Genomic DNA, 55,834 nt, shown 5'->3' on the forward strand with positions numbered 1-55,834 from the left:
TTTTTGCTGCAATAAGTGGCTTATGTGCTTGTATGGGTTATCTGCTGCGGTTAGCTCTTTGATTGTCTATATGATGTTGTTATTAATTTTAAATACGTATGCATTAGTTAATGTTTCGCGTCGAAGATTGATACTTTGTCGCTAATTCGATTACATAAATACCTCAGATATAAAAGAAGCGTGATATCAGTACCTAGCGCTTAAGCGAGCTATAAAAAACCTCCTAGGTAGGAGGTTTATTTATAAAGGGGTTATCGCTTTGAGCTATTTAATACTCTTGCCCTGATGCAAGAATACCGACCACCTCTTGGAAACTATTTGCGCGTTTAGAGATATCAACAGAGATATTTAATCGGCGCGCAATATCACTACTTGATATCACACCGCGAATACTATTCTTCGTCGTATCCACAACCAAAATATGTGGTGTTCCCTCATGTTTCAGTGTTTGTAATAAGTTGCCTATTTTAGCGGACTGAATTTCTGATAAAGGGATTGCTTTTAGCTTAGCGCGTGGGGTCATAACATCTCGAATAGAGATGTCCTGGCGTTTGATACCTGCTGTTGTTGCAATGCTGAGTGCTGAACGGCTTTCTAGATCGGCAAGTGTCAGGAAGCCTTTAAAGGTTTCATCTGAGTCGATAACCAATACTGACCGTACATGCACCTTACGCATCATATGACGAGCATCATCTATAGATACGTCAAGCTCCATTGATAGAGGTTGGACGTGTAAGAAGTCAGTTAAAATATTTATCGCAGGAGTTTCTAACGTGTATTCAGTCAGTTCTTCAGGACGCATAACAAGATCTGACTCTTCCAAAAATACGGTATTAAGTTCGTTGTAATTTTTCATTGTTAAATCCTTGCCAATAGTGGCAGCACAAAAAAGATAAAAAGTTTAAAAGTATTTGTACTAGCCGTATTGTGGTGGGGCTTGTGACAAGGGTTTAAGCCATTTTTTGTGACTTAGGTTATGGTTTGTTGTTAGGTCTGCTTTTTGTCGTGGCAGAAATGGTGTATCTATCAGCGTTGAATGAATAGCGATGAGTTCATCATAATCATTATCAACAGCTGTAAAAGGAGGTGCAGACGATTGAAGATTAGTTTCGGATGATAGAATTAAATGGGATAGGGGTGATGTAGAAGGGATACTGGATATTTGGGAAACGATAATGAATAGAAATAACAATAGTCCCCGCACGCTATAGGTGAGGTTTCTTTTATTTTTATGATGGCATATAGAAAATCTAGCTATCTTATTCATAAAACTAGTCTAATCTAATTTAAGCTCAATAAGCTAAAAAAATCACATCTTGATAAAATAATTCATGTGCTACGTAATAGTACGTAGGTTAGCTAAGTATTCATGGCTAATCGCTTGCGCAGTAATTCTAATGGGAGAGCAGACTCTTCTATGTGATACTGTTTAGGCTGAATCATCGATTCTTAGCCGATTGATTCTTAGCAGATTGTGCTACTTATGGTCTTATGGTCGTAATGTTGTTGGGCAGGAGATCCTTGCCATTACGACCAATTTTTTGACGGTTTTTCAAACGCAGTTATATAGCTAGAGGGCGATAATAAAAATGTTCAAAATGACTTATAAAAAAACCTTGATCACTGCAGCAGCGTGTACAGCTGTATTAGCCATGCCAGCGATGGCGGCTGATAAAGTTTACAAGTTGAAACTGGCTGAAACTTGGCCAACAAATTTTCCGATATTTGGCGATGCGCCAAAGAATATGGCTGATTTGGCAAATAAAATGTCTAACGGCCGCTTGCAAATTACTATTGATTCTAAGAATAAGCACAAAGCACCCTTAGGTGTTTTTGATATGGTGCGTGCTGGCCAGTACGATATGGGCCATTCGGCATCTTATTACTGGAAAGGTAAAGTGCCAAACACCCTTTATTTCACTACTATGCCTTTTGGTATGACAGCACCTGAACAATACGGCTGGTTCTATCATGGTGGTGGTCAGGAGCTAATGGATGAGGTTTATGGTAAATATAACCTTATGTCCTTCCCAGGCGGTAATACGGGTAACCAGATGGGCGGTTGGTTCCAGAAAGAGATTAATTCATTAGATGACCTAAAAGGTCTGAAAATGCGTATTCCAGGTTTCGCGGGTGAGGTTATGGCTAAGCTGGGTGCTAAGCCGACAAATATCCCACCAGGTGAGCTATACACTGCACTTGAGCGTCGTACAATTGACGCACTTGAGTGGGTAGGCCCATCACTTGATCTACGTATGGGTTTCCACAAAATTGCACCGTTCTATTATACGGGTTGGCACGAGCCTGCAACTGAGTTGCAGTTCCTTATCAACAAACGCTCTTATGAGAAGTTGCCAGCAGATCTACAGCAAATTCTTAAAACCGCTATGCGTACCGCAGCGTATGATATGTACATTCAGTCTTACCATGCATCTGCAGAGAACTGGGCTAGCATGAAATCTGAGTTCCCAAATATTCAGGTTAAAACTTTCCCGCCAGAAGTTATCGCAGCAATGCGTAAAGCAAATGATGAGTTGTTAGCGGAGAAAGCGGCAGCAGATCCATTAGCTAAGAAAATCTTAGATTCTCAGTCTTCATACATGGCTAAAGCTCGTGTGTGGACTAATATCTCTGATAAAGCTTACTTGAACAGTTTGTCTGACTAAGCGTATCTCTAATAAGGCCTGTTGAAGGGGCAGGTCTTATTTAATTACGTTGTTCCATCGGGTGACTAATTATTTAGTTACCTTTTATTATCTAAAGTTAAAGAACCTCCGTTGGTATTTTGAGTGTTGTCCCTATTCAGGGTGCCATTATCTATTTTTTCTTGGAGCTAGCATGTTTCTATTGAGACTGGAGCAGGTGATCAACAGCTTTTCAGAGCTGATGGGTAAGATCTCTGCAGTCCTGTTTGTGTTAATGCTATTCAATGTCTTTATCGATGTTGTTATGCGCTATGTTTTTAATGATGTTTCTATAGGGATGCAGGAGATGGAGTGGCACCTTTACGCTGCTGTCTTTCTTTTAGGCGTACCTTATACATTAAAGGCCGGCGGACATGTACGTGTGGATCTTATTTATGAAGGTCTCAGTGCAAAGACTAAAGCTGTAATTGATATGTTAGGTTGCTTGATACTGTTATTTCCTTTCTGCGCGTTAGTGGGCTGGTATGGTATTGATTTTGCGCGTGAGGCATTTGAGTTGGGCGAGACATCGGGTGATCCCGGTGGTCTACCTTATCGCTGGCTTATTAAGTCTGTAATTCCTTTTGCTTTCTTCGCTATGTTAATTAGCGGTGTGGGTTTGCTCCTTAAATCTTTAAACGTTTACCTAGGTAATAGCCAGGCAGACGATTATCAACCCCCACAACATTAAGAGGCCTTAGTAATGATTGGTATTGTCATGTTCGCGGTGGCGCTGCTTATGCTGCTTGTCGGCTTCCCAGTTGCTTTTACTTTTGGTGGCGTTGCTTTGCTTTTCGGTGTCTTTGCCGAAGGCGCAGAAATGTTCGCTTTTATGCCATTCCGTATTCAGAGCATTATGGAAAATACGGTATTGATGGCGGTTCCTCTGTTTATTTTTATGGGGATTGTTTTACAAAAAACTCAATTGGCTGAGCAGTTGCTTGAGTCGATGGGTAAGCTTTTTGGTGGGGTGCGCGGTGGCTTAGCGATCTCTACTGTATTAGTCGGTGCACTTTTAGCCGCATCTACAGGTGTTGTAGGTGCATCGGTTGTGGCAATGGGGTTAATCTCTTTGCCTGTTATGTTGAAGTATAAATACGACAAATCTCTAGCCTGCGGAACTATTTGTGCGTCAGGTACTTTAGGTCAGATTATTCCACCGTCGATCATTCTAATTATCTTAGGTGACGTACTTGGTATTCCTGTTGGTGGTCTATTTAAAGCCGCGGTAGGTCCAGGCCTAATGTTGATCGGTATCTACGTTGTTTATATCTTGATTTATAGTTATTTGAAGCCCGAATCGGCTCCCGCACTGCCTTTAGATGATGATGTGAAGAACAAACGCGAGCAATATACTAAAGCGTTGATCGCTATTATTCCGCCGCTAGCATTAATTTTGATCGTTCTTGGTTCTATCTTTGCTGGTATTGCTACACCAACAGAATCTTCTGCACTAGGTGGTGTTGGTGCGATTGTTCTGGCTGCACTTTACCGTCAGTTTAGTTGGAAAATGGTTTTAGACTCAGCTAAAGAAACGGTTAAAGTGACGGCGATGGTGTTTGCTATATTGCTGGGCGCTACTGCTTTCTCAATGGCATTTACCTACACAGGCGGTGATTACATTGTAGAAGAGGTTCTATCTGATCTGCCGGGTGGTGCGACAGGCTTCTTGATTCTGTCTATGCTGGCTATTTTGGTATTAGGTTTCTTTATCGACTTTGTAGAGATCAGCTTTATCATTGTGCCGATTCTCGCGCCTGTGGCAGATGCTTTTGGTATAGCGCCTGTTTGGTTTGCGATTTTGATTGCGATGAATTTGCAGACCAGTTTCTTGACGCCTCCATTTGGATTTAGTCTATTTTATCTGAAAGGGGTTGCACCGCCGCAAGTCACTACAATAGATATTTACCGAGGTGTGATGCCGTTTATCATCATGCAAGTAGCCGTTGTTGTTTCAATACTTCTATTCCCAGCTTTCTACGGGCTTTCCTAAGGATCAGTGATGTATTAACGGCGGTTGTATCTTTATGGGCTAGTGATAGCCCATTTTATAATCGATTCCCATGCTTGGCTTTGTTATATGAGCTGATTACTTGCCTCGTTTTACGGGGCATTTTTTTATCTAATTTTTGTGTTTGATTTGAGAGGTGGGGTTGAGCATATTACTATGCAGGCTTTAGTTACTTAATGATGCTTAGGGATATCGATAGATGTGGGTGAAGAAAATAAGAAGCTGTATTTTACTGTGTTGTTTCCTGCTTACTACGCTGGTACAAGCAGAAGATAAGGTTTATCACCTAAAATTAGCTGAAACATGGGGTACTAATACCCCTCTGTTAGGGGATACGACAAAACGTTTAGCTCATTTGACCGATACGATGTCAAATGGACGTCTTAAGATTAGAATTGATTCTAGCAACAAACATAAAGCACCGTTCGGTGTGTTCGATATGGTGAGAGCTGGCCAGTATGACATTGGCCATACCGCTTCCTACTATTGGAAGGGCAAACTACCTAATAGCCTTTATTTCACAACAATGCCTTTTGGTATGACAACCCCTGAGCAGTATGGTTGGTTCTATTATGGTGAAGGGCAGGCGTTAATGAATGAAGTCTACGCTCCTTTTGGCATGTATTCTTTTCCCGGTGGAAACACGGGCTTACAGATGGGTGGGTGGTTCCAAAAAGAGATCAATTCTCTTGAAGATGTGCAGGGCTTAAAGATACGCATTCCAGGTTTTGCCGGAGAGATCTGGGCGAAATTGGGAGCAAAGCCGGTTAATATAGCACCGGGTGAGTTATATACCTCATTGGAGCGCCGTACGATTGATGCGGTTGAGTGGATAGGTCCATCATTAGATATCAACATGGGCTTCCAAAAGGTAGCTCCTTTTTATTATACGGGCTGGCATGAGCCTGCAAGTGAATTACAGTTTTTGGTCAATAAAAAAGCATTTGAGCGCTTACCGGCTGATCTACAGCAAATTTTAAAAACTGCAATGCGTGTATCTGCTTATGATATGTATATCCATTTTTATCATGAGTCGTCTGTTCATTGGGCGCGTATGAAAAGTGAATTTCCAGATATACAGGTTAAAGTTTTTCCTAAAGATGTACTTAATGCAATGCAACAGGCTAACATCGACTTGTTGCTTGAATATGCGGAAAAAGATCCGTTAGCTAAGCGTATACAGCGCTCTCAAGCAGCTTATATGGCTAAAGCGCGTACCTGGACAGATATCTCTGACAAAGCTTATTTGAACAGTATGTCTGAGTGAGTTAACGACATATTTTTCATAAATAGAGGGATAAGTTAAGAAGGGAACTTCTTAGCTTGTCCCGACAGTTTTTATCTTTATCTATCGAGCTCCCTCCTGATCCTCTGTTGTTTTTTTAGCCCGCGCCTCTTTAGTCGCTATCTCTTTAGCGCTCGCCAGCCTGCTGTCTTCTATCCCATTAATTTTCAATAATTAAAACTTTTAGGGTGAGTTGGTAATTGCCGACTCGACTTTTATCCTGTTTGAAGGGCTATATATTCTGTTGATAAGTATCGCTCGATTAAATGTTTAAAACAGATGCTGAGATTAACTGGTTAATAAACTTCATTAAAAAGGGAGATTTTCCTGTAACGCGCTTTTCATTTATGAATATATTATCGGATGTATAAAGTTACACATAGGATGATAAAGCAGATTTTGGAGTCATTAAATGGATTTTTCCAGTATAAACAGGATGTTAACTTAGTGTGAGCTAATGAGTTTGGGAATATTTCCCGATAGATTTAGGAGAAAGGAATATCCCAAAGTTTCTAGGCTTTCTTCCTAAATACAATACTCTTAAACGCTAGCTGTCACTTAGTATCAATAGTAGTTATTACAAAATAGTTACGAATATAAACTCGCTGTTATAAACATTGAATTAAAAAGCAAGGTTGGAGCTGTCCCGTGCAAGTTAATAACAAAAACGCTGAGTCGGCGAAACAGAAGCTAATGGAATTGTTTGATGAAGTGCTTAAGCACGACGGCTTTGGCGAGATACGTATTGAAACCAAGATTCTTAAACGTCAGCAAAAAGAAGTTATTTTACATTGTGGAAAGCAATACCGCTTTGTTGTTGATGTGTAAAAAATAGATATGAGATAAGAGTGCAATGCGGGTTTGCATCTTTAAAAAATAAAATTAAGAAATCCAAAAGTCTGTACGAGACAGATGCGGTAAATGTGTTGAGAAAACCGATGAACACTAAAAAAATAAAAAATACGATAGCTAAATTTAAGAAAGCTGACTTATCCCAAGTTAAAGACGTGGAGTTGCGTAGTAAGGGTGAAAAATTACAATCGAAGCAGGGCGGTTTTACCTTGCTTGAGCTTTTGGTTGTAGTGGCAATTTTGGCCATTATCGCCGGTGCAGTTATCTCTAATATGGACGGTAAAGAGGAAGGTGCAGCACAAGCGACTGCTGTTCATACCATGGCGACACTTGAAAATAGTATGAATATCTTCAGCGTTGCAGAAAAGCGCAAGCTGCCTGGTGGATTGGATTCGCTGATCTGTTCTACCGGTGTTATTGCTTCGGGAGCTGAGCTATCCGTAGATATTTCTTCGTTAGATGGAGGCACCTCAACTGTATTGAGTGCTGGCGGAAACACATCTAATCTACAGCGTATACATGGTGGTCTTACTAACGATATGTATGGCAAGTTGCAATTGGTAGATGTGGCATCTGGCGCTTTAAAGACATTGTCTGATAATGGCTTAACCTCCCTTCGTTATGTTCTTGGTACTGTTTGTAATGCTACGGAAGACGAGACAATTGCAGGTAGTGTTGAGGATGTGGCACTGGTTGATGTTACTAAGCCATCGATGATTTTTAATGACCTTGTGGCAGACGATGATGAGTGGGAATTTGGTGCAGGTGCTGCTGCGGACTTTACTGATCTAACTTCTATGGGAACCGATACTGTTCCTATGGCATTCTTTAATGAGCCTGAAGAATTAGGGCAAGATGAAGAAGCTGTATTAGCTGTCTTTGGTGTTGGCCCAAGTGCTGATTTAGGTTCAGTGATTGCCCGTGCGCCACAGGATGGTAATGCACCTGCGGATAAATATTCTAACTTCTCTATTGTCGTTAAAATAGCTGAATGTCCAGATGGCGAAAGTATTGAAGACTTCGGTGCTGGTGATTGTGAAGTGGCCGACTGGGAAGACGTAGGCGAGGATATGGAAGTTGTCGCTATTCTTGATGCTGGTGGCGATGCTTACGATGATGAGATTGCAGAAGCAAAAGGTAACGAAGAAGAGTAATCACTCCTCCTGATTTTGGCAGAGGGGAGCCCTCCGCCTTTTTTATTCTTTAATCGAGTGATTGTATGGTTTGAAATGGTCTTGAGTGATGTCTAGCCAAGGGCTAGACATTATTTAACAGATCGACAGAACACATAGCTAGTTTGTTCTAGCAATTATTATAAAAACAATAAAAATCATGTGGCTATCAATGTATTTAGCAGACAGAAGTAAAATAGTGGTTCAATCAAACCGTTTTCCTAAAAGTGTCAAGGACGATCCTTTTAGGCAAGCGGTTTTCCGCTACCAGTCCGGTTTTACCTTATTAGAGATGATGGTGGTTGCCGCATTGTTGCTAGTAGTGGCGGGCGGCGTTGTCACTTCATTTCGGGATGTAGGTTCAGACGCATCTGAGCAAGCGGCCCGTTATCAAATGCAACAAATAGGTGACGCGATAGAAGCCTATTATACCGATACTGGTGTGATTCCTTCCCGTGAAACGCCTGCCGATCTTGCGTTTCTTTTTATTCAGCCTACCTCTATTGGCGATTGGAATCCCGATTACCGTCGTGGTTGGCGCGGTCCCTATTTAAGTGGCCATAAATATCTTTATGTGGATATAGGTGATGATCTGACTGCTAGTGGCGCTGATGCTACGCAGGGACAACCCTATTTCATCTATAACACCGAGTTAGAATCGGTGGTTGCCATTGCGGACCCATTTGATCATTACCCCGTGGATGAGGGGGTCAGTCGTAGTAACGATGGATGCCATACCTCTACTTGTTTATTGGAATGGCGCAAAGTTTCAGAGGCCGATAGTACGTTATTTTCTCAGCTAGGGAGGCCTTATCTGGCCATAGATTTGGATCTATTGGCAGGCGAGCGCGATCCCTTTGTGCCGGGAGCTGCGCGTTTGGTGAGTTTGGGTTCTAACGGTGTGTATGAGCCCAACAGCTGTGATTACGCTGAGACCGATGAAAGTGAAGACTATTATTGCAGTCAAGATCTACTATGTAGCAGTAGCGGGGATGATATTGTCTTATGTCTACGTTAATTGCTACGCATTCAATTGGCAAAAACCGGTGTCGTGCTCAGGCTAAGCAGCAAGGCTTTACCTTGCTTGAATTAGTTTTAGTCATGCTCATTATCGGTTTAATCGCCAGTACCCCTTTAGCCTTTATTGATAACCAAGATAATCAACTTCGTTATGATGAAACTTTAGCTAAAATGAAGCTCATTGAGCGGGCTGTTTATAATCAATCCACCTACCAAAACCAATCGCTTTTATCGGGCTTTGTTGTCGATAACGGTGTGCTACCACCCACTAGCGGTATGGCCTCTCAAGATCCTTCTGAACTATTTCCTTTAATTGGGAAAAAGGATGGGTGGAATATTGATGGCGCAAATGATTGGGTAACTTTTAGCGGTATTAAGCCTTATCTCAAACTTGCAATAGCGGGTGAATTTGAGGTTCCACCGCCCTATACACAGTTGAAAGGTTATCGTGGACCTTATCTACAGGAGGGTGTCGATAGTGAAGGCGAATTTTTAGATGGTTGGGGCGTAGGGTTTGAGGTTAGTAGTAGCGCTGCTGGGGATTATCAGTTTACTTATATTGGAGATGATGGCTCGCATCCGGCTCCATTTAATACGAGAGTGTCTGGGGCTGTTTCTAGCTTGGATTGGCAGGTTCCTTTAAGCCAACTCAATATTAATGTGACTAACTACAGTACGACAGTGCAAGAAGTGGCTATAGCCGTTTTTCAGAATAAAGCAGTTAGTGATGATGAACGCTGGACAACCTATTACTTCTCCATCGCGGCGGCTTCTGGTGGTGTCCCCTCTATAGAACGCACGGTTACGTTCTCATCTTCAGAGTGGCAGAAAAAGGGGATAGGTTCTATTTCTAACCCTGAAACGACCTATATTCCTGCAGGCCAGCATCCCATATTTGTAGTTGATAGTACCCAGGTTATTAATGCTTATGACCGTCTTTTGGTTATTCCACGTTCTACGCAACCATCTTTACAGCTTGAGGTTGATTAATGCCGTCGTTTCTTAATAAAAAAACAGCAGGAAAAGGAATTCTTGTTCTTAAAGCCACTGGCTTTGATTTAAAAGCGACGGTTATCAATGGAAGTCGTGATGAATTAAAAGTAACGGTTTCTGTTACCTCTCATAAGGTTGAGCCTGTTGCTGCTTTAGGTGATGTCTTTGAGCAGTTACAAAATGTATTAGGTAAAAATGTGCCTAATAATGTTTTGTTACTGCATATTAGCGCGATCTCAGGTTTGGTTGAGGTGACGGAGAGTTTTGAATCTGAAGATAAAGGTAATCTCCTAGAGATGTTGCGTTGGGAGATGGAAGGCATCGTTGCAACTCAATCGCCTAATTGGGATTTAGGCTGGTTGCTTATGGGGCGTGGTTATATTAGCGCTGAACAGCGCGAGACACTAACAACCTTAGTAGCTGAAGAAAAGGCTCAACCAAGTGGGCGAGGTCCGATGCGGTATGGTGAAGTCGCTATTCGTGAACAGATGGTATCTAAAGAGCAGATTTCAGAATGTTTACATATTCAACAGCAGTTGCAGTTATCTGATCAACGTTTAGTTACTCAATGGCGGCCTCAAGTGGATAAAGCGTCTGATCCCGTGGGGATGCTGGATGCGGGCGATGCAGCCAAAAAATATTTATGTACCTCTATGCCTATTGCTCAACATCAGCAATGGTTGGAAGCGGTCAAAAAAATCAGTGGTGCAGCTAAAGTACCTCGCCTTAATTTAAGGCAGGTCTACCCCTTTGCTGGTTCGACAGTCCCTTTGCTAGGTGAGAGTGACGAAACCATTCTACTGACTGAATTTCACCAAGCTTATATTTACTGCGCGGTACTTTCTAATGGCCGCGTATTAGATGCTGCAATGATTAAGTGTTCTAACCAACTGGTCAATATCTCGGCTGTGGCTGATCTTATAGGGAATGGCGGTTTTGTTGATATAGCACGCTGGTTTGTCGCTGATTTTGATCATGCTTATTCCGAGCAGGTCTCATATCTTGAAACTGTTTTGGGGCTGGCACCAGAGTCTCTTGTTAGTCGTACGCAACTCAATGATGAGGCTCTGTTATGTGAACTTGGTGTAGCCCAACACTTTTTGGGGGCTTCACCACTCTTATTAGCTCCACTAGCGGGTATGCCACCACCAGATCCTTTTTATCGTAGTAAAACTTTCAAAGTCTTTATGGGAGTGCTAACTGTTCCGCTTTTTATTGCCGCTTATGAAGGTTATTACCATTGGACGCTTGAAGAAATTAGGCAGGAGCTGATTGCGAAAGAGGAGCAGCTTAATCGATTTAAAGCGTCTAAAAAAGAGCTGCGTAAAGAATCTCAAGAAGCGGAAAAAAATATCCAGCTATTTAAGGAAAAACAGAAAAATCTAACGCTGCTCCAATCTGAAAAGCAGTTGGTAGAACAAGTTATTGTTAAACGACAAGCATTTATGGCGCGTTTATTACCCGTACTGTCAGAAAGTATTAATGATGGAGTGGTGCTTGAAACACTCAAAGAAACCAAGTGGTATGAGTTTTCGTTGACAGGAAAAGCGGTAGATCAGGCCAGTATTGATGACTTCAACCAAGTGCTATCTATCAGTTTAGAGGCGCTGCATATGTATGTAGCTAAAAGCCCTAGTAATTTTAGTGGTGATACGGCTTTGATGCAAAACGGTGTTTATGCTTTTGAGTTTTTGCTTAAACATCAGGAGACAGAATAATGTCGTTGTTTGAGACTATGGCGCCGCGGGAAAAATTGTTGTTACTGGTTTTAGGGTTGGCTTTGGTTCTAGGTGGCTACTTTTTTACTCGAGGGGCAGATCTAAATACACAAGTTTTGATTTTAGACGAGCAGTTGCAATCGGCTAAAAATAAACTATCCCGCGAACAAAAGAGGGGTAAGAAAGTTGTACTTCCTGAACTAAATGGTAAACAGATTAAATCCAAAGACATTAAAAAACTGGATCAGCAGGTTGAGGAAGAGAAAGCACTCTTATCTGGGTTTGGGCATGTATTTGTTGACCTACGCGATAAAACTAAAGTTGCTCAATTGGTAGGCGATGTGAATCGTAATGCGAAAGAAAGTAACTTGCAGCTGCTCTCAAAAGTTCAAAGCCAAGCGAACCTTATTCAGTTTGTCTCTACAAAAACGAAGAAGGCTTCTGCCTCATCGCTGAATAGACCATTGTACGACCTGCATTTACAGGGTGGTTATAGTGCATTGCATGGTTTTATTCAAAGACTCTCTAAATTGGAATACTCAGTTGTTCCCATCAAAGTACAGATTAGCCGAACTGACCGTACAGCATTGGGTGGCGGGCATGTGTTAGATATTCAGATTACGTTGGCATTGTAATGAATAGTCATTTTTATAAACAACAATTTGAAGATCTTTTGGCGTCTATGTTGGCACTCGGTGCCTCTGATATGCATGGCTCTGTAGATGTTTATCCGGTTTTTCGTATACAGGGAGAATTACTCGAACAGAACCAGTTGCCTGTTTTAGAAAGAGGGACGCTGGAAGGGATGGCCGAGGCGCTTTTATCAGCAGAGCAGTTCGAGCATTTAACAACTCAACGTAGTTGTGATTTAGGTTATAGCAACGCAGAGGGTGAACGTTTTCGATTGAATTTTTATTTCGAACGAGGAGGCTTAGCATTTGCGGTACGTGCCTTAAATAATGCGTTTTGTACTTTCGAAGAGTTACGTCTTCCCGAGCAACTAGAAGTGATTGCAGGCCAAAAGGATGGGCTGGTTCTTGTTACGGGTACTACAGGCAGTGGTAAATCCACAACCTTAGCGAGCATGATTAACAAAATTAATGAGGAGCGTGCTTGCCATATTTTGACGATTGAGGACCCGATAGAGTTTGTTCACCCTAATAAATGCTCTGTCGTCCATCAGCGAGAAGTAGGTGAGGATGTACTGAGCTTTGCTGATGCTATTCGCAGTGCTATGCGAGAAGATCCTGACGTTATGCTCTTGGGCGAAATGCGAGACCTTGAAACTATGCATGCAGCGATCACTGCGGCGGAAACTGGACACTTGGTTTTTGCCACACTGCATACTAATGATGCGGTGGGTGTTATAGATCGTCTTGTAGGTATGTTCCCTGGGAATCTGCAAAATACCGTTCGTCAGCAACTTTCCATGAGTTTACGTGCTGTAGTCACACAAATATTAGTGTCTTCCGCAGATGGGTCGGGTCGTGTACCTGTGAATGAAATCCTGATGGTTAACGGTGCAGTGTCGAATCTGATCCGTGAGAAAAACTCTGCACAGATTCGTTCAGTGATGGAAACAGGTCGCTCACAAGGTAATCAAACCCTTGAGTATGCTTTAGCTCTGCGTGTTAAAGATAAGCTAATTACTTATGAAAAAGCGCTGCAGTTAACCTATAGAAAAGAGCAGTTTGAAAACGCGCTCAAGGTTTTAAATAGGTAGGCTTATGGCGATTCGAGGAAAGGCTCTGCTTGAGGCAGCATTAAATCAAGGACTTATAACTCCTGAACAGCAAACAGGGGCGCGCTTAAATGCACGTCGTTTTCAGTTGGATGAGGTGACTGCACTTTGTTATCAGCAGCGTCTATCTTTGAGTAGCTTTTACCATGCTTATGCCAGTGAACAGGGATTACTCTTCGTTCGTTCATCACAGGTTCGGGTTAATAAGAAACAGCTAAACTTAATACCTCAAAGTCTTGTTCGTCAGTGGCGTATTTTACCGATTGAGGTTGCATCTAATGAAGATGAGGCGATATATGTTGTTACTGACTCGCCTGAAAACCCTGCACTGGAGAAGCAAGTACAACGGATTTTTAAAACCGATATTAAGCTCTGTGTAACCGATCCGGAAACCTTCGAAAGCTGCTTACGTATAGATCTAGAGATACACACCCCTGAAGTAGGGTTTGATGCGGTGGAATCATTTAAGCAGCTATTAAATTCTGCCTATATGCACCGCGCTTCGGATATACATATTGAGCCTCATGCTGAATTTTATTTGATTCGTTTTAGGGTTGATGGACGTTTACAGCAGTATGGTAAGCGTTTTTCGCTAGCTGAAGGCAGCTCTTTGGTTAGTCGTATTAAAGTAATGTCCCATTTAGATATTGCTGAAACGCGCATGCCCCAAGATGGTGGTGCTGATTATGTAACACCTTCCAATATAGAGTTTGAAATGAGGGTGGCGACTGCGCCAACCAAACATGGTGAAAGGGTTACACTGCGACTATTAGGGACAGATAATCAGCTCTTGACCTTAACCCAACTGGGTATGTCATCTGAAACCTTACGCCAGTTTAGTCGTGTTATTGCGCAACCCCATGGCATCGTTCTTATTACAGGGCCGACCGGTAGTGGTAAATCTACAACACTCTATGCCGCGCTTACTCAGTTAAAGTCCGAAAGTACTAATATTTTAACGGCGGAAGATCCTGTGGAGATGGTTGTCGAGGGTGTTTCGCAAGTACAGATGAATGCAAAAGTAAATTTCGCCTCGGCGCTACGTAGTTTTCTGCGTCATGATCCTGATGTGATTATGGTGGGGGAGATACGTGATCCAGAAACGGCTGAAATTGCACTTAAAGCAGCGACTACAGGTCATATGGTTTTATCCACTTTGCACACCAACTCGGCGATTGCCAGTGTAACAAGGCTTAAAAATATTGGCTTAGAGCCGTTTATGATCGCCTCTAGTTTACAGGGAGTCGTGGCACAGCGCTTGGCGAGAAGGCTTTGCCAGCATTGTAAGTTAGAGATGGAGGCTGACTTAGCTGAGTTAGATGCTTTAGGTATAGAGGAAACCGATCAAGTGGTAATGCTGTCCCATCCTCAGGGTTGTTCTCTTTGTGATGGCACAGGTTTTAAAGGTAGGATCGCGCTGTTTGAAACCTTGTGGGTGGATGATCTCCTTCGTGAGTTAATTACCCAGGGTGCTGACGAACAACAGTTACGTAAGCATGCGCAATACTATGTCAGCCTAGCCCATGATGGCTGCGAGAAAGTGATTCAGGGGTTAACTACATTAGATGAGCTTAAGCATTTAGGTTTAGTGCATAGGTTAGTGGAGGAGGGTAGATGAAGTTCTCCTACAACGGTATTAGCACATCGGGCGATGCTCGCAGTGGCACTATTTCGGCGGTCGATCATGATGCGGCAATCGCCAAACTGCAGAATAAAGGTATCTATATTACCGATATTCATGAAAGTACATCTAAAAACGAGAAGAATAAGCCGAATGTTGGTTTATTGGATGAGATCAGTGCGCTTCTACCGATTAAAAATTCACAAAAAATATTTTTCTTTAGGCAGTTTGCGTTAATGCTTCGCTCTGGGCTTTCGGTGACTGAAGGGCTCAATATATTAAGGGGAATACAGCGGGGAGGAATGCTTCGGATCATTGATGATATGAATGATCAAATTAGCGCAGGCAGATCTTTCTCCCAAGCGATGGAAAAGCATGAAGCTATATTTACGCCTTTAGCCTTGCATATGATTCGAAGCGCAGAAGCTAGTGGTGAATTAGAACCAGCGTTAGTACGTATCGCGAGTTTTATGGAGCGTCAGGCGGAGATTAAAAGCCAATTAATTTCCACCATGACCTACCCTGCGGTTGTGCTGTTTATGACGGTGGGTGTGTTTATCTTCTTGATGTCTACTGTCATACCTAAGTTTGCTGCTTTCTTTGCAAAAACGGGTCGCGTTCCGCCACCCGAGATGCTGCAGATGATGGGTATTTCTAATTTTATTCATCAATATTGGTGGCTGATTATCGTTTGCATCATTGCCATCTTAGTTTCCATTTTTATTACCTATAGGCAGCCCAAAGGGCGTTTGTTTCTAGACCTGATTCTTCTAAAAACACCGCTTATTGGCAAGATGATTTCGGCTAGCTCAATGTCACAGATTACTTGGGGGTTAACCAGTATGTTGCAAAGTGGCATATCTGTTGTGCAGTCGTTACAGATTATTAGCTCTTTGATTAATAACAAAATGATTGCACGGGATATATCTCAAGCAGCCGAGGATATTTTGCGTGGCGATGATATGGGGAAAAGCTTTCGTAAACCTTATATTGAAGGGCTTATTCAAGAGATGACGCTGGTGGGTGAACGTACCGGGAATATGGTGCAGGTGATGCAAGATGCTGGCAGTTTTTATGAGGAGCGGGTGCGTTCAATTACAAAAGCGTTGGCCGCTGCGATGGAGCCTATATCAATTCTGATGATCGGTGGGATTGTCGGATATGTCTACTATGGCTTCTTTAAATCAATGTTTGCTGTATCGGGTTAGGTGTTTTATGAATCGGATTTTTTTACTAATTACTTTGGTTGTTTGGAATACCGCGCATGCAGAGGAAGTTTTGGTGATGCGTGACCCTTTTAGTGAGCCACAAACACTTAAAAATACAGATGAGGCCGGTGGTCTTAACGGGGTGTTGAATACGTTTGGTCGTGGTTTTAGACGTATGCCTGATGATGTCAAAGTGCCGGTGCTGTTGTTTAAAGGGTATGTAGATAGGGGAAAAAGCCTCCCACCTATGGCATTGATCGAAGTTGCTGGGGATCGTGTTCACATGGTAACGGTAGGGGATGAGATTAATATTGATCCAACCAATCCTAGGCACGCAATAAGAATAACAAAAATTTCAAGGTTAAGTCTCACGATTGAGGCGGGTACTTTGGGGCAGATGAAGGTGCTTCGCTAATGGGTAATATCAAGATAATAATCAGTGCTGTATTACTTGCTTTCGCTCTTAATACTTCAGCTGCGGTTAAAATTTCTGAGATTGAGTTTTCTGAAACCCGCTTGGGTGATGTCGTTAGGGTGCTATCTGAATTATCACAGTCCAATATTATAGCGACCCCGAGTGCGATCAATAAAAGCATTACGATACACCTTAAGAACGTTTCAGAGGTTGATGCAATCAAATCCATCTGCCGCATTAGTGATCTCTGGTATCGTTATGATGAAGATACTCACACTTATCGAATCATGGGGCGAGAAGAGTACACGCGCGATTTAGTTGTACGAGAGAGTCAACGGATTGAGGTGTTTAGATTACGTAATGCAAATGTGCAAATTGTTGCTCAAGCGATTGAAGATCTTTATGGAGATCGTGTTGAGCTATCGCTAGGTATTGAAGCAGGGCAGTCTACATCGAGCCGAAGCGGCAGTCGCTCAAATAGTACATCCAGTCGTTCTTCAAGCCGTTCTTCAAACAACTCGTCACAGCGCTATGGCAGTAATGGCAATGCAGATACCTCTGAATTTTCAGTAGCGCAGATAGAGCAGCTGACACGGGTAAACAGCAGTAACAGTGTTATGCCTTTAGATCCTAATAAAATACAAGCGGTCACCTTACAACCCCAGCCTATCTATATAACAGTGAATAACGAGCATAATATGATCATCGCCCGAACAGACGATGATAAAGTGCTGGCCTCCATTTCTAGTTTGGTTAAGCAGATGGATATCCCTGTTCCACAAGTGATGCTGGAAATGAAGATTCTTAGTATCTCGTTGGGTGAAGATTTTAACTCTATTTTTAATTTTGAATTGGCCCCTTTTGGTAGTAATGATTCACTAACACCAACCTCATTTGGTAATAATGGCCTCTTAAATTCAGGCTCATTCCTTTACGAATATCTGAATGATCGTTTACGCGCTAACATTGAGTTTCTTGAAGAAAATAAGCGTTTAAAAGTATTGTCCAATCCGATGGTATTGGCGTCTAACCATCGCGAGGCTGACCTCTTTATTGGTGAAGAGAGCCTTATGACGCGTGGTTTTACGTTTAACCCAGCGACCATCGATAGCGGTGTTGTTATTTCCCCTGCTTATATTGAGACGCAAACGGAGCTCAGAGAGATTGGTATCTCGTTAAAGATTACACCACGTATCAACTCTGATGGTTCTGTCCTGTTGGATTTAGAACAAGAGAGCTCAACCTTGAACCCCGGTGGCGGGACTGTTCCTGTGACCGATGGAACAGGTAATGTCGTTAACCTTTCGATAGATACAATTAATACGTCTCGCTTAAGAGGCGTAGTGGCGGCTCAAAATGGATTAACCGTTGCCGTAGGTGGTTTAATCCGCTCTACGGTTTCAAACAATGAGCGAAAAGTTCCACTTTTGGGTGATGTTCCTGTTTTAGGTGCCGCTTTTCGCAGTACGATTGAAGAGGAAGAAGAAACTGAAATGGTGTTGTTAATTACACCACGTATTTTGAATACACCGTCTAGCAGCCAAGAGTTAGAAAGAAGTAATAACCGTTTTTATCAGCAGTATAATCAGGGATTTCCTGATTTAGAAAAACCAGAACCGCGTTTTTTTAAGGAAGAAAATAAAGCCTGGAATAGCCGAGCTCAACAACCGGAAGTTAAGCCTGTTCAGCCACTACCGTCAAAGTCATCGAAAGGTACAAGTGCAACACAGGAGTGGTGGGATGCTGCGGATGAAGTTATGTTTGATGCGGGTTAATAACTGCTTTTAAAGAGAGGTGAGTGGCAGGATACCACTCGCCTTTTTTAAATATTCTTATGCCGCGTTGCGTTTTGTATGCCCACCAGTCATATGTTGCACTTCGCTACCCGTTAGCCCATCGCCTGCTAACGTGTAAGCTTTACCAAACCCTTTAACGTATCGGCCGCCTGTAGGGGTTAATTTAAACAGCTTAAAGTCTGATAATTGGCTGAGCTTATTGATTCGATCCCCATGACGTTCCGCTAAGGTATTGATGCCTAAGCTCCACTCTGGGCTGTCATAAGATAGAAATTCAGCTTTTATAGAGTAATTAACACGCTTACGTGCAAACAACTCTTTGGCGCTGTCTTCATCCTGAATAATCATAACGGCAGCAACTGAATTTTCTTGCAGATTGGTCGCATGTACGGCCATTTCACTCAGTAACACGTATAAACAATCATCGCCAATTGCGAAGGGGGAATATGAGGCATAAGGCTCGCCATTTTTTCCTGCAGTCGCTAACTGTAAGCTTTGGCGGCTATTGATAAATGTTAAGACTTCTTCCTGTACACGAATTTGTAGTGAATCATTGCTCATGGGAATTCCTATTCTTTTCTTAAGCTTAACTGCTGTTTGATTTGTTTAAAACGGGCTACTTGATCGGCGATTAATGTACCGTCCTCTGTTCGTCCTAAAAATACTTTAAAAATGTTGCTATCGTCTTTATCTTGGAAATTGAAGGCGTAACTTTCCTGACCTCGATGAGGTTTATCTTGAAAGTTAATATGATGAATGAGGTTTAAATTGATATGTCCATGAAAACCAGGAACCGGACCTGTTAGGTTGTAGTAACCATGGCCAATTTCACCTTTTGGAAAGGCCCCTTTAAACTCAAATACGGACCCACCATGTAAAATAATCGTAGTGGTATTGCCCCAAGTTGCTAACTCCTTCAGTAGTGCTTCAGCTTGATCACCAGTAAGTTGCGTATTTAGGGGTTGAGTATCTTCTTTATTCATTACTTTTTATGCTCTAAGTGGAAAATTAGCAGGGTGATTTGAAGGGGGAATCACCCTGCTAATTTAGGTGCTTTTATTTAGAACTTATACGTGGCGGCTAAAGATACTTCGCGACCCGCTTCATAAATTTCAGCCCATGCACGGCGGTAATATTCATCTGTTGCATTATTAACCGTGAGGTTGATGGTCAAATCTTTGAGAGCTGCTGGCTGCCAAGCTGCATATAGGTCGGTTATAGTGTAGTCATCATAGACATCACCTGTGGATAAGTCTTGCTCTTCCGCATGTAGCACACGTACCCCAGCTTTTAACTGGTTATTTAGGAAGCTAGAGCTTAGATCTGCAGACCAAGTATTAGCGGGAATATTGTTGAGTGGATCACCTGTCGCAAGGTCTTTACCACGTGTTTGGCCATAACCTAGTGCTAAATTAATATCGTTCTGGCTATACAAGGCGTTAATCTCAAACCCGTGCAGTTTTGCTTTATCAACGTTTTCCCAATAAGTGTTACCGGGGAATGGATTCATCGATACGGTCTGCTCAATAAAGTCATCTACACGGTTTTCAAAAATAGATGTTTTCAATGTCCATGCATTATTGATCTTTAATTTGGCCATTAACTCTGTATTAGCGGCTTTTTCTGCTTTTAAATCAGAATTGGGTAAAAAGGTGTTACACATGCCTGGCCCCATACAGAAGTGGGTGCCTGTACTGTAAAGCTCCTCAGCTGTTGGTGCTCGGAAGGCTCTGTCGTGTCTAAGGGTCAGTTCTAAGCTATCGGTTGTTTGCCAGATCAGTGCTGCGGAAGGGGATAGTTCATTATCCGAGCGGCTTTCACCTATGTTTTTTGCTTCTGTAGAGAAATAGTCATAGCGTGCACCTAGCTCCACTGTCCATTTATCTGATAGTGGAATAACCCCTTGGGCAAAAGCACCCCAGACATCAATGTCTGCATCAGGAGGGATTGGACGATCAGCACCACTACGTTCAGCAGAAAAATTACTATGTGATCCATCAATTCCATAAAGCAGTGTGAAATTATCAAACTGTGATAGGTTATTAAGGTTTAGACCGTATGTGTCTTTTTCGGTGTTATCAATCCGACCATCACTTACCCGTGATTCATCCACATCGACACTATTCCAGTAAGCCATTACCTGTGCATTGAGTAGTGGTGATTCTGTATTGATTCTATAGTCTGCAGATAGGCTATTATTAACTTGATCTTTGTCTATCAGGAAAACACTGCTGCCATTGACATGGGATGCTCCATTAGAAGGAACCCCGCCTTCAACCGTTGCATGGCGCGCATTAAAAGCGATGGATTGGTCTTCGTTAATTTGCCATTCAACCTTAGCTAAAGCGCCTTGATCTTCTGAAGCCGAGTCTTCTAACGGCTGGCCGTTACCCATTTCTATGTTATTAGAATCACGACCATAACCACTAATTAGCCAGTCGACAGAATCGGTACGACCAGCGACAACAGCTGTTGTCGTCAATTGATCATTGTTAAAGTTAAAGCTACTTTTTACTAAACCGCCGACATCATCATCGCTCTCTAAAATATCAGCGGCATCAATAGTAGTTTGTGCGACTACACCGCCTAAAGCGCCTGACCCCCAAAGAGTACTAGCAGGTCCTTTAACGACCTCAACTGACTTCAGTATTATTGGATCTAAAAAGTAGCTTGCACGGTGCCCAGATTCAAAATCTTGTCGTACACCATCAACGGTTTGTAGCACACGATTGTCGCCTAAACCTCGGATATTAATGGTTTGGAAGCCAGGGCGAGAGCCCCCGTCAATTAATATATTAGGTTCATTCGCTAGGACTTCAGCGATCGACTGCGGTTGAATGTTATCGATTGTTTCCTTATCAACAACAGTGATAGGGCGTGAAACTTCATCAGATTTCTGTTCCATTCGGGTTGCGTTCACAACCACTTCACCGACATTAAAGACTGGGCTGTTATCAACAGCATCGGCCATTGCTGGAGCTGAAATAATACTACTGATGAGCACCGCTAAAGGTTTAGGTTTCATGAATTCCCCTATTACGTCAATGAGAATTGAGTTTTCTAGCTTGCTGCATATAGCGTTATCAGCAATGGCTAGCTCGTTAAATTTAGAGTTTTTTCTATCTCTCTAGGTCCTGATTGAGGGGATGCTACTATTTAATAAACACAATGTAAATGATAATGACTTGTATTTGCATTAGGTTTTATCCTGTTTTATTATGGCGGTCATTATTAGTCTTAAAGAATCATCGGGCGCTTTTTGCGCAAAGGTTATAGGGTTAGGTAACGGGTATTTATGACTCAGTTGGTTAAGAGAAAATGGGGTTTACTTGGCTGGCGAGTGCTGTTCATTAGTGCACTTATTTTGCTGCAAGAATGGGCTTTCGCTGCGTTGGAAAAACCGAGCTTTATGGATGAGGCCTCGGGGAAAGGTAGTCAGCTATCGCTCGCGATCTCGTTTAGTCGGCCACAGCCTGAACCTACTCAGGGGAAAATAGTTAACTCTTTGCCTGCTCAAGAGGCATTAAGGCATACAGAGCCTAAGCCTGAGACAACAGCGGATAGACCTGTACCTAAAGAAGAGGTCACTAAGGTGCCTGTAGTCGCAAATAAAGTAACAAAGAAAACAAGTAAACCGGCTATTACACAGCCAGTATCGAAAGAGGTTTTAAAGCCATCCCCCGTTCTCAAAAATAAGAGTGAAGCGCTAGCCAGTACATCAGTGGCTAAGGTGGAACCGAGTATTAAGCAGGTAAATCCTGATGCTAAAACAGTTGAGCCATCATCGGTACAGACTAATTCAGATACTCAATCCCTCACAGACCTAGAGGCTAATCCTCCCCATCGGAGCACAAGTGATCAGATGGAAGTGAGCGAGCAAATTATTACTAAGCCTGTTTTTGCGGCACAGCCTAAGCCGCCTCGTTATCCGGTGGTTGCTCGTAAACGAGGTCAGGAGGGTACTGTTTGGTTAGATATTTGGTTGGATGAAAAAGGTAACAAATCAAAGTTGGAAGTCACTCAGAGCTCAGGTTTGGCCCTGTTAGATAAATCAGCTTTAAAAGCTGTCTCCGAGTGGAAATTCAAACCTTATGAAAGGAACGGTATCCGTATCGCTTCGCGTGTCAGGATTCCGGTTGTTTTTTCACTTAATTGATCGTTGTTATAGGTTTTTAATATTATAAATTATGAATATCTTTGTTTTAACGCAACAGTATTTAGGGCCGCTAGGAATCCCATTATTAATCTGCTCTGTTCTTACCCTTTTGATATTGCTTGAGCGTATAACTGTGCTTTGTTATCACAGTATTCAGCGGAGCCTTCCTAGCGCTGGGATGGCGCTACTTAATCAACATGCAGATCAATCACGGGTTATGAGAACGGATATTGCGGCAATATGGCTGCATAACAGACAGCGAAAACTGAGTCATGGTATTCGTATGCTCCAAATTATAGCGTTAATTGCACCTTTGTTAGGGCTACTCGGGACTGTGATTGGTCTGATTCAAGTGTTTGATAATTTAGGTGATCACCAAGGACCGATTAACCCATCTATGATGGCCGAAGGGCTAGGAATCGCAATGAAAACAACCGCCGCTGGTTTGATTGTTGCTGTTCCCGCGGTTATTGGGGCGCATGGCTTTCAGCTTTGGGTGGATAAATTGATAGCAATGACAGAGCAAGTACTTAATGTAGGTAATCTTCGGATCGAAGGTGTTTGCACTGAGGCGCTAAAATGATTCGTGCACAGCAGAAAAGCCAAATAAATAGCAGTTTAGAACTTACCCCATTGATAGATATTATTTTCATAGTGGTGGTTTTTTTACTGTTAACTGCAAATACGCGTTTGCTCTCATTGCCGGTTGATATTCCTGATAGCGACAGTGAAATAGCCCTCCATGAAGAGTCTGAAAAACCGCTCACAATAAGTTTGTTGGATAAATCTCCAATCTATGCAATTGGAGAAGATCGCTTTTATGAATGGGCTGAGTTTAAACAGGCGCTGTTGGTAAATATTGCAGATCAAAAAGATCGGGCACTTTCAATTGCTGCTGCCCGTGATTCAGACGTCGAACCTTTGTTAAAACTTTTAGCCCTCCTCAATGAGCAGCAAATAACTAACACTCAAATTTTAATGGAAGACGCACAGCCATGATCTCTTTGCCGTTTCGATTATTTACACAAAAAAAGAATAGGTTTTCAGTCGTGAACTGGATGAAACTTATCCTATTAATTGCGTTACCTGTTTCAGTTTATGCAGCGGATGAACAGCGTTTAATTAGTACTGATGCGGGTGTTACTGAACTGATTTTTGCTCTTGGCTTTGAAGATGATTTGATTGCCGTAGATGTGACGAGCAAGCTGCCAGAGGGGTATCCTAAACTCCCTAATATTGGTTATCACCGCACCTTGTCTGCTGAAGGTTTAATGAGCTTAAATCCATCGGTAGTGATAGGGAGTGAACATATAGGTCCTTCATCCGTTGTGACGGCACTAAAGCAAGCCGATGTTCAATTTGTACAGTTAAGCAGTGCAAAAAATAGTGAACAACTTCGTGACAATATACGTTCGCTATCTATGGCTTTAGAGCAGAAGGAAAAGGGGCAAGCCTTGCTTGAATCTGTTGACCAAAAACTAGCGACACTTGATAAGGTGAACTTATCGGGGGAGCGCGTAGCGTTTTTATTATCTATGGATGATAGTAAATTACGTTTAGCAGGAGAGGGGACAACGGGCCATTCCTTTATCGAATTGATGAAAGCTAGCAATGTTGCTGACTTTAAAAACTACCGAAATATATCGGCTGAATCACTGTTTGAAATGAAGCCCTCTGTGATTATCGTTGCAGGTAGTGATGTAGAGAATGCAGTGCAAAGCTTGCTTGCGGCTAATCCTGTACTCGCTCATACACCCGCGGTAAAAAATAAACGTATTGTGGCCGTGAATGGCTCCGCATTAGTTGCTGGTTTGAGTGTATCGGCTATTAATGAAGCGATTCGTTTAACTCAGCAGTTATCTAATCCCCACACTCTTGCTCGTCAGGAAAATAATTGATGCAAAGGTCCGTTTCAATATGCGCCTTAGCATTAGCGAGTCTTTTGATTGCCTGTGCTCTGTTATCACTTGTGTTAGGGGCCATGAATCTTCCGGTATACGATAGTTTATTGATTGTTGTAGATGACCTTTTTGGTGCTAATTTCAGTCAACTAGAAGGTTATCAGCAGGTCGTTGTTTTAGAACTTCGTTTACCTCGTTTGTTATTAGCTATTTTTGTCGGGGCCATATTGGCCCAATGCGGTGCGGTTGCTCAGGGCTTATTTCGTAATCCGTTGGCAGATCCCGGTATTATTGGCGTTTCATCGGGTGCAGCGGTGGGTGCTATTTTAGCTATTGTTGTGTTTCCAGCTGTTTGGGGAAGTTGGACAATCCCTACGATGGCCTTTGTTGGTGGTTTGCTCACTACTTTGCTGGTCTATGGTTTAGCGCAATCAAAAAATGGGACCTCAGTCTTAGTCTTACTGCTTGCCGGTGTCGCTATCTCAGCTTTCGCCGGTGCAGCCATTGGCTTCTTAAGTTATTTTGCTGATGATGCCAGTTTACGTGAACTGAATGTGTGGCAGATGGGCTCATTAACCGGTGCGAGTGATGCTAACTTATGGCTAGCTTTTACAACAATGCTGCTATTAATGATCGCCTTTCAGCGTCGGGCCCAAGCTTTAAATGCGTTACTTTTAGGTGAACCCGAGGCGCGCCATTTAGGGATAGATGTTGAACAGCTTAAATTACAAATGATTATTCTTACCGCGATTGGTGTAGGTGTCGCCGTTTCTTGTTCAGGCATTATCGGTTTTGTTGGCTTAGTGGTACCTCATTTGGTTCGTTTAGCCACAGGGCCGAACCATCATTTTCTACTGCCTTTATCTGCTTTGCTAGGTGCTGTTCTGCTGATGGGTTCCGATCTGTTAGCGCGTCTTGTTGTGCAGCCAGCGGAACTTCCCGTAGGTTTAGTTACGGTGCTATTGGGCGCCCCGTTCTTTCTGATTTTGTTAATCCAACAGCGTAAAAACTGGAGTTGATCATGTTGCAGCTTAATAATGTCAGCTTTAAACCACAGGGAAAGCTGCTATTAGATCAAGTCTCTGTCTCGGTAAAGGCAGGGGAGGTCTACGGCCTGTTGGGGCCGAATGGGGCCGGTAAAACAACTTTATTAAAAGCAATTAGTGGTGATATTAAAGCCAGTGGTTCTATCAAATTCTATGGTAAAGAGCTAACACAGTGGAATCGCCGTGAATTGGCTAAGCATCTGGCAGTACTTCCCCAAGCGAGCCAATTGACCTTTCCTTTCAGCGCCAGAGAAGTAGTTGCTTTAGGTTTAACTCCATTATCGCTGTCTAAAGCTCAAGCCAATAAGTTGATCGATGAAAAAATGTCGGCGACTGATTGCTGTAGTTTTGCGGATCGCTCATATCCTTCGTTGTCAGGGGGAGAAAGGCAGCGAGTTCAACTCGCGCGGGTTTTATTGCAGCTCAGTCAAGCGAGTCACTCACCTTTACTACTTCTTGATGAGCCGACGTCGGCACAAGACTTAGGACAGCAACACCATCTTTTAACGTTGACTCAACAGCTAGCAAAAAAAGAGGGGTTTGGTGTTATTGCCATTCTGCATGACCTTAACCAAGTGCTTCGTTATTGTGATACCTGTTGTTTGTTAGATCAGGGGCAGGTGAGTGCTGTAAACAGTCCTGATAAGGTGCTATCTGATGAGCGGATAAAAGAGCACTGGCAGTATCAGCCACAACGAGTGATCTTAAATAATGGACAGACCGCTTTAATCTGATCGTTGCAAAAGTCTTTGGATCAAGGGGGTATTTTAAGACCGACTCACCACATTTAAAGCCGTGGAGAGTCCAGCCTCTATAATCTCGTGAGCTTGTGCCTCGCTTTTTACTAAAATCGAGCCACTAAAGGCAAGTGCATTAAGTGAAACACCGGAAAAATTTTCACCTGTTCTAGGTACCATCAACATCCAATGGTGGCTTAAGAGAAGATTATAAGCGCTGGCTATCTTCTCTCCGTCTTTTTCGATCCCTAAGGTCATTCGCAGCCGATTATAAAAGTTTTGTAATTGAGCAGCACCATCACCATTCTGTATTTTCTCTTCTGTAAAAATATCTTTAGGTAAGGCCAGTGCTGCATGGCGAAAGGGTAAGCTATCTAGCTCCCTAGGTACTTCGTCATGTAGTTTTGACAGTTGTGGATTAAAAGCGATTAATTGTTCCACTGTTTCTGGCACTTTTATCAGCTGTAGGTGCTTATGGGTTTGACTGGCCCCAGCCGTTTTACCACTATTGTAAAAAGCTAATGCCGGCGCGGCGCATAGGCACCGGTGTAAGGCATAAAAATCGTTTTTATTAAGGGCTGTATTCTGTTCTTCAAAGGCTTGAGTTACTAAGAGCAGATGTTCATCGACTACATTATATTTATTCAATAAACATTTATGTTTATCACCGATGTTGGTGACAAATAAAGCTTTTTCATGAGGTAGGAATGGGTCGGGTTTACTTTGATTGAGCTTAGCTAGGGAACTATCGGGTGTTGGTTTGTTCTGGAGATTCTCAAGTATACGGACATGAAAATTAAGATCTCCTTCTTGGACACTAAGCATAGATGTTTTGAAACTGTTTAATGCGCCAGCTTTAGTGGCACTTTTTGCAACTTCCGCAGCATCTTTCCACAATGTAAAAACCATCGGGTGTTCTCCCTCAGAGTACTTTATACTGATTATATAAGTGGTTATTAAGCTTGTGGGTTTGCCGTTATAGGCTGTTCTTTAGTCATGCGTTAGTTGTATTCTAGCGCCAGTTAAAAATCATAATTATTCCAATATGAAAAGCGTCACAGCTTCATTAAAAGCAAAAATGCTACTGCTTTCAATACTGCCACTAATTATAGTGACGGTAGCTATCACTATGATTAGCTTAAATCAGGCGCATATTCTCTCAGAACAAGAGATTGAAACCTTCGAAGAAAATTTACTCAACTCTAAACATCAAGAGCTACAGCATTATGTCGCCTTAGCGATGAACGCGATAGAGGAAGTTGTTAATGAATCTGAGCCTGGGGATGAAAATGCAGAAAAGCGTATAAAGGATATGCTGAACACTCTCACTTTTGGTGATGATGGCTATTTCTTTTTATATGACATGCAGGGCATTAATTTAGTTCATCCTACCCAGCCGGAGTTGGTTGGGCAGGATCTAATCGAGCTGCAAGATAGTAATGGTAAATATGTAATACGCGATTTGATTAGGATTGCTGATGAGGGGGGCGGATTTTATCGTTACCTCTGGCGAAAACCTTCAGCAGGGCATCAGGAAAAGAAATTGAGTTTCGTGGTTAAAATACCGAAATTTAATTGGATGATGGGAACCGGTTTATATATTGATGATATTGCAGAAGAAGTTGCCCATACGCGTTTAAAAGTAACCCGTAATATCAGAAATACATTTTTTACCGTGGTCGTTATTCTAGCGGGTACAATTATTATTATTGCGCTCATTGGTATTGCGATCAATATGCATTCCTCCCAATTAGCGGATGTGCGATTACGTGAGTTAGCCCATCGCTATGTTCAATTTCAGGTGAGTCAGCGGCGTAATTTTGCACGTGAACTGCATGATGGCATTAATCAGCTAATGGTATCGGTAAAATTCAGATTGGAACTTGCCAGAGATAAATCGCTGAAAGGGGATGAAAGCGCGGTTGATGACATCACTAAAGGCTGTGATGTTTTAAATATGGCGATTCAAGAGGTGCGACGTATCTCCCATGACCTTCGACCTATACAGCTTGATGATCTAGGGCTTGAGTCCGCACTACACAGTATGGCCAATGACTTTTCTGAGCGCACGAACATCCGAATGAATGCCAGAATAGAGTTACCAGAACAGCGTCTACCTGATGATATTGAGATTACGCTGTATAGAATTGCCCAAGAAACCCTGACAAATATTGAAAAGCATGCACAAGCTCAGAATGTAGGTTTAAAAATTTGGTTTCGTGAAGGCTATATCTGGTTAGAGGTATCAGATGATGGACGAGGCTTTATCCCCGAGAAGACAGAGACAGGAATCGGTCTTCTAAATATGCGTGAGCGTACAGAATTGCTCAGTGGACGTTTTAGTATTAAGAGTCGTTTGGGTGTAGGTACACGTATTAAAGTGGGTTTCGCAATTTTTTAGGAGATACAAACGCTAATGCCGAATGACAATAAAATCCGAGTATTATTGGTCGATGATCACCCTCTTGTACTAGATGGAATTAGTGCGCGCTTAGAAGGTGAACCCTCCCTTGAAATTATCGGCATGGCTAATGATGGAAAGCAAGCCTTAGCGTTGGCATCAACCCTTCATCCAGATGTTGTTCTTATGGATATCTCTATGCCCGTGATGAATGGTTTTGAAGCATCGGAGCGATTCCATGCGGAACAGCCGGATGTGAAAGTACTAATTTTAAGTATGCATGATGATAGAGAATATATTGTTAAGCTGATTAAATGTGGTGCGGCTGGCTATGTTTTAAAAGACGTTTCATCTAACGAGCTAATTTCAGCGATTGAAACGGTTTACGGCGGTGGAACATACTTTAGTTCAGGAGCATCACAAAGCTTATTTAGCCAGTTTGATCAGGAGGGTGGGCATGCAAATACTCAACAGGAAGAGCTTACCGGCCGTGAAAAAGATGTCTTGAAACTAGTTGCTGAAGGCAATAGTAATAAAGAGATCGCTAGAGAGCTCGATATTTCTGTACGTACAGTTGAGACCCATAGACAAAATATCAAACAAAAATTAGATATACACACAGCAGCAGGGCTCACCCGTTACGCGATAGAACATAAGCTGGTGGATTGAGCGTTAGGCTGTAAAAGGATTAAAACGCTCTCGCGCTAATACTTCCCCATTTTTAAGACAGAATCAATAACGTCAGAATATCTAAAAAATTATTCAGCATATTTTGACGTTATTTTATAAGTTGAGCATCCCATCACTCTACTCAACCTTAGCCTACGCGAAATTTCGCGATCATCGCTTTCAGCTCGTTGGAAAGGGAGTTTAGTTCAGTACTCGATTGAGAGATCTTTTCCGCCCCATTACTAGAGATATTAGACGCATCATGTAGGTTAATCAGTGACCGGTTGATCTCTTCAGACACACTGGTTTGTTCGGTTGATGCGCTAGATATAAGAGCATTCATATCCGTTATGCTGATAACTGCTTTTGAGATCTCTTCGAGTGAAGAGCCTGCTTCAGTCGCTTTAGAACCGGCGGTCTCCGCTTTTTTCTGTCCTTCACTCATTGCAGTTACGGCATCGGTAGTGCCCGACTGTAAACGCTCAATAGCTACTTGTATCTCTTGGGTGGAGACCTGCGTGCGTTGTGCCAATGTACGTACTTCGTCCGCTACGACAGCAAATCCACGTCCTTGATCGCCTGCCCGGGCGGCTTCAATAGCAGCGTTAAGTGCTAGTAAGTTTGTCTGCTCGGCAATGCTCTTGATCACATCCACAATTGAGCCAATATTTTCACTATCAGACTCAAGCGTTTTTATTTTACTGGATACACTTTTAACATCAGTGACAAGTGCGTTTGTGGCCACGACCGCTTGATTTACAATGGTCGTGCCTTGATGTGCTTTCTCTCTTGTATTGCGAGCATCACTATCCGCTTGCTCCGCATTGTGTGATATCTCTTGTGATGAGGAGACCATTTGATTCATGGCTGCTGCCACTTGTTCTATCTCTGCACGTTGCGTGTTAATACTGGATTTTGTTTCAACGCTAACATCGGTCATATCCTTAGCCGCGCTGGCCAGTCGGTTAGTCGCCGAGGTGATTTGACTAACAATATCACGCATTTGCGCGATCATTGCGTTAAAGCTTTTACTTATTGTTCCTAATTCGTTTTTACCTTCTGTTTGCAGTGTGAGAGTTAAATCAGAAGATTCAGAAATACGTTCAATAGTTTCCTGCATATGTAGCAGTGGATTAATCATGGAGCGATAGTTATAAGCTGAAATAGCGATCAGTAAAACCATGATCAGTATTGATAGTGTAGAGAGCAGAAAAATACTTTCCTTATAAACCTGTTGAATGGCCTCATATTCTTGTTTAGCAACGCGCAGCTGTAAATTTATTAACTCAGTAATTTTTTCGCTAATAGGGTCTATTTGGGTATAGAGGGGGCCATCCAGTGCATCAAGCTGGCCTTTAGGAGGCCCAGATATAGTGGCTAGGATCTGTAGTGTATTATCAATAGCTGCATCAGCGGACACAAAAAGGTTTTGAGCCTCATCAGCTAAAGCTTTCTCTTCTGGTGTGAGGTTTGTTGCTAGATATTTTTTCCACTTAAGGCTGATCTCTTGCTTAGAGCTTTCTATATCGGCTACGGTTTCGTCTAAAGTATAAATGCCGGCATTTGCTTCATTGATCGCATCAATAACGAGCACCGCATAATCGTCGGCGATTATTTTTAAGTCTTCAAGGGGAACAACCCTGTCATGATAAATCCGTTTCGCGCCGCCTTCCGTCAATTGTAGTTCTTGAAGTGCAAACAAAGTAATACAAATCAAGCCAATAATAGGTAGAACGACCATTACCGTCAGTTTTGTCTTTATGGAAACATCTCTAAGCATAGCTATTATCTCTTTTTGGGATCGGCGCTGTTCAATTCTTTTTGGGAAAATGGGTTACTGAACCTGTACTAAATGAGCTTCAGCAGGGGAGGTGATAAATTGAACAGCTTCCTCGCGAATGCTTTCGGTTATTCTCAACATCTACACCTTAGGCCTAGATTGTATGAGGTAATATACCGATAGGTTCCCCACCAAATTCACAGTTCTAAAGCAGATTATATAGCAGCTCACAACTTAGAGTTCACTGATAAATAGTATCTAATTTTGCCACTATGGAATGATTAACAGTTGATAAACACTTAGTAAACATAGACCAAAGACATTTTCTGTAAATGATCGATTGGGTTAGTGGTTCCAAAAGAACGGAACCAAGAACTTAAGATTAAAGATGCTCCTTACAGTGTGAACAGCGGCAGCAGAGTAAGGTGTTTTAGGCTAATAGCAGTGACCCAACCCTTTAATCGTTGTATTTAAGTATCAAAGTGGTAAATCGAGTGAAAAAAAATCTTGAACTGATTAAACAGAGTCGTATACTACGCACCACTTATTTAGGACTATAGCTCAGTTGGTTAGAGCGCTACCTTGACATGGTAGAGGTCAGCAGTTCGAATCTGCTTAGTCCTACCAGATTTAAAAGAGCCTCGCGAATGCGGGGCTTTTTGCTCCTTGGACTATGCAGATGAGAACTGCGCAGTTCGAGCCGAGCGCAGCGAGACCACATCGGAGCTTGCGACGATAGCCCGAAGGGGAATAATCTGCTTAGTCCTACCAGATTTAAAAGAGCCTCTGTAGCGCGGCGCTTTTTTTGGCAATGCTTTGTGTTTTTATTGGCACGCGCTAACTCTGCATTTTCTATATTAAAATAGACCTTGCTGACCTCGTGGTATTGGAGACTTATCCCAGTTCCCATATATCAACTCTACACAATCACTTGCTTTCGCTGAACCTCCTACGGTGTACTTATAATCGACTTCTATTACGTGCAGATCTTTGAATATATTTCGAATGTCTGGGTGGTCATTGATACTGATTATGATGTGGCCTTGGATTGTTTTAGCTAGATGCGCCATTTGTTCGTACTCTTCGAATCCGAAGGGGACACCATAACCTTCAGTTTGCCAGTAGGGTGGATCGCAGTAGAACAGAGTATCAGGCCGGTCGTATTTTTCTATGATTCGTTTCCAGTCTAGGTGTTCTATTGTCGCGTTAGATAATCGGTAATGTGCATCGACTAAGTCTTGTTCTAACGTGAAAATATTGAACCTAGGACGACTGGTGGCGCTAGTACCGAAGCATTGGCCTTCCACCTTACCTCCAAATGCAAGTTTTTGTAGATAGAGGAATCTTGCTGCACGTTGGATATCAGTTAGCGTTTCGGGTGGTGTGGATTGCATCCATTCCCAGTTTTGGCGGCTACTGAGTACCCACTTAAACTGTTTATATAGCTCTTCGAGATGATGCTTCACGACGCGATAGAGGTTCACTAAGTCACTGTTTACATCATTAAGGACTTCAACTTGCGAAGGTTCCTTGAGAAAGAAAAGAGCCGCAGCTCCGCTGAACGGCTCTGCATAGCAGGTGTGTTCAGGGAACAGCGGGAGTAAATGATCAGCTAGCTTTCGTTTGCCTCCGATCCAAGGAATCAGCGGTTTGGCCATGAGTTTTTTCTCCATCTATGTAGGGACTCATGGTCCTCTGATTTATAGCCCCGCAACGGGAGCATTTTATTTCTAATTGTTGAAAAATTGCTTTAGCCAGCAGTTTATTACACTGTTTACAGCGTATGTTTTGCATGTGAACCTACCTGTTTTCTGGTAGGCTTTCTGCGCCATGTCGACATGGTGAGAAAGCCCTGGGCTGGTTCACGTAGATTGATTACGTGTTCTGGCGGCTCTGTTGAACTAGTACTTCTTCAGAGTCGCTTTCTCCTACTTTTTTCTGTTTTTTTCTTAAGTAAAACTTACACAGCTAACGTTACTGATAGTGCATGAGGTAATAGACAGCGCTTGGATAATTAGCCCGCCGAACTCGTTATCGTCTAACACAAATGCATAGTTACCATCAGCAGTTATAGATTGGTTGGTACCACCGCCGAGCCGAATTCTTAATTCACCAGAAATATTTGAAACAGCGAGTCGTACAACGAACGCCTTGCCCGGCGTAATTTCAGTAATATTTAGCGCTAAAGAGGAGTTATTACCCCCATTTGCTGTATATGTTCCGTTTCCATTATCAGTCCAAGAAGATCCTACTTGAGTCCAATTATCGTTAAATAACTCTGTACCAAAACCTTTAGCGGCTGCTGATTTAACGATCTCTTTAGCCATGTGTATAGCACCTTCGGAATACTTCTGGGCTATAAGATCGTGACCAAGGATAGTAGGATGGCCTGTGTCAAATCCAAGCTCTCCAAAGTATACGCTTGAACCTTCAGCACCAGATGGTGTCCAGTTCTCACCATCTCTCCTCGACCCATCGTGTAGATATGCTCCATTCTCTATCCACTCGCTTTCGGTTTCTCCAAAGACAGCTTTAAATCCTTCCTTATAATCATCTAGCCAAGTTTCGTTTTCATTCCTCTGCGGAGCGCGCGCACCAATCGGAAACATGATCATGCAATTTGGTTGTAGTTGTCGTAACCGACGGAATGCCAACTCAGCTCCATCTTTGCGAAATCCATCATTGCCAGGCCCGTCATCATTAACAGTTGACGGTATAATGAATAAATCCCTCTCTACTGTACCTGAGTCAATATCGACCAATGCTTCTGCATGCTCTGAGTACACACCGCCGCTAATTCTATCCGCGTAGCTAGATCTATTAGCCTGCCTATCCGAAAATCTGTTGCCACGTAAGCCATGATTTCGCACTTGCAAGCATCCTAGGTACTCGCCAAGCTTTCGGCACGTGCCGTTGATAGCGTTCTGATCATTCTGGTTAGTGCCATCGCCTGATGTGTTGTCGTATGCATCTGCGTTCTGACCAAATACATAGCTGTCACCGAACATAGTTACCATAGGTAACTCAGGATCTTCGTATGCTAATGGTATAGAAGATCCTGTATCAAAGTTGTATCCGTTGATTGAGAGTGTTTGGTCACATCCAATAACCTCGACTATTCTAGTGCCAACGCTGCCGAAATCGAATTGATACCAATGATCCTGATCGCTGCTGCCTTGGTAGACTTCTTTCCACGTTACCCCGTTATCTTCAGACCAGCGCATCGCGAACGAGCCAGGGCTCAACCCTGCACCTTTGAACTCAAATATCTGTCCTTCGAAAATGAACATGTTAGACATGCCATTCGCAAAGTTAATGCTAGGATCAAGGCTGACCGGGTCTTGTGGCTCAGTAATGATCCATCTGCCGCGTATCGGACAAGAGTATCCAAACGGGACGTCTCTTTCATCAATCTCACCGCCTCCAGCTAACGCCGTTCCGTTGATAGTGCTGTCTCCGTCATAGATAGTGACAGTAATATCGCTTGTACCATCAACTACAGTGGCTCTAGCTCCTGGAGAGTTTCGATTGAGTATTTTTATTGCAGATTCTGTAAATCTACTTACATCTAGAGGCTCTTCTCCCAATGAATCCGAATTCAGAAGGCAATGACCAGCCGCCATATCTGGCAGCTTAATTACGCCAACTTCGTGACCTATGCTCATGACAAAATTACCGCTATTTTTGTTGATTTTTCCCCGTGTGGGCATCGTGCGCGAATTTCTCCGGTCCATCCGCTAAATTGGGCGCGTTCCAATGGGGCGTATATAATGCCGATGTCATCTTCTGCAGCTATACGTGCTGCATCGGTACGTTCATCGATGATTACTTCTGCAGAGTTAGATTCACGGACTTGTATTGTCGCGGTGCTGTGCTCTGCACTGTCAGCTATAACTTTATAGTTGTCGTCAAGTTCGATTTCGATTGTTTTAGACATGATTAGCTCCACGTTATCGCGGCAATCTCTGCTTCAGTGGATGCGCTAGCTATAGCGCGCATGAGCTGCTGCTTTTGTGCGAATTTTGTTTGATAGTCGACGCCTACAGCTGCTGTGATTGCTTTGCCTGTGGCTATGTCGACAACGTGTTCGTCATTATTTGAGTCGAACAGGGTGACGGTTGTTGCACCTAGTTGTTCTGCAATGCGTACCGCGCCATCTAGAGCTAAAGCTGAGTCCATGCCACCGTTCCAGGTTGTTGCGTTGGCGGCTACTGCCGTTGCGATGGATTGACTAAAGCTAGACTTTATTTCTGAGGCTTTTTTGAGCCGAGCTGTCTTGATTAACTCGGTGTTATTGGTGACCCATGCACTTCCGTCCCACTCGTCAAATTCACTGGGTTCTAAACTTGTATAACCATCGGGGATTGGGCCTGTTTCGCGGTGCTCGACTTGCTCTTTTGTAGCTATATTCCAGAGAGCGCCACGGTGATCTTCAACAACTAACCATGCAGTATCATCATTATTACGTTGAGCTGCTTGATCTACTTGCAATTCAGGTAGAGGGTCTTGAGTAGCAAAAGCTATAGGCAAAAAAGTCTCAGGGTTACGAGGATTAATCATTTGCTCTGACGAACGAGTGTATAGACGAGAAATTGGGTCAAAATGATGTTGTATAGGCATTGTTTTTTCCTCACTGATACCAGAAGCAAAGCATTAGAGCTGTATTGCGGGGGCGGGTTTCGGTGCCGCCAGTGTCACCTGAATTTAATGAGCTGCCGGTCATTGGCCCGTTACCACTACCAGAATCATAGCTGTTATTAGATTTTCTCAGGCCTAGTGAGTGATTGTGTGATTTCAGCTCATCCGTTTGAAAACTACCCAATACACGCCCAGTATCGATTAACCCCGTACTGTCCCATACACGGATGAAGTCGCTAAAAAATACAGGTGCTCCAAATGTTGTCGAGCCGTCCCCTGTATGCCAGCAGCCCGGACGGCTGGCGGCTTCGGCTTGAGTTATTAGCTTCATGCCGTTCACCGGGTCGCTAATATAACTCCAGAGTTCAGGGTATTCTGAACGGTTCAAAATTTGCTCTGCATATTCCATTGCGCCATTAGGCGGTGTTTCGCCTATATGCCAGAATGGCTCTCCCAATCGGCGACCCCCAGCAAGACTTGTTACGGCTTGCAAAACCAGCGTCAGGTCCTCTTCGTCAGGCGTTAAGCCTGCGCCTTCGATCAAATTGATTAATGAGTCGAATACCATGTTTTGATAATCGGCAGAGTCACGACTCGTGGGTAGATCAGTTGCGGGGTTGCCGTCGGTAAATTTACCGGTACTCGGGTCTAGTCGTGCGGCTGGGTCTGATGGGTAGTCCATAACTCTCTCCTGTTTTTAAATCACGTATAACTAAAAATTATGTGGCGGTGTGCGTGCACCAGTCGGTTGAATACGCATTCAAGGCGTTGATTTCCCCATGTGCGGTAGTACTCGCCGTAGGGCTCGCCCATTAATCGCTCTGCGTAATTATTTAATGCGGCGTTTACTTGCCAAACGTAATTCCATTCAATATCGCCGTAAGTCTCTCCAAAAAGGTCGCCCATTCTGCGTTCTTTGTATTCGGTAATCGTGATGGTGAAACCTAACAGGGCAGCCAACGTGATAAAGAACTGGCGACTTTGACCACCGTTAGCTCTGTATGCTTGCACGAGCGCTTGGCGGCGCTCTTGGAATGATGGGTCGTCTCCGCTGCAGCTATTAGGTAAGCCATACATTTTTTCCCATTCTTTAAATAGCTCAAACGCGGTTGAGGGATGAGATTCTCGGATAACTGCATATGCACGTGCGTCTATACGGGCGAACTCTTCAGCGATACCGCTCATTAGTTTTGCTATATGGCTATCTCTATCGATTGGCCATGCGTCGCCTTTTGGCAGCAGCGCTAACAAGGCATTACGATATTCCTCCGCTGTTTTTACGGCCATGTTGTTACCCCTAGCACTGGGAACTGCCATGCAAAACAAGTGAAGTCATCAGTTAGGTCTATGCGGTGATCTGTTTCACCTGTTGCTAGCGATATGGCCTCGTTTATTTGGCTGAGGAGTAAGGTGCCGCCGGGCTGGCCTTCGCGCTTTATAAGGTCTGTTAACTCCGCTCGGATCGCTGCTTTTGTTGCCGTAGTGTTAGGGGTTAAACGGGTAAAGGTAATGGCAAGAGGTTTTGCTACCAGCGTGCCGACTGTAAACCCTCGCATGCCTGCGGGGCGCACTGCGTCTGTATAATCGGTTACGGTATCAATATGAGTTTGAGTCGGGATGGGGGTGCTGAGGTTGTCAGTCACAAAACGAACGGTAACCGCTCCAATATAGGGTGTGTTTGAATAGCACCATGCACGTGTCACATCTACATGGGCAGCCTTGGCCCACGCGATATAATCGTTATCGCTACCTCCCATTGGCGGATTTTTACGACGCTCACTTAAACGTTCAGCAACACGATCGATAGATTCCATATCCGCACCACCGGTTATCTCTATAACCGTTGCAGTGCTATCGATATCTAACACTGAATTAACCAGTCGCAGTGTAACGCCAGCCGTTAGGTTTCCAGCTGCTCCTGCATCAACGGCGGTTAGTTGTAATGTAGCGGTTCCGCTTACAATGGTTGTTTCAGTCGTCACACGGTATAGCTGCTGATTATCATCCTGGAGCAGTGTTTCAATGCTTACGGTAGCACCTTCGTTACCTGTAATGGTTGCGGTGCCGGATGCCCTATATGCGCCGATTCGATAGATCCCCATTTCTGCGGCACGCCGGAGTAGATTCTCGTCATCAGCACTATCATCAAAGAGTTGCTCAACGTTGTATTGAAGGTGGCCGTGTAAACCATAAGCTACGCCCGCAACGGCTTGCGCTAACGGGTAGTATGTATCTCCACGGGCACTGGCGCTTTCGCCACTGTGGCGCTCGATGTCCGTACTTACCTGTTCCCGCAACGTTTTAAGCGACTTTCTAATAAATGGCATTAATTGGATGCTCCTATTAAGTAATCGTGGTAGAGCTTTACCCAGCTTCCATCTTTCAATTTGCATTGAATAAGGAGGTCGATACGATAGGTGTCTCCTCGGCTGCTTTCGACTTTAATGCTTTGTAAATAGTCATCTTCTAGCAACCATTGCAGAGCTTCCGTCGCGTAGTCTCGGGCGCGATTGATGGTTTTTGGGATGACTTTTTCACGCTTCAGCGTCCAAAGTTTGCTACCTAAGCTTTCACTTTCAGGTAGGTCAATATCACCCCAATAGCCGCGCTGATCTGTTTCGCCCTGAGGGAGTTCATCAAGCTCGCATCGTGCATCGGTAAATAAGCTAATAACGACTGCATTTTCTAACCACGTTAGAAAAGACGATCGCTTACTTTGAAGGTCGATTCTTTTGGAGTCGTTGTTATAGCTAAGGGTTAATAAATTCATGATGGGTTTGCCTTACTTGTTGTGCCGCCGGAATCACCTGTATGGTCGTGATTGTTTACAGATACGCCATCATGGGTGATGAAATCTTCAGCTTTGACGATGCCGCTACAGCTCACTTCCGGTGTGTTGAAATTGGCTTTCACAGCAGCGGTCACATCAATTTCACGGTTGTCTTTAATATGTACCTTGTCACCGTGGCGGTTGTAGATAGCGACTTCACCTTCTTCAACTTGCATGCGATAACGACGGTCACCAACGCAAAACACCACTGAATGAGAGCCGTTTCCGTTAAACGCTAAAACGAGACCTTCCGCGCCCGCCACGGGATGGCTGGTAAAGCCAAAGGGTTCCAAGTGCTCCAAATTATCGAGAGGTTGCCCACCTTCAACTTGCATTTGTAAAAAGCGGGTGTTGTTCGCATAGGATGCCCTGCGGACTAAGCCACGCTGGTTAATGCGGCGAATTTTTCGCATAGTACGACGCAACTCGGTTACCATGCTCATCGTATAAAGCCCTCCGAAGCCGCACTCTCCACTTCGGGTATTAGATCGAATGCGTTTTTTGGCATAACCCGTAGCTCTGTATTTCTGCCGCGCTCATTCAGCATTAATCGAGTTTCAACGATTAAGCGTTCTGCATTGAGGAGCCCTTGGTATGGATCACTGACGATTACGCGTTCGTTCGGAGCCCAGATTCGACCGTCTGGTGTTTGTCGCCACCCAGTCACCGTGTAAACAACACTTTCACTGCGGCCCTGATTAACGTTACGCTGCCACTCAGCACGTGTTTTACAACCGGCGACATCCATATCGTCATCCGCTGCCACAGCAAACGGGCGGTAGCGCCCAGATCCGTTGACTGTCGCGATAGGAAGCACAGTATCCACGCTTTCGAGCTTTACTGATGGTTCATTGGATTGCTGACCTGAGACCGTATACTGGCTGAACAGCTCTCGCCCGCTAAAATTTCCACTGGCTGTTTTAATATTCTGCCCCAAGGCTAGAGCAACATCGGCATAGCCTGTACCCGCACGGGTGATGATTAAGTCGCCATTAGCATTAGAGGTAAGTAAAACCGCGCGCACTCTGGCTAACTCTTCTAGAAACTCCCAAATGGGCTCCCCAAGATCAAGGCGCTTAGATTTATTAAATATTTGATTGGCGGCTTTTTTGGCACTTGCATCAACATGTACGGTAATGCCAAAAGGTGCGCACAGAGATTGGCTGATCTGCAATAGGCTTTGGCCAGCGAAAGCCTTTCCTGTGGTAGAGCAATCAACAAGATCGCCTAAACGACTACTGCCGCGTATAGATATTGTGTGGTTATTTGCATCGTAACTTGGGGCGAGTTCGTTGATATAACCTGACATGAAAAGGTCATCATTGAGATAAGCCTGCAGGCTCATGCCTTGCTCGATCGCTCGGCGGTTTACTTGCTTTTCAGTGTTCCATATTTCACTTAGTTGTAAACTAAAGTTATGAGGGCCACGCTCGATAGAACGGGCGATAGATGCTTCCTTCCAACCCGTGTGCGGCATGCCGTCGATAATCATGACGAGTTGATCGCTCATAAAAGCACCTCTAGGTCAGTGCCAGCAGGCATAAACGATGGGTTTTTAATGTTATTACGACTTATAAGCTCATCGGCTTTGTTTGCGTCGCCATATAACGTATGTGCCAAAACAAGCGCGGGAACGGATTGTTGCAACTGAATCTGATCTACACGCTGCAGCCCAGGAGCAACGTCATCAACACGTTTCATTAGTGCGGTTTGTAGATCAACCAGAGGGGAGTACTCGGTATCGCTGCCATTTTCTATTAGCCCGTCGATCTGCTCTAGGAGTTGATCACGGGTTGCGATCGCATCGTCATAGGTGACAAAGGGTGCACTTTCATTGGCGATTAAGCGGGCAGTTTCAACGGTGGTAGCGGTGGTTAATAGTTGTTGGGTTGCCGTTTGGTTTTGTGCCTGCTGTGCGCGTGCTGGGGTTGTAGTCTGAATGATATCCGTGCTTGCAATACTGTTTGTAAGTACGTTGTAGCCGTTTACAGCGGTAGTTGTGCTTGAACTATTTCCCATCAATGAAGCGATCAAAGAGGTAACTTGGCTGGCTAGTGTTGCTGGCTGGCCTAGCAGGCTTGATAGATCATTATTGAATAAGTCAAAGGTTTCAGTTAATGGGTCGGCATCAAGTAGTGACCCAAATTGACTGCTCAGATCCTGCATAGCCGCTAGGGCGCTGGTCATTTGAGTTAGTGCCGCATCTTGTACAAATGCTGGCTGGCTTGTTACGCTAAACCGCTCTGTATAGGTGTTTGTTGCTATTTCTAGACAGTTATCGCATGCGCTTTGCAGCTGCTGCGCGTTAGCATTTCCAGACAGTGGGAATTTGCGTTTGCCGTCTAATACGTAATCAACGTTGAATTGAACATAGCCGCCTTGGCGTGTCGTTATAGCCCACTCATAATTATTAATATGAACACGCAGCGTACCTAAGTACGGATGGATTAGTGTATGGGGCCCCTCGCTTTCTAATAGCTGAATGAGATCATCACGGGCCAGATCATAATCGGTTCCAATAAGGAAAATTGTTAGGCGTTGCGAGCCAGCAGACGGCCCCATATCTTCAACATAATGCACGTCTTGAAGTGGGTATTCATGCACTACTAAGCGACGGCCGCCTGACCCTGCAGCTTGTTCAGTGTGAAAGGTTAAATTGCCGATACTGCCCGGCTGTAAACGCTCGCGCCAACTCATGGAGCCACCATTGAGCCGCCGTAGGCGTCTACGTCCATATTTTCAGACTGAACAACTTTAGCTTTTAAATCTTCGCTTAGCTCAACCTTGAGTAAAGCTTGAGATCGGTTTTCAGCGTCTAGTGCTGACTGAGCGTTATCATTTCCAAAGAATGCGAGGGTTTTGGCTATTGCGCGGCCAATGTCATCTGATAGGTCAGTACCTTTGAGTGTCGTATTATAAATAACAGTGCCAGCGCCATAGCCAATACCGCCTGCAGCTGTTGCTGCTGCGCCAGCTGTGCCTACTGCGCCTGCACCTAAATAACCGAGTTTGCTTAGTTTTGTGCCACCGATTAAACCGGCTGTTGCTTTAGCTTTAGCGACAGTCGTATGGGATAGGGGCCCCTTACCTGAAAGAGGATTTGGCACATTAAAACCGGGCTGCAAACTTGGCACCGCACCGGTGGGCATATTTACGACATAAACGGGAGTTACGCCCGCTAGCTCTTCCAATGCTTTACCCGTAACGACACCACCGGCTACTGCACTCCCTTTACTTAACGAACCGCGTAATGCCTTCCCTCCGTATTTAGCCGCGAACCCTCCGGCAATGAGAGCCGCCGTACCACCCATTAAAATATCGTTACCGTCTAGACCTAGCCCGCCTTTTTCTTTGCTATCTAAGGTGTACTTAATGAGCTGATTTACTGAGTTGTTGATAGGTTGAGCAAACCCGTCGGCTGCTTGGCTAAGCGCTCCTTTTAGTCGGGATACTTGATCTACTGAGTTATCTAAAGCACCTTCTAAATCACGCTTTATAGAACCTGTAGCGTTACGAGTGGTTTCTGTTATTTGGCGCATACCTGCGATGGCATCGCCACCCAGTAGTGCTTTCATACCACGCTGGGTGTCCATATCGGTTTGACCAAACGCAGCTGCAATCAGGTTGTCACGCTGTTGATCATTTTTTTGTTTTTTATAGAGAGTTGATATCTCCTCAATGATGGAGAACGTATCTCGGCGGTTGCCGTCTTTGCCGTAAAAATTAATCCCTAATTTATCGCGAACGTTGTTTTGGTATTTCTGGTTGGTAAATATACGTAGGGTGCTGTCAGCCAGTGTGGCTAAACGTTCAGGCTGCTTCTCAATTTTAGAAAGCTGCTCAATAAACCCGAGCGTCTGGCTAAAATCCAAATTGGCTGTTTTCGCGTTGTTACCTACGCGAGAGAAAATACTGGAAAGGTCTTCCAGCTCTGCATTACCAGCACGACCGGCCACCGTCATTTTGTCGAGCATCTCGGTGGCGACACCTACTTGCGATAAGTCAAAGCCAAATATCTCAGCACCAACGGATAAACCACCTGCAAGGACGTTAGAACTTGCACCCGTAACGGCTTGTGCTGGCGCGATCGCCTTCGTTGCTTGCAGTGCTTCGCTCCAGTCTAGACCCGCCTGCAATAGTGAATCGTTTGCTTGCCGCGAACTATCAACCGTTACCCCGTACTGCTTTTGTAGCTCAAACAGCTCAGCACGGAGTGCTTTAGTTTCAGTACGAGCGACACCGGCAGTTTGTGACATCTGCGTTAGATTCTTATCTAATAGCGCAGAGTCTTTTGCTATCTGTAAGCCGCTCCATGCTGCACCGATCGCAAGGATCTCGTTGCGAAAGCTACCGAGTACTCCCCCCGTTAATTGCTTAAACTCGTGGCGGAGTCCTCGCAACTCACGTTCTGATTTGTTTGCGAACGCGCCCACGTCACTACCTGACTTTCGCAGTCCACGGGTGAATTGCGAATTTTTTAGGTTGAGTATTAGGCTAGTTGTCAGATCGGTCACGGGTGAATAACTCTAAATAGTAGTTAAACTCGTCCACTGGTAACGCGAGGATTTCAGCACGTGACCAGTGGGTTTTTAGGGCGATCAGCGCTACTTGCTGCCAGACGTGTTCGCTTCGTTTTCTGCGTCTGGCTGTACGCTGTTGAGCTTTCCCTGGGCAACACGTAACGCTTGAAAGTCAGCTGGTTTCATCTTGCGGATCTGTTCAATACTGAACGGACCTTTGCAATCACCGATGCTGAGCAACTGCCTAGCAATCAGTGCACCGTTAAAAGCCAGCTGGTTTTCTACGCCTCCGGCTTCAATTTCTGCGTCAAAGAGTTCGCCTGCATTGCCAACTTCACGCATTTTAAATTCAGTTTGTAAGTGGCCTTTATATTCAAAGCCGTGAGGCAGGGTGCCTTCTTGAATTCGTTCCACGTAGCTATCCTCTGTTTTATTACGGTTTAAACGGGCTCAGCAGGATTACCCTGCATTTCAATAGGAATATCACCACCCGATACGGTTGGGGTATTGGTGATAAAGGCTTCGGTCACGATCCAGCTTTGCCCCAGCTCATCCTGAATGTTGACGTTTACATCAACCAATCCACGGAACTGCTCTAGATAACCTGACAAGTTAGGTACGGTAAACGAGAGCATTGCGGGGTTGTCGTTTTCCAAATAATGGGTGCGTCCAGACTCCGTCATCTTGCCTTCATAGGAAACACCACCGGGATCAAATGAGCCGCCAGGGTTTGATTCCACACGACCTAGGCTTGGTAACGTTACGATTATTTTCTTTGCTGCTTTAGCCATGATTCACCTCACACAATGAATTGCTGTTTACCGGCAAATACGCGTGCCTGGTTAACTAGGTTAGGCGTATCACGCCAGTTAAGACGGTTGCGATCGTCGACATCACGCTCAACGACTAGCTGGCTGTCGTAGGTCGCGTAATCTTCAACCCAGCCTTTCTCTTCCATTTTTAGATAGAGCGCGAGAAGCTCACCGCGCCAGATCTTCGGCGTGATAATCGCTTGTCCTGCCGCAAAGTTAGTTCCATCGTCAGCTAATTTGTGCCGCGGGTATTTTTGAGCCTGCAGCAAGCGCTGTTCGTATCTGATGCGTTCTAGGGTTTCTGGTGTGCATATATCCAGGTAGCTCGCATCGGGCAGGCTGGCATCGTTGGTCTGGTACATGGTGATCTGACGCTCAATGCGGCAGGTACCGTCACGGTCTACGGTAAAGGTGCTCATGCCATCATAGAGCAGCAGATTGCGTTCCTGGCGTGTCCACTGGTCTTCAACTGCCGGTGCTTTCATGCCGGTCAGTTCTAATGTTTGTAGCGGACGGGCAGGGTCGATGCTTAATGAGAATGCAGCAACAGCGGCGTTAATAGCTGCGACCTCGTAAACCGGCGTTGGGCTCGTGTTAATCGCCATACATGACATGTGTGGGTTATTACGGGCGCTGCCGTATGTCCCCGCCGTAGAGTGTGTGCCAGAAAACGCGCTAAATACGCGACAACCAATTTGGCGCATCGGCCCCCAGCGGCTATCTAGCTCGGTTTCTAACGCCACCATGTTAGCCACATCGGTATAGGGGTTGATAATCCAGTTAAACCATTCATCACCCAAAGCGTCGATAGCGGTACTAATATCTGGGCTGCCTGTGCCGCCACTCATCGTGCCGATTGTTAAGATTAGGCCAGCGGGTAATTCTTCGCCTTGGTAAAAGTTAGTGCGGATATCAAAGCCATTGAATACTTCGCCTTTATGGCGAGCGGTAATGGTGACGGTGTCTGTGGAAACAGCGGCCGTTACAGGCAGATCTACGTCGGCATTAATAGCGGCGCTAATGCTGGCAGCTACTGCGTTTTCGTCATCTCCTTGAGCAATACCGACTGTTAGCCGTTTGCCGCCTAGATACAGCGCTATAGTGCCCGCAACGGTTGGTGCTGATGCGACTTGTATAGTACATGTTGCTACCTGTCCTGCAGCATTATCGTCTAATGCGATAGCCCATAGCTCAGTTTCTGGGTTTGCGTTGAGTGCAACCGCCAGTGTCAGTGCTAGCATCGAACCGCGTCCAAATAGCGCCACGGCTTGGCTTGGGTCGGTTACCCTAACGGGCACCCCTTCCGCTTGGGAGCCTGTTGTGAGGCGCTGGCCAAATGCGACCATCTTGTGCATAACACTAACGGCACCCGCGAGTTCATTATTGAATTCAATATAAGCGCCGGGCGTACGCAGGCTTGCGGGGATATTATCAAATGAGATAGCCATTATGATTTACCTTTCTTTTGTTCGATAGCTACTAAATCCCCGTCACGCAAACGGCGGCGGTAGTATGTGTTGTTAGGTACGTCGCAACCTTCCGATGGCATTAGGGTGCCGTCCTCTTTGCGAACGTGTACACCTGTTTTAGGGCGCACTTTCAGCGTATTGCTCATGGATTACTCCTTGTTAACTCGCTGTGATTTCGACGGTGTCAGCCGCCATCAAATGGGTTGAGTCGTTTTCATCGTAATGGTCTGCTTGATAGCGAAGCCAATCATCTAAGCTGCTAGCGTCCTGTTGATCTGGCCAGTTCATCGGCAGCGTAAATGTCATTTCATAGCAGCAGACGCCTTGCTTGCCTTCGGCGAAGCTGAATAGATTTTTTACCCGCAAAAAAGCTAGCGCGTCGGCTTGGCCTAAATCCAAACCATGTAACGCGGGTAGTAGCCGCTCTAACATCTGGTATATGCCGACCTCCCGTTGACCGTTTAAGGCGCGTCCCACTAAATAAACATGCCACTGGCCCTTTAATTGATCCGGGCTGCTATCAATATGTGTGCCTGTACTAAAACCAACAAAAACAGACGGTGCGGCCATAACCATGTGTTTTATGGTTTGAGCGCCCCAATGCCCTGGATGGGTTTCTATTTTCTTTACGCTATTGCCTAGAGCATTTTTAATTGCAGAGATCAGCGCGGTCTCAACGGCCTGTAGCATGTAGCACCTCAGATAAAGCTTTTATCATCACGGCTGAATACACTGCCGCCTGATTGCATTTCAGCACCGTCCATGGTTTCAGGGCGTTGGCCCTGGCTGTCGATACCGAGTGAAATATCACCTTTGGCGACTTTCTCTAAGTAGCGGATGGCATCCTTGTAGCGATTAGTTACTTCCTCTAGCGGGCTACGATCGTGTAGAAAGTAGCGGGTCATATCACAGGCATAGCGTTCTAAAACCGGTGGTACTTGTGCCAGAGGCAGCGGGTAACGGGCTGCTAAGTAACTGTCGATTGTGGCCGTTGCATCGGCGATAGCGCGGTCGACCTGTATTTGGTTAATTTCGTCTGGGAAATTACCAAAACCGTCCGATTCGGCGGTGAGCTGTATTAGCTCATCGGCACCGAAACGATCGGTCAGATCTTGGCTGGTGCAGTACATTACTTAGTACCATCCAGCTGATTAACAAACGCGTCCCATGCTGCGTCACGTTCGTCAGCGGTGGTGCCTTTTGGGTATGCGCTGGCTTTAGGAGTTTGGTCTTCTTTCCAAAGGCTCGCGTCAGCTGTATCTAGCCCTTTAATATGAGCGACTAGCTCTGCCAAGCGATCCGCATCCACGGCCCCTTGCGACGTAGAATCCGAACCTGAGTCTGTTTCACTTTCAGAAACAGTAAGGCGGGGGTCTTCAGCAAGTTGCTGAAGCTGTTCTTTAGTAAAGTGATCGGCTGCAAAAATATTTTGGCCTTGCTCCAGCTCAACACCGCCACGGCGATATCCAGAAGGGGCCGAACAGATAACCATGATCGCCGCGTGAATAACATATTTAGACATTGCATAACTTCCTCTCAATTAAGGTGAGCATCCGTGCTCAGGTTTCCTTTAAAACGGTTTAAGGGTTAGGCCAACCATGGGCAGATCAACAGCTCTACTTTTTTGTAGTTTGTGTTGGTCGAACCATTGGCGTTGTTAACTGCTTCCAGCAATGTTTCTGCTTTAGACATATTGTTAGGACCAACAACTAGCAGGTCTGGAATGATGCCTAAGGGTGAACCCGCATCATTTTTAAGTGACAACATGGATTCACGTGCAGCGGTGAAATTATCAGCGTTCAATTCTGCTTTAGAGCCAAACGCTAGCTGCCATAAACCAAAACCCGCGTTATAACGCCCATCGATACCCCAAAGAACTTCGTCATTTAAAAAGACGTGGTCAGAGGTTTCTGGATTAGATTTCATTACTAGGTTGAAGTTTTTACGGGTCTGCCAGATCAATGGCTTAATCGGGCGTTTGGTGCAAAGTAGATACCAACCTTCACCAGAGCCTGCCTGCATATTCGAGACAGAGACTTCTTCGCCGTCACTACCTACGGGATGGTCAGTATCAAAGAAGTTTTGGTTGTCATAACACAGCTCACTAAAGCCGGTTTTTAACAAACCAAAGGTACGGATGTCTGGAAACTCGGCGGCATCCACACCCATCTGCTGAAAGAGCGGCGTATAGACACCGTAGTTATCATCCTCAATCTCATCGACAGGGATGCCTTCTGTTTTTTCAAACTTTTTGTTTTGAATGGTGTACTGGTGCTTCTCCAAACGGTTGATAGCACGAGGGCCTAGCCATTCACGGATTTGGTTAGATTTACCTAGCCACGCGTAGGTGTTAGCTGCCGCACTGGAAGGCACGACAGTGGCAACCTTTTGGTACATAGATTCTGCAGCGTCAAACGCATTGTTAAATGCAGTTGATACTGTTGTATTTAGGATGCCGAGGTTTTGAGCATTAACGTCCATTTTGGGTCTCCAAATTAAGCGGATTTAAAGCGTGCTAGTCGATAAAGACCCAAACGCCGTTTGTTTCTACATCTTCGATACGACCGACTGCCGAGCTGTCGGTACTATCAGCGGTAACGGTCTGATCATCAGTGATGTAAGCGGTTGAGCCGATATCCGAACGATCAATATCACCGGCATTTTTAAAGAGATGCGCACCTGTATTTGTGACAATAGTGCCGTCACCATTTACGCCATTGCTGTTGTTGCTGGGGTGTATAGCAACACCGCGCACGCGCAATCCGGTCGCTGCGGTTGCTGGTTCTGCATAATCCGTTGCGTTTAATACAACCAAGGCACCAGAGAAAATATTTTTACCCGCCGCCACTGGGTCCGAATGTGAACCTTGGGCGCGGCGTTTAGTTGGGCGATCTTTTGTTAAAGCAGCCATTATTTGTCACCGTGGTTTTGTGGAAGGTTTTTTAGGTAATCTTCAGCAGATATCCCCATGTTTGCGCAGACCGTTAGTTCTTGAGCAGACAACGCGGCAACCCCTGTTTTTTTATCAGTATCGGGTTTGTCTTTACCGTTTGTTTGCTGGGTACTTAGCGCGGCGAGTGGTACGGCGTTATCTAGATAGGCCGTTAGGGCAGCCATGTCGCGTTTGCCTAAATCGTGCGCCCACTGTTCCATCGCGGGCAATAAGCGGCCATCTTCTAGCGCGGTACTAATTGTTTGCTCAAGCTCATTAGCGTTGGTACGTGCAGATAGAACAGCGACCTGATGTTGCAGCTGCTGAACAGCGGCAATAGGCACGTATTTAGCGGGATCGGGTTTGTTGTCTTGGGCGGATAGAGCTGCAACCTGTGTTTTAAGGCCGTCAGCTTCATCTGCTTTTGCCAGGGCGGTATCAACGGCAGATAGCGCAGCGGCTTCCTGTGCTTCTGTCATCTGCTCACCTTCGTTCAGCTCGATACCGAGTTTGGCTAGCAGCTTGAGCATTGCTTTGTTCATGGGAGGCGTCTCCTGTGGGTGTTGGTTTAAGATGTTGGCGCTGAGGGCTTCTAGGTCCTGCAACCCGTCAACGCCTGCACGGTTAGTGAGTGCCGCACTGTGGATGTAGAGCGGCTCACCGGTGTGCTGGTCGTACGGGAAAACGGCGGATAGGAAACGGTATTCCTCGCCTTTGATGAATTCTTTGGCACGGGAGGTCCACTGCGGTTTTATCCATAAACCAGAACCCTCCCGCCACTCCATGTCTTTAATCCAGCCCGATGCGGGTGCGGGCTGGCCGTTGTGGTCTTTGTTTAATGTTTGGTGTTCGTAATCGATTACCAGATCATTAGCGGAATTTTTGGCATATTGAATAAGACGTGAGGCAATATCTGCATTGATAACCCACTGACCGCCTGGAACATCAAAAGGACGACCATCAACTGCACTGAAGTGACCTGCAGGCAACAGGTGGCACCAGCCATCGTTTTGGCCATCAAATGCCAGAGATAGCGAGGCAAAACCAACATTAGCGTTAGTGGTTGCTGATAAAACAGCGAGAGATAAGGGATTGCGATTCGTCTTCATGCCGCCAGAATAGCGGCATGAAGTGGGGCGTGGGTTTAACCTTGGTTAGATGTTTTTAGTAGTCAAAGCTTGTTATTTCAAATAATGAATATTTTTAAGAATGATGGAATCTTTTTTAACAATCCTTTGTGTGAATTCATTAGCGAATGCTTTTTGTATAGCGCCTATAAACCCAGCCTATATAGTTGCGGCCATTGATCTGGGCTTCAACTAGGAGCCAAGGACGGTCGCTGTCATCCAAAATGTAGATTAAAGAACGTATTGGTAACTTCACAATTGATTCTGAATCTTTGCGCGCGAGCTCTCTCAAATGCAGCCCTCTTTCTGATGTAGTCACACGATAATTACGGATGGACTCTTTTTGCAATGTTGAAAGGTCTCGCAGAAGCGAGTTCACTTGTTGGGAAGTTTTTGCTGCACTTCGTTCAATCGCCTGTCGAGTCTTTATATGTTCCCTTTTTAATTCTTCTGTTCCCTGATGACCAATTTGAATACCGATTAACAATGGGAGGATTACCTGAAGAAAATAATTAATTAAGGCTTTCTGGATATCTGGCGAAAGTTTAAGAAAGTCTCCGCCTGCTTTGTTTTCAGTTTCAACTTGTTGTTCAGCTTCAACAATATCTAATGAGGCTATAGTTTCTATATTGGGAGAAAGGTCAATCTGGCTGTTAAAGGTTGTTCCATCAAGGAGTTCTTGGAGTGGGAAATTTTTTAAATCCAAGGCTTGTATCATTAATGCATGCTGTCGTTGAGATGCATGCATTTCAGTAATGAGGCTAGATATTTCTGAGCTTTTAATGCTCTGGCGTATTAGTTTGTCTAGTTGCTTGCTTGCATTAGTAAGTGCTTCAATTTTTTTAATATTAATATTTGCCTGTGCGTTAGAGTTAAGTAAATCTTGGCTTTTTCTTAACGCCTCAAAGGCACGACGGTTTCGTTTTATTGCAGCTAATGTGGAGTTTTTATAGAAGAAAGGGGTGTATTTTGAAAAATCAGGTAACTTAGGAAGTACCGTTTTTCTGTAATGCTCCAGTGGATTTGAAGATCTATTGCTCATTACTTTTGGTGTCCTAAAATATGCTTAGCAGCCGTTAGACCCGCGTTAGAACCTTTAAACATAATTATTACGCGCCAATATAGCAACTAAAGCTTATAGCGTCTTAGATCGCCTTACAGGCCGTTACGCCTTTCTATCAATATGCTCCTTAATGATCTCGATTATTTCTATCTCATCCTCTGCGCTTAGGCCGAGGTAGGGACGGGCTTCTATATTTCGTTCTTCATCACCAAACTGGTGAGTGGCCGCATAGGCGCTTGTACCGGGTCCGGTGCTTACGCCTGCCATATCAATTGAGTGAAAAGGGTAGATGGTATCCCGTAGGTGCAGGTGCTCACCGTGTAGGATCTGGTTAACCGGTACGCCTTTTTTACGTTTACGGGCTAAGGTCTCTGGTGTAAGTGTTGCCCAAGGCGTACCGTCGGGGGCCTGCTCTTCGTCAAAGTGATCGCGGCTGCGCTCGTGGAGAAACTCGGATATCTCTAACATAGCGGGGGACATATTACCGGAGAGCTTATGCAGCTTTTTTAAATAGACTTGGATCTGAGTATCATCAATCCCGGTATTTACGTTAATTGTGTATTGAGTTCCCGCCATTGCTTTTTTATCCTATAATCATGTTCTGCCTAGCAGCCTATAGCACTCCGAGGTGCGCCCAAAGAGCTGCTGGCCGGTGGCACGGCGGAGCGAGCCACTATCTACTTACTACTGCTTGGTGTCATCCGTCTTTCTATACAACAATACCCCCTCACGCTGTCGCTCCAAGTAAGCATTCCGTTCTGGCACCCGCTGACCTTGTTTCTTACTGTAAGGCGTAAATATGGTATTGCCTGTCCATATACCTTGCCCATATTCAAATGCACTAAATCCATGTGCTTGTTGACCGGACTCTTCCATCTGCCAGCGTTTAATGTAGCGGCGCTTGAGGCGATACTTGCCTGGTCGTGAATGATCGGGTTCTAGTATTGACCAGATTTCGTCCGGCTCTTTTATTGCACGTGCGAGTAAACGCATATAGCGGTGGCGCAATTTGTCTTTAGACACTTTGAGCTGACCGTTGGCAGAGCGGAATAGGTAATCGTTAATCGCCATGGGTTCGCCCAGTACGTCTTTATAAACAATAGGACCTTCTGCCCCAAATTCGTTTAAGAACGCATTAACGTAGCCTTCCTCTGGTAGATCATCGGGTAGTAGATCGCTTTGTTTGGCCATGCTTGGTGTAGGCAGCGCAGGTTTAGCGGCAGGGCCAATGGGTATTGGTTTAGCATTTGCTGGCCACTGCTCTTTAAATTGAGGCGTACTATGACGTAGCCAGCTTTGCCCAGGCGTGTGCTCAAAGCCGGGATCGATCCCTAGCGGTACTTGCTTAAGCTCCCCGGTAAGTTTATCGAGATGTTCTTTGTATTCATCTGCGGGAGCAGTATCGGGCGTGGTTTTACCTAAGCGCTTCATAGCGCGTTCGGATTTAGGGAATTTCTTACATTTGCAGCCATAGCCATTTGATGGACTGTGAGCACCCCACCATGGGTCATCGGATGCGAGCACCAATCGGTCCCATGCTTTATGTTGTGGGCGGAAGTTTTCAGCACCGGAGTGGCGATATTCTGTATAGGGAAACAGCTCTTGAAAGCCCGGCTCAGCCATTTGAGCCTCGCGTCCTGCATTGTATGCCTGACGGATGTTAGTTTCGTAGATAAGCTTAGAGCGCCAACCGCGACTGCCGTTATAGTCCCAACCATGCTTTTCTACGATGCTGTCAAAACGTTTACGGAAGTCGTGCAGTGTTTCTCCATCTTGAATGGCCGCTTGTATGGCGTTAGAGAAACCCTCCACTATTGCGGTTTTATTGGCACCGGCAACCATAAACGCATGGTCGTGCTGTTTACCATGCACGTCGGCCCAACCGTTTGTGGGTAATGGGATCTTTTGCTGCAAGTAGTCAATGGCTTGCTTGAACGGCTTATCACCATAGATAGGCATTATTCCGCGTCCTGTAGCAGTTCATAGCGGCCTGCTAATGCTGCTACGGTTAGCGCTTGACTCATTACTTTTTCAAGGTCTGCCGTGTCTATTTGTAGAGCAAGGAGTTGCTCTTGTAATTGCTCTAGCGAGTCTGCACTGTCCACTGCATGGCGAAGTTGATCTAATATATCGGTTGTGTGTTCAGTGGTTCGCTGCTGTACGTTCTCTAGGAGCAGCTCTACTTCGTCTGTTTCGCCAGAGCCATCCGTTGCCGCGAGCGCCGCGAGTGCTGTTTGGTTTGGTGGCGGGGCAGTCTCTTTTGATAAGGTCAGTACCGGTTCACCCTTAACCGCTTCAGGAATCTTGGTTTTTTCATGTACCCAAGAGACAGGTATGCCGACACCGACCTCTACCAACCCTTTTAAGGGTTGTACGAATTGCGCTAGATCTTCACCTTCGTTTAGATCGTACTCTAAGCGAGGAATACGGCGAGGGCTACTAAATGACTTACCGTTGAGCACATACAACGGATAGATAACATCACGGGTTAAGGTTGCAGCGAGTGCTTTTAAATCGGCATCGCGGATCTCTTGGCGTACTTCGTTATGCACATTGCCTAGGGCATTGGTGCTGGACTTACCATCTGCCTGGCTTGTGAGTGTGCCGCCTAAAATGGCTTTTGATTGGCTGCGCTCACACCAATTAACCATCGCCATAAAGGGATCGGAGGCACCGTCTGCGGCTTTCTCGAACTCAATCTCCATGCCTTTAGGGATAATACCGCCAGCATTGTGGCCAATACTCATGACTGCACGAAGTAGTGTTAGCTTCTCGCGATCGCTTGCGCCTGCAGGGTATTTACCTAAACGCATAGGCAAACCGTAGATCTCTAAAAATTCAGCTAGGTCACGGACACTGTAGTTTTTAAATAGAAAGGGCCATGCCAATACACGCGCCAATCCATTGCGCGCTAAATAGCCGCTTTTAGCTTTGGCAATATGGCTGATCCAACCAAATTGGCGCAGTGTCTCACCATTATAGCTACCATCCCGTAGTGTTAGTTGGTTACGGTTGTCTGGGCTTATCTGAAACCAACTAGGATCGCGCCACTCCGCATCAGCAATAAAGTGGGTTTTATCGGCGTATTCCCATTTGAGTTCTTGGTTAGAAAAACCTTTTAGAATGCCGTCGCCTGCGTCAAATACAGCATCGTCTAACCATGTTGCTGAGCGTAATAACTCCTCGATCATCTCTGCATCGCGCACTTCATTGGCGCTCGCGTTAGGTGGGGGGACAATGTTCCAGTCGACGCTTTGCATGGCCAAACGGCGTTTGCCTAACTCACTTTGTATATGGGCGTCCTTCTCTTCCATATCTTCGGCGAGTTCGCATTGGCGTATAAGGTTCCCTTGTTCGGCTTCTCGCAAAATAGCCGCGAGCTTAGCCGGTGCTAAACCACTGGAGGGATGTTCACCGTAATGATTGCGTAGTTGCGCAACTTTAGCGCTCGCTTCGGTTTGTTGTTCTTCCAGATCGGGGAGCGTGAACGGTTGTCCGTTGATATCAACAATGGATGAGTTAGCCATTACCAGGCTCCTTTTTCGTATGAGGGTAGGTCGTCATCGTCGTCACTGCCCCAAGGGTCTGCTTTATTAGGCAATGGGGTGAATGCTATTTCACCACCTTCCATATAACTGGCGCGTACTATCATTGCATATGCCACAGCACAGTCCCCGTGGCGTTGCTTACCATCTTCGCCTTTGCCTGAGCCTTTTTCTATTTGTGGCACACCTTTGGTGACGACTATTTTTCGTAGATCTGTGACGACATCATTATTTTTGGGGATTTCTAAATCGTCATCTTCAAATTTGGCTTTAAACTTGGGCATCCACTCTCGGTACCACGCGATATTGAGCATCACCTGCTCTATCATCTCCGTACCGTATTTATCCGCTGCTTTCTCGGCTAGTGAACCGCCGTTACCTGTCGCATCAAATGCGGCACCAATAAAGCGGGGTAGGTTATCGATTACATAGAACATAATCTGTTCTTGTTGAGAGTAAGGAACGTTGCGTAACTCTAAGTGAAACGGCACTTTGATACGGGTATCTTTTTGGATAGCGCCCACAGCGAATATTGAGAGGTCACCTTTGCGCGCAAAGTCTTCACCAAATACGTGGGTTAGGTCTGGGTTTAACTGTTCTAAATGGGGTGCGACGTCTTCTTTTAGCCATTGCTCCACGTCTGCTTCACGCTGAGAGATAGGGAGCTTTTCAAAATCTTTAGGTGCTTCAAAACCGATGATTTTACAGTCATCACTCATGGCACGGTCGATCAGGCCGCGATTGATATAAGCACCACCGCCTTGTTTAGGCACGCAGTAGTATTCCTCTAGCGCGTCTTCTTCGGTAGCAGTTGCACGGAGTAGATCTGACTTCCATTTATCTTCGGCTTCTTGCGACCATTCTTGGTGGGTTATTTGGCATATGCGCTTATATAGCCCTTCCGCACAAGCATCATCTAACGTGATGGTGTGAATGCTGTAATCTTTTTTACCCGCTAGGCTATCTTGTATCAGCTCATTAAATAAGTTTTCAGCGCCGTTGTGGGTACTAATTAAGCGAACTCTACTACCCCACATAGTAAGAGCCAGTGCAGCCTTGAGTACTTCGGCTAGGCGATCATGGAAGGCGGCTTCATCGATTGTTACGTTGCCCTGCATACCTCGTAGGTTAGCGGGGTTACTCGACAACGCTTGAATCTTAAAGCCGCTGGCGAAGTAGATAACAAAGGTAAGAATCTCTTTACCGTCTTGGCCATCATCGATAAAAACTTCTTCTTGTATCTCACCTGCTGCTTTATTAAATGCCTTGGACCACATGGCTGCGGCCTCAATAAACTCGCGCGCCATCTCTTTGTTAGAGCCAACATAGAAATGATTGCAACCGCCATCTGATCTAGCTGTACCGGCGCAAAGAGACGCGTCAGCTGCTTCGGCCCAGGTTAAACCGGTACGGCGTGATTTTTGGCCAATCTTTAGAGGGGACTCATCAGCTATCCAGCGCTTTTGATAGCCAAGCAGTACTTCGTTTGCGTCGAACTGCTGAAGTTCGTAAATACCGTTTTTGACTGCTTCTGTAATGGCATTTTCTTGGGATAGGTCCATTAACGAATACCCAATATTTCATCTTTAATTGCCTGGACACCTTCGCGTGTCATGCCTTGTTGCTTGGCAACGGTTTCTGCGATGCCTGCCGCTTCCTCTGCAGCTAATTTGCGAATCTCGCGTTCACGTT

58 protein-coding genes and 1 tRNA gene (1 of these 59 only partly in view) are annotated in these 55,834 nt (G+C 44.7%); 24 read left to right on the forward strand and 35 right to left on the reverse strand.

The annotated features are described in order from the left end of the window. Positions 1 to 268: 268 nt before the first annotated feature. Entirely contained in the window at positions 269 to 856 is a 588-nt protein-coding gene (locus ACOQOE_RS05820) for a CBS domain-containing protein (protein WP_067861946.1), read from the reverse strand. A 733-nt stretch (positions 857 to 1,589) separates the two neighbouring features. Between ACOQOE_RS05820 and ACOQOE_RS05825 the strand changes: the two genes are divergently transcribed. The 15 genes from ACOQOE_RS05825 (at position 1,590) to ACOQOE_RS05895 (ending at position 18,495) form a co-directional block, all read left to right on the forward strand. Further along, the gene (locus ACOQOE_RS05825) at positions 1,590 to 2,666 is read left to right on the forward strand and encodes a TRAP transporter substrate-binding protein (protein WP_067861942.1); all 1,077 of its coding nucleotides are present in this window, start codon (positions 1,590 to 1,592) and stop codon (positions 2,664 to 2,666) included. Between the two features lie 172 nt (positions 2,667 to 2,838). Beyond that, positions 2,839 to 3,375 carry a TRAP transporter small permease subunit gene (locus tag ACOQOE_RS05830; protein WP_067861939.1) on the forward strand — a complete coding sequence of 179 codons (537 nt, stop codon included), beginning with the start codon at positions 2,839 to 2,841 and terminating at the stop codon, positions 3,373 to 3,375. A 12-nt stretch (positions 3,376 to 3,387) separates the two neighbouring features. After that, the gene (locus tag ACOQOE_RS05835) at positions 3,388 to 4,677 is read left to right on the forward strand and encodes a TRAP transporter large permease (protein WP_420555151.1); all 1,290 of its coding nucleotides are present in this window, start codon (positions 3,388 to 3,390) and stop codon (positions 4,675 to 4,677) included. A gap of 217 nt (positions 4,678 to 4,894) precedes the next feature. Continuing rightward, positions 4,895 to 5,962 carry a TRAP transporter substrate-binding protein gene (locus ACOQOE_RS05840; RefSeq protein WP_067861933.1) on the forward strand — a complete coding sequence of 356 codons (1,068 nt, stop codon included), beginning with the start codon at positions 4,895 to 4,897 and terminating at the stop codon, positions 5,960 to 5,962. A 666-nt stretch (positions 5,963 to 6,628) separates the two neighbouring features. Beyond that, the gene (locus tag ACOQOE_RS05845) at positions 6,629 to 6,808 is read left to right on the forward strand and encodes a hypothetical protein (RefSeq protein ID WP_067861929.1); all 180 of its coding nucleotides are present in this window, start codon (positions 6,629 to 6,631) and stop codon (positions 6,806 to 6,808) included. A 110-nt stretch (positions 6,809 to 6,918) separates the two neighbouring features. After that, complete coding sequence (locus ACOQOE_RS05850; RefSeq protein WP_420555152.1) at positions 6,919 to 7,986, forward strand: type II secretion system protein; 1,068 nt, start codon at positions 6,919 to 6,921, stop codon at positions 7,984 to 7,986. Between the two features lie 217 nt (positions 7,987 to 8,203). Then, the gene (locus ACOQOE_RS05855; RefSeq protein WP_420555153.1) at positions 8,204 to 9,022 is read left to right on the forward strand and encodes a prepilin-type N-terminal cleavage/methylation domain-containing protein; all 819 of its coding nucleotides are present in this window, start codon (positions 8,204 to 8,206) and stop codon (positions 9,020 to 9,022) included. After that, a complete protein-coding gene (locus ACOQOE_RS05860; protein ID WP_420555154.1) occupies positions 9,010 to 10,014 on the forward strand; it encodes a type II secretion system protein in 1,005 nt (334 codons plus the stop codon). The genes ACOQOE_RS05855 and ACOQOE_RS05860 overlap by 13 nt, the downstream gene beginning before the upstream one ends. Further along, positions 10,014 to 11,735 (forward strand): hypothetical protein, encoded by a 1,722-nt coding sequence (locus tag ACOQOE_RS05865; protein WP_420555155.1) that lies wholly within the window; start codon positions 10,014 to 10,016, stop codon positions 11,733 to 11,735. Before ACOQOE_RS05860 ends, ACOQOE_RS05865 begins: the two co-directional genes overlap by 1 nt. Further along, positions 11,735 to 12,370, forward strand: a complete 636-nt coding sequence (locus ACOQOE_RS05870; protein WP_067861914.1) for a hypothetical protein — start codon at positions 11,735 to 11,737, stop codon at positions 12,368 to 12,370. Before ACOQOE_RS05865 ends, ACOQOE_RS05870 begins: the two co-directional genes overlap by 1 nt. Beyond that, complete coding sequence (locus ACOQOE_RS05875; RefSeq protein ID WP_420555156.1) at positions 12,370 to 13,458, forward strand: type IV pilus twitching motility protein PilT; 1,089 nt, start codon at positions 12,370 to 12,372, stop codon at positions 13,456 to 13,458. The genes ACOQOE_RS05870 and ACOQOE_RS05875 overlap by 1 nt, the downstream gene beginning before the upstream one ends. Before the next feature lie 4 nt (positions 13,459 to 13,462). Beyond that, complete coding sequence (locus tag ACOQOE_RS05880) at positions 13,463 to 15,094, forward strand: GspE/PulE family protein (protein WP_420555157.1); 1,632 nt, start codon at positions 13,463 to 13,465, stop codon at positions 15,092 to 15,094. Beyond that, entirely contained in the window at positions 15,091 to 16,305 is a 1,215-nt protein-coding gene (locus tag ACOQOE_RS05885) for a type II secretion system F family protein (RefSeq protein WP_067861906.1), read from the forward strand. The genes ACOQOE_RS05880 and ACOQOE_RS05885 overlap by 4 nt, the downstream gene beginning before the upstream one ends. Positions 16,306 to 16,312: 7 nt before the next feature. Then, positions 16,313 to 16,720: a hypothetical protein gene (locus ACOQOE_RS05890; RefSeq protein WP_067861904.1), complete on the forward strand. Its 408-nt coding sequence runs from the start codon at positions 16,313 to 16,315 to the stop codon at positions 16,718 to 16,720. Next, entirely contained in the window at positions 16,720 to 18,495 is a 1,776-nt protein-coding gene (locus tag ACOQOE_RS05895) for a type II secretion system protein GspD (protein WP_067861902.1), read from the forward strand. Before ACOQOE_RS05890 ends, ACOQOE_RS05895 begins: the two co-directional genes overlap by 1 nt. Positions 18,496 to 18,552: 57 nt before the next feature. Here ACOQOE_RS05895 and ACOQOE_RS05900 read toward each other — a convergent pair whose 3' ends face one another. The 3 genes from ACOQOE_RS05900 to ACOQOE_RS05910 form a co-directional block, all read right to left on the reverse strand. Then, positions 18,553 to 19,077 carry a HugZ family protein gene (locus tag ACOQOE_RS05900; protein ID WP_420555158.1) on the reverse strand — a complete coding sequence of 175 codons (525 nt, stop codon included), beginning with the start codon at positions 19,075 to 19,077 and terminating at the stop codon, positions 18,553 to 18,555. Positions 19,078 to 19,085: 8 nt separating this feature from the next. Beyond that, the gene (gene hutX / locus ACOQOE_RS05905) at positions 19,086 to 19,499 is read right to left on the reverse strand and encodes a heme utilization cystosolic carrier protein HutX (RefSeq protein ID WP_067861895.1); all 414 of its coding nucleotides are present in this window, start codon (positions 19,497 to 19,499) and stop codon (positions 19,086 to 19,088) included. Positions 19,500 to 19,576: 77 nt separating this feature from the next. Further along, a complete protein-coding gene (locus ACOQOE_RS05910; RefSeq protein ID WP_420555159.1) occupies positions 19,577 to 21,541 on the reverse strand; it encodes a TonB-dependent hemoglobin/transferrin/lactoferrin family receptor in 1,965 nt (654 codons plus the stop codon). Positions 21,542 to 21,811: 270 nt separating this feature from the next. Here ACOQOE_RS05910 and ACOQOE_RS05915 point away from each other — a divergent pair, with 270 nt between their 5' ends. The 6 genes from ACOQOE_RS05915 (at position 21,812) to ACOQOE_RS05940 (ending at position 26,353) form a co-directional block, all read left to right on the forward strand. After that, entirely contained in the window at positions 21,812 to 22,672 is an 861-nt protein-coding gene (locus ACOQOE_RS05915; RefSeq protein WP_420555160.1) for an energy transducer TonB, read from the forward strand. Positions 22,673 to 22,850: 178 nt separating this feature from the next. Next, on the forward strand, positions 22,851 to 23,255 hold the full coding sequence (locus ACOQOE_RS05920) for a MotA/TolQ/ExbB proton channel family protein (protein ID WP_197467981.1): 405 nt from the start codon (positions 22,851 to 22,853) through the stop codon (positions 23,253 to 23,255). Further along, positions 23,252 to 23,671, forward strand: a complete 420-nt coding sequence (locus ACOQOE_RS05925; protein ID WP_067861883.1) for an ExbD/TolR family protein — start codon at positions 23,252 to 23,254, stop codon at positions 23,669 to 23,671. Before ACOQOE_RS05920 ends, ACOQOE_RS05925 begins: the two co-directional genes overlap by 4 nt. A 59-nt stretch (positions 23,672 to 23,730) precedes the next feature. Further along, positions 23,731 to 24,570: a heme/hemin ABC transporter substrate-binding protein gene (locus ACOQOE_RS05930; RefSeq protein ID WP_075107879.1), complete on the forward strand. Its 840-nt coding sequence runs from the start codon at positions 23,731 to 23,733 to the stop codon at positions 24,568 to 24,570. Continuing rightward, the gene (locus tag ACOQOE_RS05935; RefSeq protein WP_420555161.1) at positions 24,570 to 25,592 is read left to right on the forward strand and encodes a FecCD family ABC transporter permease; all 1,023 of its coding nucleotides are present in this window, start codon (positions 24,570 to 24,572) and stop codon (positions 25,590 to 25,592) included. The genes ACOQOE_RS05930 and ACOQOE_RS05935 overlap by 1 nt, the downstream gene beginning before the upstream one ends. Before the next feature lie 2 nt (positions 25,593 to 25,594). Continuing rightward, positions 25,595 to 26,353, forward strand: coding sequence for a heme ABC transporter ATP-binding protein (locus ACOQOE_RS05940; RefSeq protein WP_420555162.1), 759 nt, complete (start codon positions 25,595 to 25,597; stop codon positions 26,351 to 26,353). Positions 26,354 to 26,386: 33 nt separating this feature from the next. On the opposite strand, the gene ACOQOE_RS05945 is transcribed toward ACOQOE_RS05940, so the two are convergent. Continuing rightward, positions 26,387 to 27,265, reverse strand: a complete 879-nt coding sequence (locus ACOQOE_RS05945; protein WP_420555163.1) for a hypothetical protein — start codon at positions 27,263 to 27,265, stop codon at positions 26,387 to 26,389. Between the two features lie 136 nt (positions 27,266 to 27,401). Between ACOQOE_RS05945 and ACOQOE_RS05950 the strand changes: the two genes are divergently transcribed. Together ACOQOE_RS05950 and ACOQOE_RS05955 are read left to right on the forward strand one after the other, a co-directional pair. After that, positions 27,402 to 28,757, forward strand: a complete 1,356-nt coding sequence (locus ACOQOE_RS05950; RefSeq protein WP_067861867.1) for a cache domain-containing protein — start codon at positions 27,402 to 27,404, stop codon at positions 28,755 to 28,757. Between the two features lie 15 nt (positions 28,758 to 28,772). Then, positions 28,773 to 29,426, forward strand: coding sequence for a response regulator (locus tag ACOQOE_RS05955; RefSeq protein ID WP_067861864.1), 654 nt, complete (start codon positions 28,773 to 28,775; stop codon positions 29,424 to 29,426). Positions 29,427 to 29,574: 148 nt separating this feature from the next. Here ACOQOE_RS05955 and ACOQOE_RS05960 read toward each other — a convergent pair whose 3' ends face one another. Beyond that, positions 29,575 to 31,206, reverse strand: a complete 1,632-nt coding sequence (locus ACOQOE_RS05960) for a methyl-accepting chemotaxis protein (RefSeq protein WP_420555164.1) — start codon at positions 31,204 to 31,206, stop codon at positions 29,575 to 29,577. Between the two features lie 550 nt (positions 31,207 to 31,756). Between ACOQOE_RS05960 and ACOQOE_RS05965 the strand changes: the two genes are divergently transcribed. After that, positions 31,757 to 31,833: transfer RNA gene (locus tag ACOQOE_RS05965), tRNA-Val, on the forward strand. Positions 31,834 to 32,063: 230 nt separating this feature from the next. Here ACOQOE_RS05965 and ACOQOE_RS05970 read toward each other — a convergent pair. The 29 genes from ACOQOE_RS05970 to ACOQOE_RS06110 form a co-directional block, all read right to left on the reverse strand. Next, entirely contained in the window at positions 32,064 to 32,864 is an 801-nt protein-coding gene (locus ACOQOE_RS05970; protein ID WP_420555165.1) for a DNA adenine methylase, read from the reverse strand. Then, positions 32,815 to 33,000, reverse strand: coding sequence for a Com family DNA-binding transcriptional regulator (locus ACOQOE_RS05975; RefSeq protein WP_420555166.1), 186 nt, complete (start codon positions 32,998 to 33,000; stop codon positions 32,815 to 32,817). The genes ACOQOE_RS05970 and ACOQOE_RS05975 overlap by 50 nt, the downstream gene beginning before the upstream one ends. A gap of 155 nt (positions 33,001 to 33,155) precedes the next feature. Then, positions 33,156 to 34,871, reverse strand: coding sequence for a hypothetical protein (locus tag ACOQOE_RS05980; RefSeq protein WP_420555167.1), 1,716 nt, complete (start codon positions 34,869 to 34,871; stop codon positions 33,156 to 33,158). Beyond that, positions 34,868 to 35,143: a hypothetical protein gene (locus tag ACOQOE_RS05985; RefSeq protein WP_420555168.1), complete on the reverse strand. Its 276-nt coding sequence runs from the start codon at positions 35,141 to 35,143 to the stop codon at positions 34,868 to 34,870. Before ACOQOE_RS05985 ends, ACOQOE_RS05980 begins: the two co-directional genes overlap by 4 nt. Before the next feature lie 2 nt (positions 35,144 to 35,145). Next, complete coding sequence (locus tag ACOQOE_RS05990; RefSeq protein ID WP_420555169.1) at positions 35,146 to 35,826, reverse strand: hypothetical protein; 681 nt, start codon at positions 35,824 to 35,826, stop codon at positions 35,146 to 35,148. A 10-nt stretch (positions 35,827 to 35,836) separates the two neighbouring features. After that, the gene (locus tag ACOQOE_RS05995; RefSeq protein ID WP_420555170.1) at positions 35,837 to 36,526 is read right to left on the reverse strand and encodes a hypothetical protein; all 690 of its coding nucleotides are present in this window, start codon (positions 36,524 to 36,526) and stop codon (positions 35,837 to 35,839) included. Positions 36,527 to 36,546: 20 nt separating this feature from the next. Beyond that, positions 36,547 to 37,131 carry a YmfQ family protein gene (locus ACOQOE_RS06000; RefSeq protein ID WP_420555171.1) on the reverse strand — a complete coding sequence of 195 codons (585 nt, stop codon included), beginning with the start codon at positions 37,129 to 37,131 and terminating at the stop codon, positions 36,547 to 36,549. After that, positions 37,122 to 38,171, reverse strand: a complete 1,050-nt coding sequence (locus ACOQOE_RS06005; protein ID WP_420555172.1) for a baseplate J/gp47 family protein — start codon at positions 38,169 to 38,171, stop codon at positions 37,122 to 37,124. Before ACOQOE_RS06005 ends, ACOQOE_RS06000 begins: the two co-directional genes overlap by 10 nt. Then, positions 38,171 to 38,614 carry a phage GP46 family protein gene (locus ACOQOE_RS06010; protein WP_420555173.1) on the reverse strand — a complete coding sequence of 148 codons (444 nt, stop codon included), beginning with the start codon at positions 38,612 to 38,614 and terminating at the stop codon, positions 38,171 to 38,173. Before ACOQOE_RS06010 ends, ACOQOE_RS06005 begins: the two co-directional genes overlap by 1 nt. After that, on the reverse strand, positions 38,611 to 39,117 hold the full coding sequence (locus ACOQOE_RS06015) for a phage baseplate assembly protein domain-containing protein (protein ID WP_420555174.1): 507 nt from the start codon (positions 39,115 to 39,117) through the stop codon (positions 38,611 to 38,613). Before ACOQOE_RS06015 ends, ACOQOE_RS06010 begins: the two co-directional genes overlap by 4 nt. Further along, positions 39,114 to 40,184 (reverse strand): phage baseplate assembly protein, encoded by a 1,071-nt coding sequence (locus ACOQOE_RS06020; protein ID WP_420555175.1) that lies wholly within the window; start codon positions 40,182 to 40,184, stop codon positions 39,114 to 39,116. The genes ACOQOE_RS06015 and ACOQOE_RS06020 overlap by 4 nt, the downstream gene beginning before the upstream one ends. After that, positions 40,181 to 41,371 (reverse strand): DNA circularization protein, encoded by a 1,191-nt coding sequence (locus ACOQOE_RS06025; protein WP_420555176.1) that lies wholly within the window; start codon positions 41,369 to 41,371, stop codon positions 40,181 to 40,183. Before ACOQOE_RS06025 ends, ACOQOE_RS06020 begins: the two co-directional genes overlap by 4 nt. Next, positions 41,368 to 43,107 carry a phage tail tape measure protein gene (locus ACOQOE_RS06030; protein WP_420555177.1) on the reverse strand — a complete coding sequence of 580 codons (1,740 nt, stop codon included), beginning with the start codon at positions 43,105 to 43,107 and terminating at the stop codon, positions 41,368 to 41,370. The genes ACOQOE_RS06025 and ACOQOE_RS06030 overlap by 4 nt, the downstream gene beginning before the upstream one ends. A gap of 171 nt (positions 43,108 to 43,278) precedes the next feature. After that, the gene (locus ACOQOE_RS06035) at positions 43,279 to 43,608 is read right to left on the reverse strand and encodes a hypothetical protein (RefSeq protein ID WP_420555178.1); all 330 of its coding nucleotides are present in this window, start codon (positions 43,606 to 43,608) and stop codon (positions 43,279 to 43,281) included. A gap of 26 nt (positions 43,609 to 43,634) precedes the next feature. Further along, complete coding sequence (locus ACOQOE_RS06040; protein ID WP_420555179.1) at positions 43,635 to 43,985, reverse strand: phage tail tube protein; 351 nt, start codon at positions 43,983 to 43,985, stop codon at positions 43,635 to 43,637. An 8-nt stretch (positions 43,986 to 43,993) separates the two neighbouring features. After that, positions 43,994 to 45,454, reverse strand: a complete 1,461-nt coding sequence (locus tag ACOQOE_RS06045) for a phage tail sheath subtilisin-like domain-containing protein (protein ID WP_420555180.1) — start codon at positions 45,452 to 45,454, stop codon at positions 43,994 to 43,996. Next, positions 45,454 to 45,621 (reverse strand): DUF2635 domain-containing protein, encoded by a 168-nt coding sequence (locus ACOQOE_RS06050; RefSeq protein WP_420555181.1) that lies wholly within the window; start codon positions 45,619 to 45,621, stop codon positions 45,454 to 45,456. The genes ACOQOE_RS06045 and ACOQOE_RS06050 overlap by 1 nt, the downstream gene beginning before the upstream one ends. 13 nt (positions 45,622 to 45,634) lie before the next feature. Further along, complete coding sequence (locus ACOQOE_RS06055; RefSeq protein ID WP_420555182.1) at positions 45,635 to 46,165, reverse strand: phage protein Gp37; 531 nt, start codon at positions 46,163 to 46,165, stop codon at positions 45,635 to 45,637. 8 nt (positions 46,166 to 46,173) lie between these two features. After that, positions 46,174 to 46,605, reverse strand: coding sequence for a gp436 family protein (locus tag ACOQOE_RS06060; protein ID WP_420555183.1), 432 nt, complete (start codon positions 46,603 to 46,605; stop codon positions 46,174 to 46,176). After that, positions 46,605 to 46,997: an HI1506-related protein gene (locus tag ACOQOE_RS06065; RefSeq protein WP_420555184.1), complete on the reverse strand. Its 393-nt coding sequence runs from the start codon at positions 46,995 to 46,997 to the stop codon at positions 46,605 to 46,607. The genes ACOQOE_RS06060 and ACOQOE_RS06065 overlap by 1 nt, the downstream gene beginning before the upstream one ends. Positions 46,998 to 47,062: 65 nt before the next feature. Beyond that, the gene (locus ACOQOE_RS06070) at positions 47,063 to 47,956 is read right to left on the reverse strand and encodes a Mu-like prophage major head subunit gpT family protein (RefSeq protein WP_420555185.1); all 894 of its coding nucleotides are present in this window, start codon (positions 47,954 to 47,956) and stop codon (positions 47,063 to 47,065) included. Between the two features lie 34 nt (positions 47,957 to 47,990). After that, on the reverse strand, positions 47,991 to 48,386 hold the full coding sequence (locus tag ACOQOE_RS06075) for a hypothetical protein (protein WP_420555186.1): 396 nt from the start codon (positions 48,384 to 48,386) through the stop codon (positions 47,991 to 47,993). Then, on the reverse strand, positions 48,386 to 49,516 hold the full coding sequence (locus tag ACOQOE_RS06080; RefSeq protein WP_420555187.1) for a phage protease: 1,131 nt from the start codon (positions 49,514 to 49,516) through the stop codon (positions 48,386 to 48,388). The genes ACOQOE_RS06075 and ACOQOE_RS06080 overlap by 1 nt, the downstream gene beginning before the upstream one ends. A gap of 139 nt (positions 49,517 to 49,655) precedes the next feature. Beyond that, positions 49,656 to 50,576 carry a hypothetical protein gene (locus tag ACOQOE_RS06085; protein WP_420555188.1) on the reverse strand — a complete coding sequence of 307 codons (921 nt, stop codon included), beginning with the start codon at positions 50,574 to 50,576 and terminating at the stop codon, positions 49,656 to 49,658. Positions 50,577 to 50,699: 123 nt separating this feature from the next. Continuing rightward, positions 50,700 to 51,173 carry a phage virion morphogenesis protein gene (locus ACOQOE_RS06090; protein ID WP_420555189.1) on the reverse strand — a complete coding sequence of 158 codons (474 nt, stop codon included), beginning with the start codon at positions 51,171 to 51,173 and terminating at the stop codon, positions 50,700 to 50,702. A gap of 108 nt (positions 51,174 to 51,281) precedes the next feature. Beyond that, positions 51,282 to 52,556 (reverse strand): PBECR2 nuclease fold domain-containing protein, encoded by a 1,275-nt coding sequence (locus ACOQOE_RS06095; RefSeq protein WP_420555190.1) that lies wholly within the window; start codon positions 52,554 to 52,556, stop codon positions 51,282 to 51,284. Continuing rightward, entirely contained in the window at positions 52,556 to 54,124 is a 1,569-nt protein-coding gene (locus ACOQOE_RS06100; RefSeq protein ID WP_420555191.1) for a DUF935 domain-containing protein, read from the reverse strand. Before ACOQOE_RS06100 ends, ACOQOE_RS06095 begins: the two co-directional genes overlap by 1 nt. Continuing rightward, complete coding sequence (locus ACOQOE_RS06105; protein WP_420555192.1) at positions 54,124 to 55,704, reverse strand: terminase large subunit domain-containing protein; 1,581 nt, start codon at positions 55,702 to 55,704, stop codon at positions 54,124 to 54,126. Before ACOQOE_RS06105 ends, ACOQOE_RS06100 begins: the two co-directional genes overlap by 1 nt. Next, positions 55,704 to 55,834 carry the 3' portion of a DUF3486 family protein gene (locus ACOQOE_RS06110; RefSeq protein ID WP_420555193.1) on the reverse strand. The gene runs 418 nt beyond the window's last position, so the window shows 131 of its 549 coding nt (coding positions 419-549); its start codon lies beyond the right edge, outside the window — the gene reads right to left on this strand; its stop codon occupies positions 55,704 to 55,706. Before ACOQOE_RS06110 ends, ACOQOE_RS06105 begins: the two co-directional genes overlap by 1 nt.

The sequence above is a fragment of the Neptuniibacter marinus genome, from assembly GCF_965223595.1.
GTDB lineage: Bacteria > Pseudomonadota > Gammaproteobacteria > Pseudomonadales > Balneatricaceae > Neptuniibacter > Neptuniibacter marinus.

What these genes read in the sequence shown, in the direction of transcription:
- ACOQOE_RS05820 (WP_067861946.1), bottom strand. Translation starts at nt 856, where the DNA reads ATGAAAAATTACAACGAACTTAATACCGTATTTTTGGAAGAGTCAGAT.
- ACOQOE_RS05825 (WP_067861942.1), top strand. Translation starts at nt 1,590, where the DNA reads ATGTTCAAAATGACTTATAAAAAAACCTTGATCACTGCAGCAGCGTGT.
- ACOQOE_RS05830 (WP_067861939.1), top strand. Translation starts at nt 2,839, where the DNA reads ATGTTTCTATTGAGACTGGAGCAGGTGATCAACAGCTTTTCAGAGCTG.
- ACOQOE_RS05835 (WP_420555151.1), top strand. Translation starts at nt 3,388, where the DNA reads ATGATTGGTATTGTCATGTTCGCGGTGGCGCTGCTTATGCTGCTTGTC.
- ACOQOE_RS05840 (WP_067861933.1), top strand. Translation starts at nt 4,895, where the DNA reads ATGTGGGTGAAGAAAATAAGAAGCTGTATTTTACTGTGTTGTTTCCTG.
- ACOQOE_RS05850 (WP_420555152.1), top strand. Translation starts at nt 6,919, where the DNA reads ATGAACACTAAAAAAATAAAAAATACGATAGCTAAATTTAAGAAAGCT.
- ACOQOE_RS05860 (WP_420555154.1), top strand. Translation starts at nt 9,010, where the DNA reads ATGTCTACGTTAATTGCTACGCATTCAATTGGCAAAAACCGGTGTCGT.
- ACOQOE_RS05865 (WP_420555155.1), top strand. Translation starts at nt 10,014, where the DNA reads ATGCCGTCGTTTCTTAATAAAAAAACAGCAGGAAAAGGAATTCTTGTT.
- ACOQOE_RS05870 (WP_067861914.1), top strand. Translation starts at nt 11,735, where the DNA reads ATGTCGTTGTTTGAGACTATGGCGCCGCGGGAAAAATTGTTGTTACTG.
- ACOQOE_RS05875 (WP_420555156.1), top strand. Translation starts at nt 12,370, where the DNA reads ATGAATAGTCATTTTTATAAACAACAATTTGAAGATCTTTTGGCGTCT.
- ACOQOE_RS05880 (WP_420555157.1), top strand. Translation starts at nt 13,463, where the DNA reads ATGGCGATTCGAGGAAAGGCTCTGCTTGAGGCAGCATTAAATCAAGGA.
- ACOQOE_RS05885 (WP_067861906.1), top strand. Translation starts at nt 15,091, where the DNA reads ATGAAGTTCTCCTACAACGGTATTAGCACATCGGGCGATGCTCGCAGT.
- ACOQOE_RS05890 (WP_067861904.1), top strand. Translation starts at nt 16,313, where the DNA reads ATGAATCGGATTTTTTTACTAATTACTTTGGTTGTTTGGAATACCGCG.
- ACOQOE_RS05895 (WP_067861902.1), top strand. Translation starts at nt 16,720, where the DNA reads ATGGGTAATATCAAGATAATAATCAGTGCTGTATTACTTGCTTTCGCT.
- ACOQOE_RS05900 (WP_420555158.1), bottom strand. Translation starts at nt 19,077, where the DNA reads ATGAGCAATGATTCACTACAAATTCGTGTACAGGAAGAAGTCTTAACA.
- hutX (WP_067861895.1), bottom strand. Translation starts at nt 19,499, where the DNA reads ATGAATAAAGAAGATACTCAACCCCTAAATACGCAACTTACTGGTGAT.
- ACOQOE_RS05910 (WP_420555159.1), bottom strand. Translation starts at nt 21,541, where the DNA reads ATGAAACCTAAACCTTTAGCGGTGCTCATCAGTAGTATTATTTCAGCT.
- ACOQOE_RS05915 (WP_420555160.1), top strand. Translation starts at nt 21,812, where the DNA reads ATGACTCAGTTGGTTAAGAGAAAATGGGGTTTACTTGGCTGGCGAGTG.
- ACOQOE_RS05920 (WP_197467981.1), top strand. Translation starts at nt 22,851, where the DNA reads ATGGCGCTACTTAATCAACATGCAGATCAATCACGGGTTATGAGAACG.
- ACOQOE_RS05925 (WP_067861883.1), top strand. Translation starts at nt 23,252, where the DNA reads ATGATTCGTGCACAGCAGAAAAGCCAAATAAATAGCAGTTTAGAACTT.
- ACOQOE_RS05930 (WP_075107879.1), top strand. Translation starts at nt 23,731, where the DNA reads ATGAAACTTATCCTATTAATTGCGTTACCTGTTTCAGTTTATGCAGCG.
- ACOQOE_RS05935 (WP_420555161.1), top strand. Translation starts at nt 24,570, where the DNA reads ATGCAAAGGTCCGTTTCAATATGCGCCTTAGCATTAGCGAGTCTTTTG.
- ACOQOE_RS05940 (WP_420555162.1), top strand. Translation starts at nt 25,595, where the DNA reads ATGTTGCAGCTTAATAATGTCAGCTTTAAACCACAGGGAAAGCTGCTA.
- ACOQOE_RS05945 (WP_420555163.1), bottom strand. Translation starts at nt 27,265, where the DNA reads ATGGTTTTTACATTGTGGAAAGATGCTGCGGAAGTTGCAAAAAGTGCC.
- ACOQOE_RS05950 (WP_067861867.1), top strand. Translation starts at nt 27,402, where the DNA reads ATGAAAAGCGTCACAGCTTCATTAAAAGCAAAAATGCTACTGCTTTCA.
- ACOQOE_RS05955 (WP_067861864.1), top strand. Translation starts at nt 28,773, where the DNA reads ATGCCGAATGACAATAAAATCCGAGTATTATTGGTCGATGATCACCCT.
- ACOQOE_RS05960 (WP_420555164.1), bottom strand. Translation starts at nt 31,206, where the DNA reads ATGCTTAGAGATGTTTCCATAAAGACAAAACTGACGGTAATGGTCGTT.
- ACOQOE_RS05970 (WP_420555165.1), bottom strand. Translation starts at nt 32,864, where the DNA reads ATGGCCAAACCGCTGATTCCTTGGATCGGAGGCAAACGAAAGCTAGCT.
- ACOQOE_RS05975 (WP_420555166.1), bottom strand. Translation starts at nt 33,000, where the DNA reads ATGCAAAACATACGCTGTAAACAGTGTAATAAACTGCTGGCTAAAGCA.
- ACOQOE_RS05980 (WP_420555167.1), bottom strand. Translation starts at nt 34,871, where the DNA reads ATGAGCATAGGTCACGAAGTTGGCGTAATTAAGCTGCCAGATATGGCG.
- ACOQOE_RS05985 (WP_420555168.1), bottom strand. Translation starts at nt 35,143, where the DNA reads ATGTCTAAAACAATCGAAATCGAACTTGACGACAACTATAAAGTTATA.
- ACOQOE_RS05990 (WP_420555169.1), bottom strand. Translation starts at nt 35,826, where the DNA reads ATGCCTATACAACATCATTTTGACCCAATTTCTCGTCTATACACTCGT.
- ACOQOE_RS05995 (WP_420555170.1), bottom strand. Translation starts at nt 36,526, where the DNA reads ATGGACTACCCATCAGACCCAGCCGCACGACTAGACCCGAGTACCGGT.
- ACOQOE_RS06000 (WP_420555171.1), bottom strand. Translation starts at nt 37,131, where the DNA reads ATGGCCGTAAAAACAGCGGAGGAATATCGTAATGCCTTGTTAGCGCTG.
- ACOQOE_RS06005 (WP_420555172.1), bottom strand. Translation starts at nt 38,171, where the DNA reads ATGCCATTTATTAGAAAGTCGCTTAAAACGTTGCGGGAACAGGTAAGT.
- ACOQOE_RS06010 (WP_420555173.1), bottom strand. Translation starts at nt 38,614, where the DNA reads ATGAATTTATTAACCCTTAGCTATAACAACGACTCCAAAAGAATCGAC.
- ACOQOE_RS06015 (WP_420555174.1), bottom strand. Translation starts at nt 39,117, where the DNA reads ATGAGCATGGTAACCGAGTTGCGTCGTACTATGCGAAAAATTCGCCGC.
- ACOQOE_RS06020 (WP_420555175.1), bottom strand. Translation starts at nt 40,184, where the DNA reads ATGAGCGATCAACTCGTCATGATTATCGACGGCATGCCGCACACGGGT.
- ACOQOE_RS06025 (WP_420555176.1), bottom strand. Translation starts at nt 41,371, where the DNA reads ATGAGTTGGCGCGAGCGTTTACAGCCGGGCAGTATCGGCAATTTAACC.
- ACOQOE_RS06040 (WP_420555179.1), bottom strand. Translation starts at nt 43,985, where the DNA reads ATGGCTAAAGCAGCAAAGAAAATAATCGTAACGTTACCAAGCCTAGGT.
- ACOQOE_RS06045 (WP_420555180.1), bottom strand. Translation starts at nt 45,454, where the DNA reads ATGGCTATCTCATTTGATAATATCCCCGCAAGCCTGCGTACGCCCGGC.
- ACOQOE_RS06050 (WP_420555181.1), bottom strand. Translation starts at nt 45,621, where the DNA reads ATGAGCAATACGCTGAAAGTGCGCCCTAAAACAGGTGTACACGTTCGC.
- ACOQOE_RS06055 (WP_420555182.1), bottom strand. Translation starts at nt 46,165, where the DNA reads ATGCTACAGGCCGTTGAGACCGCGCTGATCTCTGCAATTAAAAATGCT.
- ACOQOE_RS06060 (WP_420555183.1), bottom strand. Translation starts at nt 46,605, where the DNA reads ATGTACTGCACCAGCCAAGATCTGACCGATCGTTTCGGTGCCGATGAG.
- ACOQOE_RS06065 (WP_420555184.1), bottom strand. Translation starts at nt 46,997, where the DNA reads ATGTCTAAATATGTTATTCACGCGGCGATCATGGTTATCTGTTCGGCC.
- ACOQOE_RS06070 (WP_420555185.1), bottom strand. Translation starts at nt 47,956, where the DNA reads ATGGACGTTAATGCTCAAAACCTCGGCATCCTAAATACAACAGTATCA.
- ACOQOE_RS06075 (WP_420555186.1), bottom strand. Translation starts at nt 48,386, where the DNA reads ATGGCTGCTTTAACAAAAGATCGCCCAACTAAACGCCGCGCCCAAGGT.
- ACOQOE_RS06080 (WP_420555187.1), bottom strand. Translation starts at nt 49,516, where the DNA reads ATGAAGACGAATCGCAATCCCTTATCTCTCGCTGTTTTATCAGCAACC.
- ACOQOE_RS06085 (WP_420555188.1), bottom strand. Translation starts at nt 50,576, where the DNA reads ATGAGCAATAGATCTTCAAATCCACTGGAGCATTACAGAAAAACGGTA.
- ACOQOE_RS06090 (WP_420555189.1), bottom strand. Translation starts at nt 51,173, where the DNA reads ATGGCGGGAACTCAATACACAATTAACGTAAATACCGGGATTGATGAT.
- ACOQOE_RS06095 (WP_420555190.1), bottom strand. Translation starts at nt 52,556, where the DNA reads ATGCCTATCTATGGTGATAAGCCGTTCAAGCAAGCCATTGACTACTTG.
- ACOQOE_RS06100 (WP_420555191.1), bottom strand. Translation starts at nt 54,124, where the DNA reads ATGGCTAACTCATCCATTGTTGATATCAACGGACAACCGTTCACGCTC.
- ACOQOE_RS06105 (WP_420555192.1), bottom strand. Translation starts at nt 55,704, where the DNA reads ATGGACCTATCCCAAGAAAATGCCATTACAGAAGCAGTCAAAAACGGT.